At 58.8% G+C, this 41,891-nt stretch carries 37 protein-coding genes and 2 tRNA genes (1 of these 39 only partly in view); 2 read left to right on the top strand and 37 right to left on the bottom strand.

Features of this window, described 5'->3' with window-relative positions:
• Nucleotides 1-206 precede the first annotated feature (206 nt).
• The 4 genes from RBR25_RS02740 to RBR25_RS02725 all read right to left on the bottom strand — a co-directional run bounded on the left by RBR25_RS02740 (nt 207) and on the right by RBR25_RS02725 (nt 5,982).
• A complete protein-coding gene (locus RBR25_RS02740; protein WP_432817990.1) occupies nt 207-1,094 on the bottom strand; it encodes a PEP-CTERM sorting domain-containing protein in 888 nt (295 codons plus the stop codon).
• A gap of 257 nt (nt 1,095-1,351) precedes the next feature.
• Nucleotides 1,352-3,649 carry an efflux RND transporter permease subunit gene (locus RBR25_RS02735; RefSeq protein ID WP_432817989.1) on the bottom strand — a complete coding sequence of 766 codons (2,298 nt, stop codon included), beginning with the start codon at nt 3,647-3,649 and terminating at the stop codon, nt 1,352-1,354.
• Between the two features lie 17 nt (nt 3,650-3,666).
• Complete coding sequence (locus tag RBR25_RS02730; protein ID WP_432817988.1) at nt 3,667-5,178, bottom strand: DUF1302 family protein; 1,512 nt, start codon at nt 5,176-5,178, stop codon at nt 3,667-3,669.
• A gap of 6 nt (nt 5,179-5,184) precedes the next feature.
• Nucleotides 5,185-5,982: an outer membrane lipoprotein-sorting protein gene (locus tag RBR25_RS02725; protein ID WP_432817987.1), complete on the bottom strand. Its 798-nt coding sequence runs from the start codon at nt 5,980-5,982 to the stop codon at nt 5,185-5,187.
• A 174-nt stretch (nt 5,983-6,156) separates the two neighbouring features.
• Here RBR25_RS02725 and RBR25_RS02720 point away from each other — a divergent pair, with 174 nt between their 5' ends.
• A complete protein-coding gene (locus tag RBR25_RS02720) occupies nt 6,157-7,020 on the top strand; it encodes a ThiF family adenylyltransferase (protein WP_432817986.1) in 864 nt (287 codons plus the stop codon).
• Between the two features lie 4 nt (nt 7,021-7,024).
• Here the strand turns inward: RBR25_RS02720 and RBR25_RS02715 are convergent, their stop codons facing one another.
• Nucleotides 7,025-7,663: a PEP-CTERM/exosortase system-associated acyltransferase gene (locus RBR25_RS02715; protein WP_432817985.1), complete on the bottom strand. Its 639-nt coding sequence runs from the start codon at nt 7,661-7,663 to the stop codon at nt 7,025-7,027.
• A 277-nt stretch (nt 7,664-7,940) separates the two neighbouring features.
• Nucleotides 7,941-10,184: a GAF domain-containing protein gene (locus tag RBR25_RS02710; protein WP_432817984.1), complete on the bottom strand. Its 2,244-nt coding sequence runs from the start codon at nt 10,182-10,184 to the stop codon at nt 7,941-7,943.
• Nucleotides 10,185-10,457: 273 nt separating this feature from the next.
• Between RBR25_RS02710 and RBR25_RS02705 the strand changes: the two genes are divergently transcribed.
• Nucleotides 10,458-11,144, top strand: a complete 687-nt coding sequence (locus RBR25_RS02705) for a CAAX prenyl protease-related protein (RefSeq protein ID WP_432817983.1) — start codon at nt 10,458-10,460, stop codon at nt 11,142-11,144.
• A gap of 80 nt (nt 11,145-11,224) precedes the next feature.
• Here RBR25_RS02705 and RBR25_RS02700 read toward each other — a convergent pair whose 3' ends face one another.
• From RBR25_RS02700 to RBR25_RS02550, 31 genes are all read right to left on the bottom strand, one after another.
• Entirely contained in the window at nt 11,225-13,648 is a 2,424-nt protein-coding gene (locus RBR25_RS02700; RefSeq protein ID WP_432817982.1) for a Lon protease family protein, read from the bottom strand.
• 19 nt (nt 13,649-13,667) lie between these two features.
• A complete protein-coding gene (locus RBR25_RS02695) occupies nt 13,668-14,612 on the bottom strand; it encodes a dihydrolipoamide acetyltransferase family protein (protein ID WP_432817981.1) in 945 nt (314 codons plus the stop codon).
• Between the two features lie 216 nt (nt 14,613-14,828).
• On the bottom strand, nt 14,829-14,984 hold the full coding sequence (locus RBR25_RS02690; protein ID WP_432817980.1) for a hypothetical protein: 156 nt from the start codon (nt 14,982-14,984) through the stop codon (nt 14,829-14,831).
• 146 nt (nt 14,985-15,130) lie between these two features.
• Nucleotides 15,131-15,685: a ComEA family DNA-binding protein gene (locus RBR25_RS02685; RefSeq protein WP_432817979.1), complete on the bottom strand. Its 555-nt coding sequence runs from the start codon at nt 15,683-15,685 to the stop codon at nt 15,131-15,133.
• Nucleotides 15,686-15,687: 2 nt separating this feature from the next.
• Complete coding sequence (gene cimA, locus RBR25_RS02680) at nt 15,688-17,259, bottom strand: citramalate synthase (protein ID WP_432817978.1); 1,572 nt, start codon at nt 17,257-17,259, stop codon at nt 15,688-15,690.
• Between the two features lie 95 nt (nt 17,260-17,354).
• A complete protein-coding gene (locus RBR25_RS02675; protein ID WP_432817977.1) occupies nt 17,355-18,587 on the bottom strand; it encodes an aspartate kinase in 1,233 nt (410 codons plus the stop codon).
• Nucleotides 18,588-18,635: 48 nt separating this feature from the next.
• On the bottom strand, nt 18,636-20,051 hold the full coding sequence (gene lpdA, locus RBR25_RS02670; protein WP_432817976.1) for a dihydrolipoyl dehydrogenase: 1,416 nt from the start codon (nt 20,049-20,051) through the stop codon (nt 18,636-18,638).
• Nucleotides 20,048-20,539, bottom strand: a complete 492-nt coding sequence (tsaE, locus tag RBR25_RS02665; RefSeq protein ID WP_432817975.1) for a tRNA (adenosine(37)-N6)-threonylcarbamoyltransferase complex ATPase subunit type 1 TsaE — start codon at nt 20,537-20,539, stop codon at nt 20,048-20,050. Before tsaE ends, lpdA begins: the two co-directional genes overlap by 4 nt.
• 3 nt (nt 20,540-20,542) lie before the next feature.
• Nucleotides 20,543-20,992 (bottom strand): CBS domain-containing protein, encoded by a 450-nt coding sequence (locus tag RBR25_RS02660; protein WP_432817974.1) that lies wholly within the window; start codon nt 20,990-20,992, stop codon nt 20,543-20,545.
• On the bottom strand, nt 20,986-22,596 hold the full coding sequence (locus tag RBR25_RS02655; RefSeq protein WP_432817973.1) for an NAD(P)H-hydrate dehydratase: 1,611 nt from the start codon (nt 22,594-22,596) through the stop codon (nt 20,986-20,988). The genes RBR25_RS02660 and RBR25_RS02655 overlap by 7 nt, the downstream gene beginning before the upstream one ends.
• Nucleotides 22,593-22,979, bottom strand: a complete 387-nt coding sequence (gene acpS / locus RBR25_RS02650) for a holo-ACP synthase (protein WP_432817972.1) — start codon at nt 22,977-22,979, stop codon at nt 22,593-22,595. Before acpS ends, RBR25_RS02655 begins: the two co-directional genes overlap by 4 nt.
• 2 nt (nt 22,980-22,981) lie before the next feature.
• Entirely contained in the window at nt 22,982-23,704 is a 723-nt protein-coding gene (locus RBR25_RS02645) for a pyridoxine 5'-phosphate synthase (RefSeq protein WP_432817971.1), read from the bottom strand.
• A 14-nt stretch (nt 23,705-23,718) separates the two neighbouring features.
• Nucleotides 23,719-25,059 carry an RNA-guided endonuclease InsQ/TnpB family protein gene (locus RBR25_RS02640; RefSeq protein WP_432817970.1) on the bottom strand — a complete coding sequence of 447 codons (1,341 nt, stop codon included), beginning with the start codon at nt 25,057-25,059 and terminating at the stop codon, nt 23,719-23,721.
• A 14-nt stretch (nt 25,060-25,073) separates the two neighbouring features.
• Nucleotides 25,074-25,712 (bottom strand): IS607 family transposase, encoded by a 639-nt coding sequence (locus tag RBR25_RS02635; protein WP_432817969.1) that lies wholly within the window; start codon nt 25,710-25,712, stop codon nt 25,074-25,076.
• 9 nt (nt 25,713-25,721) lie between these two features.
• Complete coding sequence (glmM, locus tag RBR25_RS02630; protein WP_432817968.1) at nt 25,722-27,125, bottom strand: phosphoglucosamine mutase; 1,404 nt, start codon at nt 27,123-27,125, stop codon at nt 25,722-25,724.
• A complete protein-coding gene (locus RBR25_RS02625; protein WP_432817967.1) occupies nt 27,122-27,829 on the bottom strand; it encodes a CdaR family protein in 708 nt (235 codons plus the stop codon). The genes glmM and RBR25_RS02625 overlap by 4 nt, the downstream gene beginning before the upstream one ends.
• Nucleotides 27,830-27,832: 3 nt before the next feature.
• Nucleotides 27,833-28,639, bottom strand: a complete 807-nt coding sequence (gene cdaA / locus RBR25_RS02620; RefSeq protein WP_432817966.1) for a diadenylate cyclase CdaA — start codon at nt 28,637-28,639, stop codon at nt 27,833-27,835.
• Entirely contained in the window at nt 28,639-29,862 is a 1,224-nt protein-coding gene (folP, locus tag RBR25_RS02615; protein WP_432817965.1) for a dihydropteroate synthase, read from the bottom strand. The genes cdaA and folP overlap by 1 nt, the downstream gene beginning before the upstream one ends.
• On the bottom strand, nt 29,862-31,682 hold the full coding sequence (gene ftsH, locus RBR25_RS02610; protein WP_432817964.1) for an ATP-dependent zinc metalloprotease FtsH: 1,821 nt from the start codon (nt 31,680-31,682) through the stop codon (nt 29,862-29,864). Before ftsH ends, folP begins: the two co-directional genes overlap by 1 nt.
• Before the next feature lie 104 nt (nt 31,683-31,786).
• Nucleotides 31,787-33,163 (bottom strand): tRNA lysidine(34) synthetase TilS, encoded by a 1,377-nt coding sequence (gene tilS, locus RBR25_RS02605; RefSeq protein ID WP_432817963.1) that lies wholly within the window; start codon nt 33,161-33,163, stop codon nt 31,787-31,789.
• 63 nt (nt 33,164-33,226) lie between these two features.
• Nucleotides 33,227-33,303: transfer RNA gene (locus RBR25_RS02600), tRNA-Met, on the bottom strand.
• A 42-nt stretch (nt 33,304-33,345) separates the two neighbouring features.
• A tRNA-Met gene (locus RBR25_RS02595) sits at nt 33,346-33,422 on the bottom strand.
• A gap of 98 nt (nt 33,423-33,520) precedes the next feature.
• Nucleotides 33,521-34,270: an SPOR domain-containing protein gene (locus RBR25_RS02590; protein WP_432817962.1), complete on the bottom strand. Its 750-nt coding sequence runs from the start codon at nt 34,268-34,270 to the stop codon at nt 33,521-33,523.
• A 94-nt stretch (nt 34,271-34,364) separates the two neighbouring features.
• Entirely contained in the window at nt 34,365-34,541 is a 177-nt protein-coding gene (locus tag RBR25_RS02585) for a hypothetical protein (protein WP_432817961.1), read from the bottom strand.
• A 134-nt stretch (nt 34,542-34,675) separates the two neighbouring features.
• Nucleotides 34,676-35,032, bottom strand: coding sequence for an FtsB family cell division protein (locus tag RBR25_RS02580; RefSeq protein ID WP_432817960.1), 357 nt, complete (start codon nt 35,030-35,032; stop codon nt 34,676-34,678).
• A gap of 87 nt (nt 35,033-35,119) precedes the next feature.
• On the bottom strand, nt 35,120-35,413 hold the full coding sequence (locus tag RBR25_RS02575) for a ComEA family DNA-binding protein (RefSeq protein WP_432817959.1): 294 nt from the start codon (nt 35,411-35,413) through the stop codon (nt 35,120-35,122).
• Between the two features lie 216 nt (nt 35,414-35,629).
• Nucleotides 35,630-38,476, bottom strand: coding sequence for an LPS assembly protein LptD (gene lptD, locus RBR25_RS02570; RefSeq protein ID WP_432817996.1), 2,847 nt, complete (start codon nt 38,474-38,476; stop codon nt 35,630-35,632).
• Between the two features lie 52 nt (nt 38,477-38,528).
• A complete protein-coding gene (locus RBR25_RS02565; protein WP_432817958.1) occupies nt 38,529-39,812 on the bottom strand; it encodes a bifunctional folylpolyglutamate synthase/dihydrofolate synthase in 1,284 nt (427 codons plus the stop codon).
• A gap of 3 nt (nt 39,813-39,815) precedes the next feature.
• A complete protein-coding gene (accD, locus tag RBR25_RS02560; protein WP_432817957.1) occupies nt 39,816-40,661 on the bottom strand; it encodes an acetyl-CoA carboxylase, carboxyltransferase subunit beta in 846 nt (281 codons plus the stop codon).
• Between the two features lie 159 nt (nt 40,662-40,820).
• The gene (locus RBR25_RS02555; RefSeq protein WP_432817956.1) at nt 40,821-41,501 is read right to left on the bottom strand and encodes a uracil-DNA glycosylase; all 681 of its coding nucleotides are present in this window, start codon (nt 41,499-41,501) and stop codon (nt 40,821-40,823) included.
• A gap of 16 nt (nt 41,502-41,517) precedes the next feature.
• Nucleotides 41,518-41,891: the end of a DEAD/DEAH box helicase gene (locus RBR25_RS02550; RefSeq protein WP_432817955.1), read on the bottom strand. Its footprint extends 901 nt past the window's final position; the window shows 374 of its 1,275 coding nt (coding positions 902-1,275); its start codon lies beyond the right edge, outside the window; it ends in the stop codon at nt 41,518-41,520.

The following is a 41,891-nucleotide window of genomic DNA, read 5'->3' as shown; positions in this document are numbered from 1 at the left end:
GTTCAGCTAACGGTTCCCGTCATCAGGGTCCGTAGAGGACTTTCACCTCCAAGTCAACGATTGACCACCACGATCAATCATCTGGTGCTTACGCACCACGCGCCATGCCTGGCGCACCAAACAAAAAGGGAGAACCAGATATTCTGGTTCTCCCTTTTTGTTGAGTTTGCTGTAACGACCACTTTTAAATATGGCCGTTTTGCGTCTTATTCCTTGCGGGATCTTTTCCGCCCGACAAAAGCCAGCCCGAGCAAGCCGCCACCCAAAAGAAGAAGAGTGGAAGGCTCAGGAACAACCGTCATCTCGCCCGAACCGTTCTGATTCGAATACGCGATATAAAGAGCATTATCATAAGGCACATTCGTTGGGGTGTCGATATTCATGTCGGTAGTCATAAAATACCAGTCGACCGGGGCAATATCCAGCAAGTCGACACCGAGAGCGTTCAGCCAGAAATCGTCCAGCAAGTAGGAAAACTGCAACGAAAGCTCCACCGATCCCTGGTTGGCCAGATCGCTGCCGGTAAAATCGAGGAAGGTATGCCCCAAACCCTGGAGCACGGACAGGGTAGCGATCAAGGTGCCGTTAGCAAAACCGGTGCCCCCAGCCCCGGCGGGAGGGGCGGAGCCGGCCGGATTGGCAAATTCCGAGTCCAAAGCCGCATCGAGGTAAAAATTAATCGTGCCGCCGTCGTAAATAAGATCGAGCCTTGTATTGGTGGGATCGGCATTATCGAGCCCCGCGACATACCCAGTCAGATCGGACCATTGGGCCGTCACCTCATAGCCATCGAGTTGATTCAGACCTTCTTTGTCGATGATCCCAGAGGCAAGTAAATCGTTTACGCGCAAATCGCCGGCATCGCCAAACCGGTCACCGACATTCAGAATCCCGTTACCATTGGTGTCATACTGAATGGTGCTGGTCTGCGAAGCAAAGGCGATCTGGTCAAAAACACCGGTCAGAGTATCCGCGTCCCCGTAAGCCGGAGCACTGGCAGCACCTACATCCCAAATCAGAGGCATCGCGTACCCAGTCCCGGCCGTAATGGCCACCAAACCCAACCCAACAACCAAACCTAGAATTTTTTTCATTTTGTTCCTCCCTTTTTCATGTTTACGTCTTTGAATCTCCAGATTCCGGAACAAACTCCAAGCTTCCGGCCCCAATAATCTCTTGTTGCGAACCCGAGAATCTTTCCTTTAGCAAGAGATTTTGCAAGGCATATGCCAATAGATAACATACTGTTTCTATGTAGGTTCGATGCGAATTGACATTTTTCACCCAGAGAAATCTGTAAAAAAATCCGACAGGCCTTCCATGGTTTCTTACACTCTCGCCCAGAGACGAGCTAAGAAACACCCGCCGGCTTCCGTGCCAGCATCAACATGGCCGGCAGGACCAAAAGATCGCTCAACAGCGCGGTCAGCATGATCATCGCACACAAGAAACCGAACTGAATAGTCGGCACGAAGCTCGACAGCACCAGCACTCCGAACCCGATGACCAGGATGAGCGAGGTGGAGACCATGGCGCCGCCCTTCTTTTCCAAGGCGACCAACGCCGCCGCAGATCGCTCCATCCCGCCGCGCCGCTCTTCCTGATACTGGTGAACGTAATGAATGGTGTCATCCACGGCGATGCCGATAGCGATGGCGGAAATGATCGCAGTCGCGGTATTGAGGGGGATGCCCAGCCAGCCCATGAGTCCCAGATTGAAAATGATCGGCAAAACGTTGGGGATCACCGCCAGCACCCCCAAGGCGGTCGAGCGGAAAACGACAAAGAGAATGGCGAAGATGAGCCCGCAGGCCAGGGCCAGACTCTGAACCTGACTGTCGACGATGTTCCCCACCAGTTTGTTCACCAGCGACGTTTTCCCGGTGACGACGATCTCCATCCCCGAGTCGGCAAAGCGCTCCCGTAAAAAGGCTTGCAAATCCTCGATCCGCTCCTTCAACACACTGGAACGGTGTTCGCTGATCTGGGCGGACAGGCGCGCCCAGCGGTAGTCGGTATCAATAAAGTTGGCCAACTCGTCGCCGTCGTACAAAAGCAGGTACTGCGCGGCCATTTCCCGGGATTCTGGAAGGACATAGGCCTCCTTCCGATCCCCATGAAAGGCCTGATTCATCTGTTTCAAAAAGTCGGCGACGGTGGTCGTGCGACTGATATCGGGCTGCGTTTCCAGATAGGCGGCGACTTCTTCAAGCATTTGCAGGTTGGCCGGGTCCTTGAACGCTTCCGCCTCGGATGCGAAAAAGGAAATTTCCAGGGTATTCACTCCGCCCAGATACGTATCGACAAAATGCGTATCCCGATAAACCTCGCTGCTTTTTTTGAAATACTCGATGAGGTTGGTTTCAACCTGAAGACGCGTGATACCGATCACGGAAAGAATGACCAGGGCCACCGTTCCCAACAAAACCGCCAGCGTATGACGTGTAACCATGCGGTTGAGAAGGGCTCCTCCGAAAAATCCCCCTTTGCGCGCGGGAGGGCCCTTTTCCCGCAGCCCGGGCCGACGCCGGAAAAGCCAGACCCCCAGGGGCAAAACCGTTACCGACAGGCCATATTCGGCGACCATGCCGCCGGCGGCGGCCAATCCGAAATGGCGGATCGGCGGGATGTCGCTGACGACCAGGGAGGCAAAACCGATGGCCGTAGTGAGGCTGGTCAGGAAGCAAGGCACCGCCTGTCGCTCCATGGTCCGCCCCATCACCGTCACGACATCCTCTGCGGTTCGATCCTGTTTCAGAAAGTCCAAAAAGATATGTACGCAGTCCGATAACGCCAAGGCCATCATCAGGGGGGAAAGGATCGAGGTCATGGGACTCATGGCCCCGCCGACCAGATAGAGCAAAGCCAGAGTCCAGACCAGGCAGGTCGTAATGACGATGACGGAAATGAAAACCGCGTAGCCGTTGCGCAAAAAGAACCAGAGCAGCACAATCAGCAACAGATAGGTGAGCGGCATGAATACCGCCATATCGTGGTTCATGTAGCCGGCCATGTTCACATCTGTGACCAGCCATCCGGCCAAGTGCCACTCCAGGCCCGGGGGCGCGCCGGGATCTTGCGCGAAGTGGGTTTGCACCTGCTTGATCAAACGGGCATCGTAGGTTTCGTCCCCCGGGTGGGGGACGGTACGGATCAGATAGAGCGCGGCTTGGCCGTCATTGGCAACCAGCCCTCCCCGGATAAGAGGATTGTCGAGGGCCCGCTGGCGAATCCGCGTGAAGCCCTCGGCCGAAGTCGGCATTTCTTCCACCAAGGGGCGGATGATAAAATCGTAATCACTGCCGACAATGTCTTCGACATTGGTCAGGCTGACCACCTCGCGGACCTCGGGGATGCCTTCGAGGACTTCGGTCCGGTCGCTTATCCACTGCAACGTTTCGGCGGAAAAGATTTCCGGTCCGGAAAAAGCCACCACAAGGAACTCATCCTCGCCGAACTGGTCTTTAAATTTTTCATAAAAAAGCAGATCAGGATCGTTCTCGATAATGAGCGACTCGACCGAGGTTTCAATCGGCAAACGCGAGTATCCGATGCCGCCCAGAACCGTTATCAGCCCAATAACACTTAAAAAAACTTTGGGATAACCGACCAGAAGCCGATACGCCCGCCGGATCAATGTTGTAACCATCGTCGCCCCCTAAACAATCAAAGAAAATATTTGACCCGAAAAAACACCTGATCATTGTGATCATAGAGGCCAAAAAGGGAGCGATCGCCCCCCTCAAAAAAGCTCGCACCTAATGTCAATTCGGTATTCTTTAAGGATTTCAGTTCGATTTCCGGCTGTAGATAAAGACTGCCGTTGCCGACATTGTAGTTTGCTTTGACACCCGCTTTGAACCGACCCCGCCAAAAGGTGCGGCTGAGTTCGGCCAGAACGGCCATATCGTGCTGATCGAAATAGAGAATATCGGCATCCGACCCCACGATCAGCTGATGCGACCATTGCAGGTTGGCATACCAGTCGGACGGACTCGAATAATCCCCCCCCAGCACATAATGAAAAACCGGCCGCCGTATCGAGGTCAGATCGGTGGCCAAAAAGGAAACCCGGTCGAAATAAGCGGCCTCGCCCCGCAATCCAAACAGCCCGGCCGTGGTTTCAAATTCGGCGCCGATAACGCGCTGACGGCGGTGTTCCGCACGGATCGGCTCATCGGCCAAAACCGCCTCGGAAAGTGCATTGAGCAGGTTTTCACTGGAATAGCCGCCGTCGAGGGAAAAGTTTTTGATGGGAAAGCTGCGGAAATACGGAGCATCTTCCCACCCATAGAAATAACTCACCCCGACATCAATGCCGGAGAGGGTCGCGGTCACCCGACCGCCGAATTCCGAATTGCGTAAAGTCTTGGTCGGCTCGCGGGTTTCAACGTGGCGAGCGAGCAGATATTCCCGCAGCGCCGGCGGCAGCGGCCCTTCCCTGACGTCTTCGCGCACCTGGCGATAGACCGCCCAGTCGGATTCGAAATAATCGAAGAGGGCCGGCTCAAACCAAGGCAGGTAAACCCCCTCGAAGGTCAGGTTGTCGGAAAAGACGCGTCCCCTGGCCATCCAACTGGGCAGCTTGCGGTCCTCCAGCTCATACAGGATAAACTGCCTGCCGTCTTGAGGGTTCAGGTTGTCGACGGGACTCACCTGATCGGTCTTCCCCCAGCGGACAATCTGCTTCCCGAGCTTTATTTCGTAGCGTTTGGAGGCCCACAGGTAGGAGGTTTCGTGAAAGTCTATGCGTACATCGTCGTTCACATGCTCCGGTCCCATCCACAAATAATCGCCCTGAAGAGAGACCAGCGCCTGCCAACGAGCGTCCGAGGCGGTGACCGTGGACGACGAACCATGACGGACGGAATCGAGTACCGCCTGGAGCCGTATCGTATTTCTAAAATCGTAGGGATGTTCGTTGGGCTCGTCGTCTTTAAGGTCGGCCCCGGCAGTCATATCCAAAAGACCGCGCCAAGACAAGCGATCAAGCAGCCCTTTTTCCTGAACGACTGCCGGGGACGGGGAAAGCGCTCCTCCATCATCGAAGGAAAATGAATAAGCCCCCCCGTGCTCCGCAAACCCGACCGTTTCGGGAGTATCCAGCGCCAAAGCAAGACTTCCGAAGACGCCCCCCACTGCCAAGCCGCCACAGAGTGCAATAATCCACCTGAACATAGGCCCCTACCATCTTTCCAAGCTGCGTTCGGTAAACAAGTCATCATTCAGGCCTGAGTTGTAAGCAACGTCCCCATTACTCATCAGGGTACGATGCCCGCTGAGCAAATCGGCCATGCTGACTTGCATTTCGGTCCAAACTCCTTGAATATTCTTCAGGTTCGTCACTCGATACTCCTTGAACAAACGCTTCTTTTTATCGTAATAGTCCACCTTTATCGGAACATTGATATCTTTTATGACCCAAGATTTTATCAAGGAATATTCCGTATTGGTCTTTTCTTTGGGAACACTTTCAAGAACAAAGCATTCGGCCTGGCCGATTTTCTCAACGGCAAGGATCTTGTGTTCCCAAAGATCGACATCGCGACGTTCCATATCTTCATAAGTAAAATCCGTATTCACAAAACTGGTCGCTTTTTGCGATGAAACAATGCGACGGGTTCGTTTTAGTGAGGGAAGGAACAGCAATTGTTCTGTTTCCTTTGTATTCAGTTCCGTAGACAAAAAAGCGGTTCCAGCGATGTCGGCAGGCGATAAAAAACGTAAAACCTGCTTGGACAGGTCGCCCTGATCTTTTCGATAGAGAACAAAAGTACGTTCACGCCGATTACTGTTTTTATCGATCAGCTCCATCGTTCCCTGAGCCGTAAAGTCATCTCCATTCTCACGGTCACGAACCTTTAACGCCAACTCACGGCCATCGATGCCGAAATCGTTGGATCCCATTGCGGAGGCGATGAGCATCAAGAAGAAAAAAACAGTCGACAAAATCACCAAAAAATACTTCAATCGTGTCTTCATGTACAAAATCCAATCCTTTCCGGCTTGCTAAGCCCTGTCAGTGGCAACCGCTTCAACAGGGAAAACTATAGCATTTTTGCTGCTCGCCAATCAAAATTACACCTGGCAAAAGCAGCTTTTGTTGGTAAGGTCTTTTTATTGAGGAAGAAGACAACCCTACAGACGGGGCAAAACATGAAAAATCTGATCGATAACGAATTTTCCCGCAACATCGGTCTGCTGACCGAAGAGGAACAGGCCCGCCTGCTTAATGCGAAGGTCGCGGTGGCCGGAGCCGGCGGGGTCGGCGGCGTTCACCTGCTGACCCTCGCCCGTCTCGGTGTCGGGAAATTTAACATTGCCGATCTCGACGTTTTCGAGCCGGTCAACATCAGTCGCCAGTTCGGCGCTTTTCACAGCACCTTCGGTCGCCACAAGGCCGAAGTGCTTGCCGAGATGATCCGCGACATCAACCCCCAGGTAGAGGTCACCCTCTTCCCCCAAGGGGTCTCGGCCGACAACGTCGACGCCTTTCTGGAGGGGGTCGAGGTCTTTATCGACGGCATCGAATTTTTTGAAATCGACATCCGCCGCCTGGTTTTCCACCAGGCTCGCAGCAAGAACATCTATGCCCTGACCGCCGCCCCTTTGGGATTCGGCGCGACCTTGCAGGTCTTCGCGCCGCAGGGAATGAGTTTCGACGACTACTTCGGCATCAACGATCAAATGGATGAACTGGAAAAGCTGGCGGCTTTTGCCGCGGGGCTGGCCCCCCGCCCCTATCATCTGCGTTATCTGGACAGGCGGAAGGTGAATGTGAAGGAGCGCAAGGGACCGGCGGTGGCGCCGGCCTGCACTCTGGCCGCGTCGCTGGTGGCGACGGAGGTGGTGAAAATCCTGACCGGAAAGGGGACCAGCAAACCGGTTCCCCATTATCTTCAGATCGATATGCTGCGGGGAAAGATGCACCAAGGGTACGTCTGGGGGGGCGGTAAAAATCCGCTGCAGCGCCTTGTTCGGCACTTCGTCCTCAAGGCCATGCGCCAGACCTCGTCATGAGTCGTCAGGCCACGGCCTCCAGCGGCGTTTCAGGCCGGCAGGTATAGAAGATCACCGGATTGCGGTTGACGATATCCCGCACCGCGCCCAAGTAGGGAGCGCGCAGGCCGTGATACTCCCGCTCCGGACCGATCTGGGAAAAAAGCACCTTGCGCCGGGCCAGCAGAATCGGCAACCCCCGCGCCATAACCGCGTAGAGATGGGAAATCCCCCGCTCCAGGCTTTCCTCGGCCAGACAGCGCAAGAGTCCGTTGACCACCTCGCCCGCCTCCGAGTCGGAGCGCAGGCGCGCCTGCTGCAATTCACGGCAATAGCATTTGGAAAGTGCCAAGCGGGAAACCTCACCCAACTGGCACGGCTGCAGGTGGGAAAGATCCTTTTCGAAAGAAAAGGCCCTTTCGATTGGAAAGCTGCGTTCAGAATGGAGAATGAGCCGGACCGTTCCCACCACCTTGCAGGTGTTTTTCAACAAGGCGGCGAAATGGACGGCAGAGTCGTCGTATTCGTCCCGCTCCAGTCCGTCGGGGTGGTCCTCGGGGTTTTCAAATCCGCGCTCTTCGCAATAAACCTTGTAGCGCAGGGCAAGTACATCGTGAAACAACGGGTCGTCTTGTTCAATTTTTTGGAAATCAAAGAGGCTCAAAGGCTTTCCTTCGGTCGCGGTTGAGTGTCAAGAGCACCCCCTCCCGTTGGCGGTTCATAACAGCGAAAAACCGGTGATGGCTGAATCTTACACACCTGCAAATCCCGCTCCAACTAAATAAATCGAACCATTACAACAAATTGTAAAAAACTTCGCGCCGCTGTGCATCAGAAGCCGGGAAAACCGTCGGCCATAACCGACAAAAGTCCCGACAAAACCCATGATTTTACGTAAAGTCAACAACTTAGCTTGTCGCCAAAAAGCAACGACAGGGTGGTTAATCCACCAGAGCCGCCTCTAGAGCTTCCACCACCCGGGGATCGTACAGGGAACCCGCTCCCGCCTCCAGCTCGCGTAGCGCCTCTACCGAACCGAGCGCGGCGCGATAAGGCCGGTCCTCGGTCATGGCGCAGTAGGCGTCGACCACCGCCAAGGCGCGCGCCATGAGCGGGATTTCGTCTCCGGCGAGTCCGTCGGGGTAACCCCGACCGTCGTAGCGCTCATGGTGATGGAGGACCGCCTTGGCAACCACCTGGGAAAATTCGATGGATTCAAGGATATCCAGCGTGGCTTGGGGATGATTGCGCACCACCAAAGCTTCGACCGGAGTCAGGGGACGCTTGCGCGTTACTAGGCGTTCGTCCTGGCTGATCAGCCCGAGATCGTAAACCAGGGCGACATACGGAGCCAAAGTCTTCTCCCGAGGGGAGGCCCCGATTTGTTCCAGAACCCTGACCAGCAAATCCGCGTAACGGGAATTTTTTTTTCGATAACGCTGTTCGGCAGTGAGCAGGGCATCAAGACCGGCGACCAGATCCCGCAGCTGCCCCTCATGATCGCAACTGTAGGCGGTTTTTTCAAGCAGTTGTGTAAGCCGCTCGCAGATCGGCGCGGCCAGAGCGAGATCCTGCTCGGAAAAGGGTTCACCGTTCTTCTTGTTGTTCAGGTTGAGCACGCCGACCGCTTGCCCTTGATGAAGCAGGGGGAGGGAAAGCAGGGAATGGGAGCGGTATTGCCCTTGCAGGTTCTTGCGGGCGAAACGGGAATCGGTCTCGATGTCCTTGACCAGCACCGGACGCCCCTCCTGCGCCACCCAGCCAGCGATGCGATCACCTGGGCGGATGCGGGTTTGCCGCACGATCCAGTCGTCAAGACCGAGGGCGCTGCGAATGGTCAGCTCGCCGGTCAGCTCATCACTGAGCATGAGCGAGCAGGTATCGACGCCAAGGACTTCCGCGACGAAACCGAGGGCCCGGTCCATGACCATAGCCAAGGCCGTATCGCGCCGTATGGCCTGGGCGCGGGGGATATGCAGGCTGATCCGGAAACCCTCCTCGCTGTTGCCGATACCGAGACGCCAGCCGTGGTTCTCGGCCACCTTCATGGCCAAGTAAAACTTGACCGATTCCTCGGGACGATCGGAGCGGTAGATGTTCTTCACGGCCAGCAAGCCGTCCTGAACCGATTCGGGAACCTCCTCTGAAGCCTGCAACAGAACGGCGACCGCCTCCTGTTCGCGAACGGAAATGCGCAGCCGCGCGGACGGGGAGAGGTAAGCGGACAGGCCGTCGAGCAGATGCACAAACATCTGGCCCACGAGAATCTTGTCGCCCACGACCTCTTCGAGATTGCGCGGGATATCGAGTTCGACCGCCAACTGCCGGTAGCGGGCGGCCTTCTGCTCGGGAGTCACCCGCAGCGCTTCGCGCAGAATGCCGTCGAGAGACAGAAAGGTCTTGCGCAGCATGCGGCTCTCATCTTCAATCCGCAAAAAGTCAAGCTGCCGGTTGACCATGCCGAGCAACCGCTCCGTCTCCGTAGCGACAATATCGAGAAACTCTTCGCGACGGGCCACATCATCGACACGCTCGTCACGGAGCAGATGAAGGCTCCCTTGGATCGCGTTCAAGGGCGTACGCAATTCATGGGAAAGACGGGTGAGAAACTCGGTCTTGGCCAGATCCTGGGCGCTCAGGCGACGGTTCGCCTCTTCGATATCGGCGGCGCGCTCCTGAAAGTTCCGCGCCAAGATCAGCTTTTCCATAGCCAGCGCAGCCAGAGAGGCAATGGCTCCCACCAGGTCGAGATCGTCGGAATCGAAGGGGGGCGTCAACCGATCATAAAAGTTCAGCACCCCCAGAACGCGGTTTTTGCCGATGATCGGCGCAGAAATGAAGGAACGAACGGAAAGCGGCTCGCGGCACCCTTCGGAAAAACGCTTGTCGGCAAGAACATCGGCACAGAGCAAAGACGTACTCTGCGCGGCGACCCTTCCCGCCACCCCTTGGGCGATACGCCCACGCCAGGCGCGGGCGCTTTCCCGGTCGAGCCCCACCGAAGCGACGATGAAAAGCTCCTGGTGGTCGTCCAGAAGCATCAGGGATCCCCGTGGCGCTTCCAGAAAATCCGCGGTCAGCTCGACAAGCAGGCGCGTTACCGTCGCCGATTCGTCGCCGGCTCCGACGGCTTCGGCCACACGCCCAACAAGAGCCAGTTTTTCACGGCACTTCCGTTCGCCCATGGAAAACCTCAAACCCCTCCCAAGATGGCAACGCGACGTCGAACCCCTGAAATATTAACGATTTTCAATTCCCGTGCCATATAAAATTCATATATATTACAGCCACTTGGATTCTGAGCAAAATCCAGTGGCAGCACTAGCTGTAAAGAATTCCGACACACCTGTCGAAATGCGTCACAACCCCAAGGAAAACCTTGGACGTTTTCGACAAATCCATCCTGTTGACGTATAAAGAACGTATGATGACAACCGGGTGAAAAAGGAGATAGAGACATGCGTTCGGAAGGTTGGATTCGGATTCTGCCGTTCGCCCTGTTCATGGGCTTCATCGGCGTGGAGGAGGGCCTGCGTTTTCTGGCGCAGCGTGAAATGCTGCCCGGGAATGAAGGGGAATGGCTCTATCTTTATCCCGCCAAAGCCGCCCTGGTGGGACTCTGCTTGGTCCTATTGTGCCGCCGCTATAAGGAAATCCGTGCGGCGGATCTGGCAGACTGGCGTCATACGACCCTGAGCTTGCTCGCGGGGATGTTGATCTTTATCCTCTGGATCCACATGGACTGGGGCTTTGCTACCCTTGGCGAGCCCCAGGGTTTCGATCCCGGACGGATTCCCGAAGGCACGGCCCGCTCAACGATGATCGCCGCCCGCCTGGCGGGGGCAGTGCTGGTCGTGCCGGTGATGGAAGAGCTTTTCTGGCGCTCCTTCCTCTTGCGCTACCTCATCGAACCGGACTTCATCAAGGTCGCGATTGGTCGTTTCACCTGGTTTTCCTTCCTGGCGACGACTGTCCTCTTCGGCTTGGAGCATAACCACTATCTGGCCGGGATGATGGCCGGCGCCTTTTTCAATCTTCTTTTATACCGCACGGGCAGCATCGCCCAGTGCATCCTCGCCCACGCCGTGGCCAACCTCGCTCTGGGGATCTATGTTCTGCAGACCGGGAACTGGCGGTTCTGGTAATGCAGAAGTGCTGAGTAAAGGCTGCCCGGCGGGTGGTTCTTTCTCCCTGTTTCTGCCCGATTTTTATGAAGCCGGGCGATTTACGAATCGCCCGGCTTCTCTTCATTTTTGCCCGCTCCGAATTTGCGCAGGGCTTCGGCCATTTGCCGCAGGCGCTGATCGACCCGGGCATTCACCGAACCTTCCGGCCAGGTCCCATCCGCCTGGCGCTCGCCGGCAGGCACCCCAGTGAGGATCTCGATCCCCTCGTCAATGGTGGTTACCGCCCAGATGTGAAAACGTCCCGCGCGCACGGCCTCAACCACCTCGGGCTTGAGCATGAGGTTTTTCACGTTCTGCACGGGAATCATCACCCCCTGTTCGCCATTGAGGCCGAAAGCCTTGCACACCGCATAGAAACCCTCAATCTTCTCGTTGACCCCGCCGATGGGTTGAATCTGGCCGCGTTGGTTGACGGAACCGGTCACGGCGACCCCCTGACGGATCGGCAGTCCGGAGAGCGAGGAGAGCAATCCGTAGAGTTCGGTGGAGGAAGCGCTGTCGCCGTCCACCCCACTGTAGGACTGCTCGAAGCAGATGGAGGCGGCCACTGCCAGGGGTTTGTCTTGAGCAAAGCGTTCGCCGAAGAAACCGCTGAGGATCAGTACCCCCTTGTCATGGCTCGGCCCGGAAAGTTTCACCTCCCGCTCGATGTTGATCATCCCCCCCTTGCCCAGAAAGGTGCGTACCGTTACCCTTGAGGGTTTGCCGAACGCATAATCCCCAAGCATGTAGACGGAGAGGCCGTTTACCTGACCGACCACCGCGCCTTGGGTATCGACCAGCAGAGTGCCGTCCTCAATAAACTCCTGAATCCGCTCCTCGACCTTGTTGGAACGATAGATGCGCGCCTCGATGGCGAGATTCACCTGTTCGGCACCGACCCGTTCGCGCCCGTGACGTTCGGCATAATGAGACGCCTCGCGGATCAGATCGGCAATGTCGAGAAAACGGGAAGAAAGCCGCCCCTGATCCTCGATCAGACGCGCCGAATATTCCACCAGCCGGGCGACGCCGTCGGGCTCGAAGTGACGCAGATTCTCCTCCCGGCACTTGGAGCCGACAAAGAGAGCGTACTGCTGAACGTTCTCCCAGGTATTCTTCATCATCCGGTCAAAATCAGCCTTGACCTTAAAATACTTACGGAAATCCTGGTCGTAGTGATAGAGAAGATAATAGAGTTGAGGAACGCCGATGAGGATGATCTTGCAGTCGAGGGGGACCGGTTTCGGCTTAAGGGAAACGGTGGCGATGAGCCGGAACTGCTCGGCCATGTCCTCGATGCGAATCTCCCGCTTGCGGATGCTGCGCTTCAAGGCCTCGTAGGTGAAGAGGTTGATCAGCACCTCGCGGCAGTCAAGAATCAGATAGCCGCCGTTGGCCCGATGCAGCGCCCCGGGCTTGATCATCGTAAAGTTGGTGATGGCGTTTCCCATCTGGATGACGTGTTCGATGCGGCCGAAGACGTTGAAGTAGGTGGGATTGGCCTCGTAGATGACCGGCGCCCCAGTCAGTTCGCTGTTGTCGATAAAGAGATTGACCCGGTAGCGGTCAAAAGACGGCTCCTGGCTGAGTTGCTTGAGGCCGGGGATGGCCAGGGTCGGCCCTTCCGATGGACGGAACTCGTCGATCCGGTCGAGCAGGTCTTTCTTGCAGTCGGCGAAATGCTCCAGCACCTGGGTATGCTCGCCGTAGCGCGCCTCCAGATCCTCGAAGAGATGGCCGATCGCGTAGAGCAGCAACTCCTTCTCCATCTTGGTCGTCTCCGCACGCATCTCCTTTTCTTGGTCGCGCACCTGGCGCATGACTTCCGTCAGACGTTCCTGCAGTTCACTGCCGTTGCGGTCGAGCATCTCCCGTTCTTCGTCGGAAAGTTCCTCGAATTCCTGCTGCGACAGGGGCTGCCCCCCCTTGGTCGGCACCAGCACCAGGCCGCTGACTGAACGCTGCAGAACGAAGCGATTGCGGTTGGCCTCGGCCTCCAGACGCTCAAAAAGCTGCCGATTTTTTTCCTGATAGGCGGCGGCGATCTGCCCCTTCTGTTGCTCGTACTCCTTGCTTTCGAAGACCTTGGGGATCTCCTCGGCCAGGCGGATGACCAACGCCTCCATCTCCTTCTGCAACTCCTTGCCCTTGCCGGGAGGCAAGCGCAGACAGACGGCGCGGCCGGTCTCCTTGAAATCGTTGAGATAGCACCAGTCGTCCGGGACATTCTCGCCGGCGGCGCGACGATTGAGAAGTTTGCGGATGGTGGAAGAGCGGCCGGAACCCGGCTCGCCGAGTACAAAGAGGTTGAACCCGCCGTCGCGAATCCCCAGACCGAACTCGATGGCGGTTACCGCCCGATCCTGGCCGATGGTCCCTTCGAGGGGGGAGAGATCGGCGGTCGAGGCGAATTCGAACTGGGCCGGATCGCATTGCCAGGACAGGGCTTCGGGTGCTAATGTTTTCTGGATCATCATCATCCCCTCTGCAAGAAATTACTCAACAGGATTCACGGTCGCCACTTGTTTCCAAGGTAATGGGCGCTTCCAGGTAGATCTTCAGGGTACCGAGAAACTCGGCGGCATCTGCGCCGTCGAGAATGCGGTGATCAGCGGAAAGGGTCAGGCGCAGCATCGGGGCGATACCCGGTTCGCCGTCGTCATCCACCACCACTTCGCCGCGGATTGTCCCCACCGCCAGCACCGCCGCCTGGGGCGGGGTAATGATCGCGCTGAAGGACTCGACCCCGAGCATCCCCATATTCGAGACGGTAAAGGTACCACCGGCCGTTTCCTTGCGCTCCAGCCGACCTTCGTGGGCCTTGGCAGCCAGCTCCGCGGCCCGACGGCTGAGTTCTCGCAGGCCGAGCCCGCCGCAGTCGGCGAGCACTGGATAGTAGAGCCCGCATTCGGTGGCCACCGCCATCGCCAGATTGATGGCCGACTGCTCCACGGCCTCGCCGTCGAGCCAGAGGCTATTGACCCAGGGATGCTCACGCAGAGAACGAACCACGGCAGCAAGAATGAAATCGTTGATGGTGACGCCAAGGCTTTTGCGCAGGCCGATGACGTCGGTCATGTCCACCGCCACGGTCACGAAAAAATGCGGGACACTGCGCCAACTCTCCTGCATCTTACGGGCGATAAGACGCCGCACCTTGAGCGATTTACCCGGAGCGGGCGGGGGTGGCCCCGCATGCGTCGCCGGGGCACGATCCAGCACCGCCAGCAGAGTACCGACCGGAACCATCTGCCCCTCGGCGATGCGTAATACCACCACCTCACCGGGCTCGGGCGCGGACAACGTCAGATTTCTCCCAGCGGCGGAGAAATCGGCCAGGGGCGTGCCCTGCTCCACCCGGCTTCCCTCCCGGACATGCCAGCGCACCAAGGTGGCTTCCTGCATCGCTTCAACAAGAGGGGTGAGCATGATCGGAGAAAGCATGAAACTCTCATGTCGGCAGAAGGGACGAAACAGGTGGTCAAACCGGTTTCCGGGAGCGGGAAAGCGAATCTTTCCGCCCTCGGGAATGCAGCTGAACTCTAGCAATTCCCGAATGGAATAGCAAGGCACGGGACACTGACGGCGCAGATATGAAAAAGCGCCGGAAACCCTGTTGGCTTCCGGCGCTGGAAGAGGCGCGGCTGGTCAGTGATTCAATCAGCCAAGAAAATGCTGGTTGTTCCGGGCACGGTTGGCGACGATGGTGGGATCGAGCAACTCTCCGCAGGAGCAGCATTTCCAGGCGTCGAAGGAACGAACGAAATCATAATATTTCTCGGCGTACATTCTGGCTCGGCACTTAGGACATTTCATGGCTCTCTCCTTGGATGGAATTCAACCGGAGGAAGTCCCCCGGTATCACTCATAAGCATTTACACAAGGCATGCCAGAATTTCCAAAAGCGCCCGAACGGTTTTTCCATCTCAAGATTTTTCTATTATTTATTAGATGTTTATCTTTCATTCAAAATATTTATGCCAGCGTTCCAGCGACTTTGGACCGATCCCAGGAACCCGATCCAGAGCCGTGAAATCGGAAAAGTCGCCATTTTTTTGACGGTCCATTTCGATGCGCTCCGCTAGCCGCGGGCCAATCCCGGGCAACGCCTGCCAGTCTTCTCCGCTCATCCGCTTCGGGTGCAGCGGGATGCCGAGAACCATGCGCTGCTCAGCGGGCATCCAGCGCCTCAGCAGAACCGGCTTTCCCGCTTCGCTGCGGCCCAGAGAAAGACATTCCCCAGAGCGCGGCGGATGGCGACTAAGCTCCAGTTTCAGCCATTCCGGCACCCCTGAACCATCCGTCAATGCAATGACGCCCGTCCAAGCAGAAGCGTCAGATAATTGATGGAGACCCGGTCGCGCAAAACCCTGGCCGAGCCAAACCGACAGAACCGCAGGGTTTGAACGCACAACGGCCGGCGGTTCTTCGTCGATGAAGAGCCGCCGGCCGCCGAAAAAACCGAGACATAGAACGAGAATCCCCACCAGCAGGGAGGTTCCCCGGGGCGGGTACACCCTCAGTTATCCTGATCCTTGAGCAGTTTATACTGAAGGGCATCCACCAGTGCGTGATAGGAGGCATCGATGATGTTGTCGCTGACGCCCACCGTCCCCCAGCGGTTATCCTTGTCCCCCGATTCGATGAGAACCCGGGTGAAGGAGGCCGTTCCCTTCCCCGCCGGCAGAACCCGCACCTTGTAGTCGTAGAGACGAATCTCCTTAAGGCGCGGGTAGAAATTCTCCAGAGCCTTGCGCAGGGCGTTGTCCAGGGCGTTGACGGGACCATTCCCCTCGGCGGCGGTATGCTCGATGCGCCCGCCGACCTTGACCTGCACGGTCGCTTCGGACACGGGCTTCTCATCCTCATGGCGCTTGGTATCGATCACCCGGAAGCCGATGACCGAGAAGTAATTACGCAACGTCCCCAAGGCCCGACGCATAAGCAACTCGAAGGAGGCCTCGGCCCCTTCGAACTGGAAGCCCTTATTCTCAAGATCCTTGATATTTTCCAGGATCTCCAGGGTCACAGGATCCTTGCTGTCGAGGTTGATGTTGAACTCCTCGGCCTTGGCCAAAATGTTGGAGCGGCCGGAGAGGTCGGAAACCAGCACCCGGGTGCAGTTGCCGACCAGTTCGGGACGGATGTGCTCGTAGGTCTCGGGATGGCGCTGGATAGCAGAGACATGCACCCCGCCTTTGTGGGCGAAGGCCGAGTTGCCGACGTAGGCCTGGTGCTTGTTCGGCACCATGTTGGCCAGTTCGTAAATGGTACGGGAGAGCTGGCGCAGGGATTTGAGCTGACTTTCATCAACACAGTTTTTGCCCATTTTGAGTTGCAGGGCGGGGATGATGGAGCAGAGGTTGGCATTGCCGCAACGCTCGCCAAAACCGTTGATGGTCCCCTGCACATGGACGATGCCATGGGCCACAGCGATGAGGGAGTTGGCCACCGCGCACTCGCCGTCGTTATGGGTATGGATTCCCAGAGGCGTGGAGACCCTCTCTTTGACCTGCTCGATGATCGCCGGAAGTTCATGGGGCAAGGTGCCGCCGTTGGTATCGCACAACACGATGCAGTCGGCACCGGCCTGCTGGGCGGCCTGCAGGGTCTTCAGGGCATATTCGGGGTTGGCCTTGTAGCCGTCGAAAAAGTGTTCGGCATCGTAGACAACCTCGCCGACATGCTCTTTGAGATAGGCCAGAGAATCGTAGATCAGTTCCAGATTTTCTTCGAGGCTGATGCGCAAGGCCTCGTGGACATGAAAATCCCAAGTTTTGCCGAAAATGGTCACAGTATCCGGCTCGGCCTGGATCAGGGTACGGATGTTATTATCCTTGTCCGGGGTAGTATTGGCCCGACGCGTCGACCCGAAAGCGGCAATCTTCGCCTGGTTCAGACTGACCTTCTTGATGTCCTTGAAGAAGGCGATGTCCTTGGGATTGGAGCCGGGCCAGCCCCCCTCGATATAATGGATCCCTAGATCGTCCAGAAGCTGGGCAATGCGGATCTTGTCCGCCACCAGAAAGGACACTTCCTCGGCCTGCGTGCCGTCCCGCAGAGTCGTATCGTAGAGCTTGATCTGATTCATGCTTCTATCCCCGCTTTCCGCAACCTGACAATGCAGGTAGGGGCGACGCATGCGTCGCCCCTACGACTGAACCCGGTTGACGTGAGAAACTATCTTTACTCTGCCTTGATGTCTTTTTTGGCCAGATCAAAGGCTTCGTGCAGCACCCGCACCGCCAGTTCAGTGTACTTGGAATCAATGACGCAGGAAACCTTGATCTCGCTGGTGGAAATCATCTGGATATTGATCCCCTCCTGGGAGAGGATCTGGAACATCTTGCTGGCTACGCCCGAGTGGGAACGCATACCGACGCCAACGATGGAAACCTTGGCGATGGTTTCGTCGCTGGTGACGGAAGCGGCACCCGTCTCCTTGGCGGTCTCCTCGACGATCTTCAAAGCCTTCTTGAAATCGGTTTTGGGCACGGTGAAGGTCAGGTCGGTATACCCTTCATGGGAGAGGTTCTGGATGATCATGTCCACGGTGATATTGGCGTGGGACAGGGGAGAGAAGATCTTCGCGGCAATCCCCGGCTTGTCGGGAACCCGCAGCACGGAAATCTTGGCTTCATCCTTGTTGTAGGTAATTCCCGAAACCAGAACGGCTTCCATATCAGCATCCTCCTTCGTGACCAGAGTCCCTGGATTATCGTTAAAACTCGAACGGACGTGGACCACCACGCCGTATTTCTTGGCGAATTCGACGCTGCGGATCTGCAGCACCTTGGAGCCGAGAGAGGCCATCTCCAGCATTTCGTCGTAGGAAACCTTCTCCATTTTGGAAGCTTCCGGAACGATGCGCGGATCGGTCGTATAAACGCCGTCAACGTCGGTGAAGATCTCGCAGACATCGGCCTTGACCGCCGCCGCCACCGCCACCGCCGAGGTATCGGAGCCACCGCGCCCGAGGGTCGTGATGTTGCCGTCCTTGTCGACCCCCTGGAAGCCGGCGACGATGATGATGGTGCCACTCTTGAGATCCTCGCGGATCTTCTTGTCGTCGATCTTTTCGATGCGCGCCTTGGAGAAGACGCTGTCGGTGACGATGGGGATCTGAAAGCCGCAGTAGCTCTTGGCCTTGTAGCCCATCGACTGCAGGCACATGGAAAGGAGCGACATACTCACCTGCTCACCGGTGGCGACGAGCACGTCGTATTCACGCTCGCTGGGGAACTCACACATCTCGTTGGCGAGCGCCACGAGCTTGTTGGTTTCGCCGGCCATGGCCGAAACGATAACCACCACATCGTTGCCTTCGTCATAGGTTTTGGCCACACGACGAGCGACGTTGCGGATCCTGTCGATGGTACCTACGGAAGTCCCGCCGTACTTCTGCACAACCAGGGCCATAATTCCCTCTTCCTCCTTTTGGAAAAACGACTTTAGGGGTCGTATAGGTTAAACGTCGGATGATTTGCGCCGGGCAGCCGCACGCCCCAGCCGATGAACCGCCAGCCCGCAGAGATCCTCGGCGGCCTCCTTGATCATCTCCGGCAGACTGGGATGGGCGCGAATGCCTGCGGCCAGTTCCCGCGCCGACAGCTTGCGGCTCATGGCCAAAGAGGCCTCGGCAATGAGCGTCGAGGCGTCCGCGCCGACGACGGTCACACCGAGAATCCGGCCGCCGTCCTTTTCCGCCAGAATCTTCACCGTGCCTCGGGGCTCTCCCATGCACAAGGCCATGCCCGAGGCGAGATAAACGAAGCGACCGACCTGGAAATCAAGTCCCGCCTCCCGGCACTGCTCCTCGGTGAGACCAACCTGAGCGATCTCCGGATCGGTGAAAACGATGTCCGGCACCACTCGGTAATCGGCCCGAACCTGTCCGCCCAGAGCATTTTCCACGGCGATCTCGGCCTGATAGGAGGCGACATGGGCCAGCTGCCGACCACCGGTCAGATCGCCGATGGCATAGATACCGTCGACGTTCGTGCACATCCCTTCATCGACCACGACGGCGCCGCGATCCAGGCGCACCCCGAGTTCTTCAATCCCGAGTCCTTCGCTGTTGGGACAACGCCCGACGGAAAGAAGGATTTTTTCGACTTGGAGAGTTTCACCGTTGGCAAGACGGACATGGACCCCATCGGAGCGGGATTCAACACCTGAAACGACGGTGTTGAGATGAAGCCTGACCCCGGCCGCCATGAAGAACTTTTCCACTTCGCGCACCGCCTGCCGGTCGCTGCGCGCAAGCAATACGGGAAGCTGTTCTACAAGGCTGACAGAAACACCAAAGGTCGAAAAAATCCCAGCGAATTCGCAACCTATGTAGCCGCCACCGACGATCAGCAGACTCTTGGGAAGATCCTTAATAGCAAGAAATTCAGCGCTGGTCAAAACATTTTTCCCGTCCGGCACGAAGCCTTCGGGGACCAGTGGACGGCCGCCGGTGGCAAGAATGACGGCCCTGGCTCGCAGGTGACCGACCGCGCCCTGACCATGGATTCCAAGTCGGCCCGGGCCTTCGAGAAAACCCCGGCCGGAGTAAAGATCGACACCGTGACCCTTGAGCAGTTGCGCAACACCGCCGACCAACTGAGAAACCACCTGATCCTTGCGCCGCACGGCCGTGGCGAAATCGAAACCGGGTTCAGCAATGCGGATGCCGTGATTTCCGGCCTCGCGCAGGGTGCGCAGGATCCGGGCGGTCGCGTAAAGCGCCTTGGTCGGAATACAGCCCCGGTTGAGGCAGGTTCCCCCCAGCGCCTCGGCCTCCACCAAGCAGACCCGGGCGCCGCGCTGGGCGCCGCGAATGGCGGCGACATAGCCCCCCGGCCCACCGCCGATTACCGCCAGATCGTATTCCTTCATTCTTTCCCCTTCACGGACGACCAGCCTCCGCGCAGCGTCTCCAGCAACCGGCCGTAGGGGTCACGGCCGGCTTCAAGGGTAATCCGGCGGGAATCATCGGAGCCATGCTCCAGATGTACCCGCAGTCCTTCAAGCACCAGTTCCGGAAAGCGGTCCGCCCATTCCACAACCGTCACTCCCGAGCCGTGCAGGTAATCCTCGAAGCCGAGATCGACCAGATCCTCCACCGAAGCCAAACGGTAGAGATCGAAATGATAGAGGGGCAGGCGCCCCGCATAGGGATTCATCAGGGTGTAGGAAGGGCTGGTCACCGGCTCATCCTCCGACACCTCCAGTCCGCGGGCCAGGCCTTGGGTGAAACAGGTCTTGCCGGCCCCCAGTTCGCCATGGAGCAGCACCACCATGGCGGGCTCGAGCAAACGGCCCAGAGCCGCCCCCAATTCCCGGGTTTGCTCCGGCGAGGTCGTGTCCAGGGTCCAGGAAAGCACGGCTCAGGAACGCATGGAACGGATGATATCGAAGCGTGCCACCACCCCGACCAGCCTCTCGCCCTCGACCACAGGAACCAGATGCACCGAACGGTCGACCATCAGCCCGGCGATGTCGGCGACCGGGGTGTCGGGGGCGCAAGTGGTCACCTCGCGGGAACAGATCTCGCCGACCTTGCGGGCGGTGATCTTCTTGACTTCATCCTGAAAGGTCTTTTCGCTTTCCAGATAGAAGACCCAATCGAAAATGGAAACAACCGTGGGGATATGCAGGGGCTTGTCCTGCTCGACCAGATCCGTCTCCGTCACCACCCCTTCCAGATGACCTTCGCTGTCCACCACCGGCAGGGCGTTGACGTTGTGGCGGGCGAACAGGCGGGCCAGTTCATCCACCTCGGTCTCGGCGGTCACGGTATGGACGTCGGTGGTCATGATATCTTTCGCAGTCAGCATGAAATCTCCTCGTTGATGGAATAAAAACCTCGCGAAAACCCGTCCTCGACTTCCCCGGCGGCCAAGGCGGCGCGGGCGGCGGGGATTTCCCGCAGCAGGTCAGAGGCGAAGAGCCCGGAGTTTCCCTGACAGGCGGCGAGACGGTCCCCGGCCAGAGCATGCAGGTAAACCCCGAGGATGGCGGCGGTCTCCGTCGTCAGACCTTGCGCCAAGAGTCCGCCGATGATCCCGGTCAAGGCATCGCCCATGCCGCCGCTGGCCATGCCTGGATTGCCGCCGGCATTGATCCGCACCCGGCCGTCGGGCAAGGCGACAACGGTGCGCGCCCCCTTGAGCACCAGGGTCACCCGGTAATCCAGGGCGAAACGACGGGCTGCGCCGACCCGGTCGGCCTCGATGTCGGCCACGGACGTCCCGGTCAGGCGGGACATCTCGCCGGGATGGGGCGTCAGAACCGCCTGCAGATCGGGGAGTTCCCGAAAGAAGCTGGGATGCGGCCCAAGGGCGTTGAGACCGTCGGCATCGATGACCATGGGCAGGGGGCATTCGCGCACCAGCTGCCGCACCAGTTCTGCCGTTTCCGGGAGTTGGCCGAGACCCGGGCCAAGCGCGAGGGCCTCCTTATCCTGCCACAGTTCGCGAAGTTCGTCCCAGGACGCCAGGGCCAAGGCACCCTCGGTCTCGGCCTGAGGCGCGGTCATCACCTCGGTGAGCTTGATCGCCATCGCCGTTTGAACCGATAGCGGACAGCCCAAAGTCACCAGACCGGCGCCCATGCGCAGGCCCGCCTCGGCGGTCAGCGCCGCCGCGCCGGTCTTGCCCCGGGAACCGGCCACCACCAGCAGATGGCCAAAGGTTCCCTTGTGTCCGGTCACCGGACGTGCGGGGAGCAAAGGCGCAGCTTCGACAGCGGTGACGAGACGGAAGTCATCCTCGCAAGCCGCCAGCAGGGGTGCGGGAATGCCGATATCGAGAACCTCCAGGGTTCCAACCCGGGCTCGACCGGGATAGAGGGCCTGCCCCAACTTCGCCGCGGCGAAGGTCAGGGTCAGGTCGGCACGTACCGCCTTGCCAAGCAGGGCTCCCTGGGTAGCCTCAATGCCGGAAGGCATATCGACGGCCACCACCGGCCGCCCGGACTCGTTGATCCAGTCGATAGCCCGCCCGTAGTGGCCACGCACCGGGGCACCAAGGCCCGTGCCGAAAATGGCGTCGACCACCAAGCGAACCGGCCCGAGCTCGCCCAGAATCGTGAGCAGACGATGCTCGTCCGGGACGAATGTCACTTCGCCGCCCATGCGCATCAGGACATCGAGATTGACCGAGGCATCACCGGTGATCGTCTCCGCTTCGGCGAGAACCAGGGTCCGCACCTGCCATCCCCGATTGAGCAAATGCCGGGCGATGACGTACCCGTCGCCGCCGTTGTTCCCCTTCCCCGCAAGGATCAGCACCGGCCCGGGAAAGGTCTCGCCATAATGTCGACAGAGCCGCTCGGCGGCTCCTCGCCCGGCATTTTCCATGAGAACCACGCCGGGGATTCCGATATCTTCGATGGCCTGACGGTCGAGTTCGCGCATTCGCGCGGCGGTCAACAACTTCATAGTGTTTCCTCCAGAATCACTGTGGCGTTGGCGTAATCCCCCTCATGACTGTAGGAAAGATGAATCGCATGGATTCCCCGCTCGGCGAGTATTTCCGCGGCCCGCCCGCTGACAGCCAAGGAGGGTTTGCCCAGATCGTCGCGGACCACCTCCATGTCCTGCCAGCGGATTCCCTCCCGCAGCCCGAGGCCGAGAGCCTTGAGAAAGGCCTCCTTGACCGCGAAACGGGCGGCCAGATGCGGTGCGGGATCGGGCTTCGGCAGGCAGTAGGCCTGTTCGCCCGGGGTGAAAATCCGCTGAATGAGGGCCTGATTGCCCTTTTCGAGAAAGCGGCGAAAACGGGACGCACGGCTCAGGTCGGTGCCGATCCCGGCGATCGCCACGACTACTCTCCCGACCGAATCAGGGCGGCCATCTCGCGCACCGCCCGCTCCAGACCGACCAGAACCGCCCGGGAAATGATACTGTGGCCGATATTGAATTCGTCGATGCCACCGAGCGCCACCACATCCTGCACATTCTGGTAGTTGAGACCATGGCCGGCATTGACCCCCAAGTCAAGCTTGCCGCCGGCACGAACCGCCTCCTGAATCTTGATCAGCTCGGCATAGCGCTGATCGTAGTGGCGGGTTTCGCAATAGGCGCCGGTGTGGATCTCAACGGCATCGCTGCCCAGTCGGTGGGCTTCCTTGATCTGCTCCAGATCCGGATCGACAAAGAGGCTGACAACGATCCCTTCCTGACGCAGCGTTTCGATCGGTTTCTTCAGGAGCCGGCGATGGCGCAGGACATCCAGCCCCCCTTCGGTAGTCAGTTCCTCGCGCTTCTCCGGCACCAGGGTAACGGAATCGGGACGGACCTTGAGGGCGATGTCGACCATCTCCTCGGTCGCCGCCATTTCCAGATTGAGACGGGTCTTGATCGTTTGCCGCAAAAGCAAGAGGTCGCGATCCTGAATATGCCGCCTGTCCTCGCGCAGATGAACGGTGATGCTGTCGGCGCCGGCGAGCTCGGCCAGGGCCGCCGCCGTTACCGGATCGGGTTCACTGGTCCCCCGCGCTTGGCGGACGGTGGCGACATGATCGACATTGACTCCCAGTCGCGCCATGGTTATTTCTGCTTTCAAAAAAGTGCGCAATCGTGCGCACGGTTCTTTTCCTGCCCCGACGTGTCTTGCTGACCACCTTCGTATCTGACAGGCGTTACTTTCCCGACTACGGCAGAGACGGTCTCTGCCGTAGTGCCGCCATTGCTGGACGGACTCGCCACGGGTAGGGCAGTTGCGGGTGCCAGCCGTTTTAGATTGAGCGCCGCGTTGTGGTCACGGTCATGGCAGGTGCCGCATTGTGGGCATGTCCATTGCCGATCCTTGAGCGTCAGCGCATCGTTCTTCCAGTCGCAGATGGAGCACAGGCGGCTGCTCGGATACCAGCGACCAGCAATCACCAATCGGGTGCCGTAGCGCTGGGCCTTGTATTCCATCTGCGAGCGGAACATGCCAAAGCCCACGTCGCTGATGGCGCGGGCGAGTTTGTCGTTCGCCAACATGCCTTTGACGTGCAAATCCTCAATCACCACCGCTTGGTTTTCGCGGCAAAGTCGGGTCGTGAGCTTGAGGGTGAAATCCGCTCGGATATTGGCAATGCGGGCGTGCAGCCTTGCCAAGGTCGCGGCGGACTTTCTGTGGTTATTGGATATGGGTAGTCTCGTGCCTTTGGGCAAACGGGCGTTGGGTGAAAAGCCTGCGGTTATTTTGGCCGCCTCGATCTTTCGGCTCATGCTTCGGCTACGGATTTTCAGCCTGCGTAACGCCGCTTTGAGCGGCTTGGGCGCTTCGATGGCTTCGCCATTGGAGAGCGTGGCGGCCGCCTTGATGCCAAGATCGACGCCGGTCACGCCATTCGCTGCCCTTGTCCGGTAAAACTGCGCATCGGGAACTTCAACCTGAATCGCTACAAACCAGCGCTGCGCGCGGCGGGAAACCGTCGCGCCGATGACCTTCCCATCGAAACGCAACGCCTCGGTCATGGCGACTTCGCCAATTTTTGGCAGGCGAATCCGCATACCGTCCATGCTGAATTTGTCGTTTGCCACATAGAAACTGTCGCGGCAGCACCCCTTTTTCTTGAATTGAGGGTCGTGCGCCGGCTTCCCAGCCTTGATCTCAGCGAAGAATCGGCTCCAGGCTTTTGCCAGATGGGCGAAGGGTTGAGCGTGGGCATCACGATGAATCGTCTTGAGCCACGGCTGCCCGTTCTCGTCGAGCCATTGCGGATCGCTGTCCTTGATCACGTTGAACTGTTTTTTCAGCGCCATCGCGTTAGGCTTTTGTCCCGCCGCGTACTGCCGGTTCCACTCAGCAAGCGCCCAATTCCAGACGCGGCGTACCGTGCCACAGGCACGATTGAAGTAGTCGGCCTGTTCCGGGGTCGGGAAAAGCGCGATTTTGTGGGACAGTTGCATCGTTTCAATCCCCTTCAGCCGGGTACATCAAGCCCCGCATCCTTCTTCAGTGCCTCGTCCAGTTTTTTTCGGTAATTTCGCAACCCGTACAGCCGTGACGAAAAGTAATGTACAATGGTCATCAGGTCTTGCACCATTTCCTGCACCGGCGACAGACGCTCCTGATTGAGCACCAGCAGTTCACAGCCATTGACCTTGGCAAAATGCTCGAACCACTCAAAGCCGAACCGCGTAAGCCGGTCACGATGGGCGAGTATCAGCATCTTGACTTCCCTTCGCCCGATTTCGTCCATCAGCATCAGAAACCGCTTGCGCTTGAAATTCAGGCCGCTGCCGACTTCTTCGATAAATTCGACGTTCGCCAGCCCTTTTGCCACAACGAACTCTTCCAGAACCTTGCGCTGATTGGCGAGATCGGGTTTCTGGGCAGCGCTGGACACGCGGCAGTAGGCAACCAGCCGCGTTGGCTCAGATACCGCATTGCGCAAGCCAATGAACTCGCGGATTTGTGCTTCGGTATACAAGCGCCGGTTGCTGTCCGTTCGCGCCACCGGTATCAACCGTCCCTCACGCTCCCAGCGTTGCAGCGTCTTGACCGATACGCCCAGCAGCTTCGCTGCCTTGCCTGTGCTTATAGTGTTTTCCATAGACATAATTATACACTAAGGCGCACTATTGGCAAGACTAGAGTATAGCTCCTCCCTGTTGCCGCCCAGGTGGCACTCGATGGCAGCGCCGATCTCTTGGGCCATTTCGGTGATCTGATACTTGTCCTGCCCTTCGAGCATGATCCGCAACAGCGGCTCAGTTCCGGAATAGCGGATCAATACCCGCCCCTTGCCCGCCAATTTTTCCTCGACGGCATCAATGACTCTTTGCACCTCGGGAATCTGGCTGATGTCCCGCCGTTCCTTGACCCGAACATTGAGCAGCACCTGGGGCAGGGAGATCATCACCCCAGCCAGTTCCGAGAGACGCTTGCCGCTGCGCTGCATGATCGCCAGCACCTGCAGTGCGGAAAGCATGCCGTCGCCGGTGGTGTTGTGATCGAGAAAGATCATGTGCCCCGATTGCTCGCCGCCAAGGTTATAGCCGTGTCGCACCATCTCCTCCACCACGTAGCGATCACCGACGGCGGTCTTCACCACCTGGCCGCCGGCCTTTTTCAGGGCGATATCGAGCCCCATGTTGCTCATCACCGTCGCCACCAGGGTCTTCTTCGCCAACTGCCCCTTGGCCAGCATATCCGTGGCGCAGATCGCCATGATGTGGTCGCCGTCGACCTCGTTGCCGAATTCGTCGACGAAAATGACCCGGTCGGCATCGCCATCGAGCGCCATGCCGAGATGGGCGCGATTTTCCACCACCGCGTCGGCGATGACCTGGGGATGCAGGGAACCGCAGCCGTCGTTGATGTTGGTGCCGTTGGGGGAGATCCCCAGGGGGATGACTTCGGCGCCGAGTTCCTCGAGAACCGCCGGCGCCACCTTGTAGGCCGCACCATTGGCGCAGTCGAGAACGATGCGCAGGCCCTTGAGATCGAGATCCTTGGGAAAAGACGCCTTGAGAAAGACGACGTAACGCCCCTTGGCGTCGTCCATGCGGAAAGCCTTGCCAACCTCCGAGGCGACTGGCCGCAGGGAGTCGATCTTCTTCGAATAGATCAGATCCTCGATCTTCAGTTCAGTCTCGTCGGGCAGCTTGAAACCGGTGTGGTCGAAAAACTTGATGCCGTTGTCCTGATAGGGGTTGTGGGAGGCGGAGATCACCACCCCGGCATCGGCGCGCATGGACGAGGTGATGAAGGCGATCCCCGGGGTCGGCAACGGCCCCACCAGGAGCACATCCACCCCCATGGAGCAGATCCCCGCCACTAGGGCGTTCTCGATCATGTAACCAGACAGTCGGGTATCCTTGCCGATGACGATGCGATGCCTGCGGTCGGCGGTCTTATCCTTGAAGATATAGGCGGCAGCGCGGCCCAGCTGCATGACGATCTCAGTAGTCATGGGATGAATGTTGGCGACCCCGCGCACGCCGTCCGTGCCGAATAGTTTCTTGGTCATTCCTTCGCTTCTCCTCTCGGTTCACCCTCATCCATATCAGGTTCGGGGGGAGCCGGTTCCGGCAATTTAACAATGGTCACAAGCACTTCGACGGTGCGATCTTCCTTGAGATAGGTGTAGCGACCGCGATAGTCGATGGGGACAATCAGACTAAAGCTGTCTTGCAGCCCTTCGATCTCCACCGGATCGGTCTCCACTTGGGCGACATTCTTGAGTTCCCCTTCCGCCCCCTCCACCAGCACCTCGGCCGGAGTCAGCCGAATCTCGCTCAGTTCGTATCCGGGGGTGGGGGTGCCGCTGACGACGATCTTGACCGGAACCTTTTTGCTCTTGATCCGTTCCAGCTTGACATCAACAAAGGAGGGGGACAGACGGGTGATTTTCAGGGCACCGGGAAGATTGAAGAGTTCCTCTAGGCGTTTAAAGGAGGTCAATCCCGGCTGCAGTCCCTTCAGGTCGACGGCAATCCCCAGATCCTTGGGATCGATGTTCACCAAAAGCGTCCGCGGACCGCTGATGCGGACATCGACCTGGCTGGGAATTTCGTTGGCCACCATCAGATCGGCCGGAAGGTTCTTGATGGCCAGTGGGATCGCATAGGAAAGCTCCTGCTTCTGCTCGCCCATGACAAAAAACCACAGGATCAAGGCAAAGGCCAGAGACAGCAGTTTAAGAAAGAGATTTTCGGTCAGTCTCCTGAACATGGTCTACCGCTTTTTCTTGGGCTTGCCGTCGCGAGGTTCGAAAAGCCTGGTGAGAACTCGCTTCAGGGAGGTGGAATCGAGATCGCGGGTGATCCGTCCGCCGACCACGACGGAAATTTTGCCCGTCTCCTCCGAAACGACAATGGCCACGGCATCGACCAGTTCGGTCAGGCCGATGGCGGCACGATGGCGGGTACCCAGGGTCTTACTGATGTCGGGGTTCTGGGAGATGGGCAAGAAACAGCCCGCGCGCTTGATGCGCCCCTGTTGGAAAACCAGGGCACCGTCATGAATGGGGGAGTAGGGAAGAAAGATCGAGGTGATGAGATCGCTGGAAACCTTGGCATCGATCTCGATGCCGACTTCGAGGAAATCTTTGAGACCCGTTTCCCGCTCGATGACGATCAGCGCGCCGATACGCTTGCTGGCCATATTGACGCAAGCCTTGACCAACTCATCCATGACCTCAGTCTCTTCCTTGTAGGAGAGATCGGCGAAAAAGGGGTTGCGGCCGACGTGAATCAACGCCCGGCGGATGTCGTTCTGAAAGAGGACGACGATGACCAGAATGATTGAGGAGAGGAAGTTGTCGAGAATCCAGTGCAGAGTGTAGAGGCCGCTGACTTGAGAGGAGACATAGACCCCGAGAATGACGGCCAAGCCGAGAAGCATCTGCACGGCGCGGGTGCCCTTGATGAGCAGCATGATCCGGTAGATGACAAACGCGACCAAGCCGATATCGAGCACGTCGAGCAGCCACCGGAAATTTTTCAGCCCATCGAACAACACCGCCATGTGCACCAATCCCATCAAAGGGTTTCCGTCGCGACCCCTCCGCCGTGTACCGCCCAGGCCATCAGGGCCGCCTCCCGCGCCGGGGCGACCTCATGCACCCGATGAATCATCGCCCCTTCCCGAACCCCAAGGACCACGGTCGCCAAAGTTCCGTAGAGCCGCCGGGCAGGCTCGGGCTGATCGAGAATCTTGCCGATAAAACTTTTGCGGGAGGTGCCCAGCAGGATCGGCCGCCCCAGCGCCCGGAATTCCCCGAGACGGCGCAGTATTTCGAGATTGCCGGAGGCGTTCTTGCCGAAGCCGATCCCCGGGTCGACCGCCAGACGGTCCAAGGGAATCCCCGCCGCCTCCGCCCGCGTTATCCCCACCTGCAGGTATTCGAGGATCTCGCCGGTCAGATCGCGATATGCGGTATCGGCCTGCATGGTCGCGGCGGCACCGCGGGTATGCATGAGGAACAGCCCGGCACCAGCCTGCGCAACGGCTTCGGCCAATGGCGGATCGAAATGAAGCCCGCTGACGTCGTTAATGAAATGGGCACCGGCGGCTAGGGCGGCACGGGCCACGGCGCTTTTGCTGGTATCGACCGAAATCGGGCAGGAAATTTCCCGGCCCAAGGCTTCGACTACCGGCACGACCCGATCAATCTCCTCCTGCGAAGAAACAACCGGAGCGCCGGGTCGGGTGCTCTCCCCCCCGACATCGATCAGATCGACCCCGTCCCGCTCCATCTCCCGTGCCCGCTCCAAGGCGGCGGGCAACGACCGGTAGCGGCCACCATCGGAAAAGGAGTCGGGAGTGACGTTGAGAATTCCCATGATCCGCGGCCGATCCAGTTCCAGCCGCAAACCCCGACCGCACAAAAAGGTCGGCGGATGTTCCAGGCGCTGCAGCAGAACGCCGATCCGGTCCGCTTGCTCGCGCAGGCCAAAAGGCTGCCGGCCGAGACGTTCGACCAGCAGCCTGAGCTGCTTAAGCGACCCGATCAACAAGACATCGGTCGTGGGAAGCGAACAGGCGACACTCCCCCGGGCCACGGCGGCATCGCCGCCCAGAGAAAGCATTTCCTGCTTGAGGATATTCGCGGCGGGACAGGACACATCAACCAACTTGACCAGTCGCCCCACCATCTTGTCCGCCATCCGCGCAACCCCCGCCGGATCGACGCCGATCCGAAGCAGTTCGCGGCGGGCTCCGGCCTCATCCGTCACCTGCAGGAGGCGCGGCAAAGCGGCCATCAGGCTACCGTTTCGGGAACGACTCTCTCCCCCGATGTCCCGAAGACCAGGGCACGGATCTCCGCACCATCGAGGTTTTCCTTCTCCAGAAGCGCCTCGGCCACGGCAATCAGAGAGGTCTTCTGTTCCTCCAGGATCCGGTGGGTCCGTTCGTAATTTTCCTTGACGATCCGCTTGATCTCCTCGTCGATCTCAATGGCGGTGGCCTCACTGTAGTTCTTCACATGGCCCATGTCGCGACCGAGGAAGACCTCCCCCTCCTTCTCGCCGAACGCCAGGGGTCCGAGCTTCTCGCTCATCCCCCACTCACAGACCATCTTGCGGGCGATGGCGGTGGCCCGCTCGATGTCGTTGCTGGCGCCGCTGGTGATGCTTGAAAAGATGATCTCCTCGGCAACGCGACCACCGAGCAAGGTGCAGATGCGGGTATGCAAGCCGTCCCGGGTTTCGTTGTATTTTTCCTCTGCGGGCAAATACATGGTGACGCCCATGGCGCGGCCCCGGGGAATGATCGAAACCTTATGCACCGGATCGGCACCGGGAATGAAGAGGGCAACCAGGGCATGTCCGGCTTCGTGGTAGGCGGTGACCTTTTTCTCCTCCTCGGTAATGACCATGGAGCGCCGTTCGGCCCCCATCATCACCTTGTCCTTGGCCGCCTCCAGATCTTCCATATTGACTTGGTTCTTGTTGGCACGGGCGGCCAGAAGGGCCGCTTCGTTGATCAGGTTGGCGAGATCGGCGCCGGAAAAGCCGGGTGTGCCTTTGGCCACCACTTCCATATCGACGTCGGCATCCAGGGGAATCTTGCGGGCATGGACGTTGAGAATCTTCAAGCGCCCCTTAACGTCGGGGCGGGGGACCACCACCTGCCGGTCAAAACGACCGGGGCGCAGAAGCGCCGGATCAAGGACATCGGGCCGGTTGGTGGCGGCAATCAGGATGACCCCCTCGTTCGACTCGAAGCCGTCCATCTCTACCAACAACTGGTTGAGAGTCTGTTCCCGCTCGTCATGACCGCCACCGAGGCCGGCGCCACGGTGACGACCGACGGCATCGATCTCGTCGATGAAGATGATGCAAGGGGCATTTTTTTTCCCCTGCACGAAGAGGTCGCGAACACGGCTGGCGCCGACCCCGACAAACATCTCGACGAAATCCGAACCGGAGATGGAGAAAAAGGGGACACCCGCCTCACCGGCGATGGCACGGGCAAGCAAAGTCTTGCCGGTACCGGGAGCGCCGCAGAGCAGTACCCCCTTGGGGATGCGTCCACCCAAGCGGGAGAACTTCTTCGGCTCCTTCAGAAAGGAGACGATCTCCTCCAGTTCGTCCTTGGCCTCGTCAATCCCCGCCACGTCCTTAAAAGTCACCTGGGCCTGGTTTTCGGTGAGCAGTTTGGCCTTGCTCTTGCCGAAACTCATGGCCTTGCCGCCGCCGGACTGCATCTGCCGCATAAAGAAGACCCAGACCGCGATCAGCAGCAGAATCGGCCCCCAGGAAACCATCAACGTAAACCAGAAGCTGCGGTCCTCGGCGGGGCGAGCCTGAATCTCCACCCCCTTTTCCCGCAACTGGGCAATCAGCGCGGGGTCATCCGGGACGAAGGTCTTGAACAGGGTATCGTCCTGATACTTGCCTTCAACATTGGAACCCTGCACCGTGACTTCCCGTACCCGCCCCTCCTCCACGGCCGCGAGAAACGCCGTGTAGGTAATCGGTTTCTGCTCCTGCCCCTTCTGGGTCATCATGTTGAAGAGCAGGATCATAACCAGGGAAATGACCAGCCAGAGTGCAAGATTTTTATAGAATTGATTCACAGTACCCCCTAAGCACCTTGATTTATCGTCAACGAACCCGCGCCAAGCCCTCACAAGCTGAAAATCGCGCGGGTTCTCGAAAACTTATCATACGGTCGGCGTTTTCACAACCCGTTTTCGTCCGCCCTTCCGGGCCGATAAACAAAGCGCAGAACCCGTCCGCATGCCGCTTCGGGGCGGTAGTCTTGACACCGCCGAAACCCTGCGACCCAGAGGATTTCATCCTTCGCCAGCAGCCAGAGGCGCCGCCGGGTTTCCTTTTCGACCTTATGGTCGATGAAGAAGGATTTGAGTTTCTTCCCGCCGGGGGCCCCCGCGGGCCGAAAACGGTCACCCGGTTGAAAGGTCCGCCACCACAACGGGAAATCGATGCGGGTACCGTCAAATTCCGCGGTCCACACGTTCTCCTCCCCGGGACGGTCCGCCACCGACACCCGCAATTCGCCGCCGTCGGCGAAAAAATAACTGCCGGGGGCTGTTATTTCAACAGGTTCGACAACGACGGTCGGCGGCCGTTGCCGGCGCATCCACAATCGATCGTAACGTCGGCCGATCCAGGCTCCGGGGAGATCAAGCTCGCCTTGGGGAGATTCGGCCTCAATCAACCGTTGCAGATCGTGCAGATGGCGTGCGCTTATGCCGCGCAGATCACCACGCAGCAAGGCCAGGGCGCGCCGCAAGACCCGCGGCGACAGGGCCGGATGAAGGGCCAGCAGGACGCCGCGCGACAAATGCAACCCGTCCTTCTGTTCGAGAAAAGCCCGTGCCAAGGCTTCGTCCTCGCGCTCACGCCAGAAGTCCTCTTCCGTGGAAAATCGTGCCGCCAGGCGAAAAAGATGCTCTTCGATCCGGGGATTGAAGTTTTCAAGGAGGGGCAGGAGCTGATGGCGAATGCGATTGCGGGTAAAGCGAAGATCGTGGTTGCTGGCATCCTCGACAAAGGACCAACCGAGGTCCGCCAGAAAAGCCCGAAGTTGGGCACGGGTAAAAGGAAGCAAAGGCCGGATGAAAGGCAGGGAAAAGGCCTGCATGGCACCCAGACCGGAACTTCCGGAACCGCGCAGCAACCGATGCAGCAGGGTTTCCGCCTGATCACCGCGATGATGCCCGAGGGCCACTTTCGCGCAGCCCTGCGCCATCGCCGTCTCCAGAAGGAATTCCCGCCGGGCCCGGCGGGCGGCGGCCTCCAACCCGTCCCCCCAGTACCGGGCAAGCTCGGGAACCGGTCGCGCCCCGAGATACAGCGGGACTTCCAGGGAAGCGCAAAGACGGCGCACAAACTCAGCGTCCACGCCACTTTCCGGGCGGATACAATGATCCAGATGAGCCGCCGCGACATCGATCCCGAGAATTCGGGCATTGCGCTGCAACAGCGCGAGCAGCGCCAGCGAATCGGCCCCGCCGGAGACCGCCGCCAGCACTCGCTCCCCCGGAGCCAGCAAGCAATACCTTTGGATGTTTTCGAGAAAAAGCTTATCCATCGGGAGATCTCGCAAGCCAAATAGACAAGCCCCCCACCAGAATCTCTGGAGGGGGGCTTGAAATGGTGGCGGTGCAGAGATTCGAACTCCGGACACTGCGGATATGAGCCGCATGCTCTAACCAACTGAGCTACACCGCCGCTGAACTTCTTATGCTCAACCCTTTATGAGGTTTGATTTTTTGGTTGCGGGGGAAGGATTTGAACCTTCGACCTTCGGGTTATGAGCCCGACGAGCTACCAGACTGCTCCACCCCGCGTCACAGAAACGGGAATTTACCCGCAACATCGAAACAAGTCAAGCAAAAAAATTCGCCGCCAAGGACCTGCCGAGAGGGGCCGGTCACTCACATTCGACTTACTGTTTTTTGATCATTCCGGAAAGACGTTCTTCGTTTTTCAACCGCTCCACGACTTGGGTAACCGCCTCGTTTCCGGCATACGGCCCGACCATCACCCGTTGCCAGACCCCCTTGTCGCCGAGGTTCGCCTCTTGGACATAGGCCCCATATCCCTTTTTGCCAAGGCGGTCCCGCAGGGCGTTGGCGTCGCCCAGACTCTTGAAGGAGGCAACCTGCACGACAAAAGTACCTTGGACCACCGGCTTGGGCAAGGGAGTTGGGGGCGCCTCGGCTTTCACAGTCGGTGCCGGAGTCGCGACGTCGACCTTTTCCGCCTCCGGTGCCGCGAGGACGGGCGGAAGCGGGCGGTGGGGTTCCGCTTTTGCTGTCGGAGCGTCAGTCTTTACGGTTTTTCCCGGCGGAGGCAGGTTGATGCCGCTACCTAAGGGAGGCGATTCCCCCTTGGGCAGCGCTTCGTAAAAGGTCAAAGTCGGCTTTTCCGGTTCCTCCTCAACAGCAGGCACCACGGTGGGTGCCGCAGGCACTCCGGTCTCGGGGGCCGGTGGGGATTCGGCCAGGGGAGGAGGAACGGGTAAAGGAGGGGTTGCGGACTCAACGGACACCGAAGGCGCTCCGGAAGAACTTCGTCCTACCATGATCCCCAGAAAAAAACTGATCAGGGAAATAACCAATAGCAAGACGACCAGCATAATCGCATGTTTCTTTTCCATGCGCCGCTGACTGCGCGACTGCACCTGCATGACCATTTCCCACCTCCAAAGCCGGGATCTCCGGCAAAACCCTGGCCCACCGCGAAACCGGCCGGTCTAGAAGAAAAATTCCCTACCCTCTGCGCCAAACTTACTTCTGACGCCCCTCCTCCTCTGCCGCCCGGGCTTTTTCCCGCTCTTTACGCAGGAGAATATCCTCGCTGAAATCGGGGCAGTGCAGGGAAGAATCATCGCCGCGAGAAAAGCGCTTGGCGCAATGAGCCCGCCAGGCGCAGAGCGGGCAGAGAGTTCGAACATCCTGGGTCATGGCTGAAAATCTCCCATCTCATAATTTCCGGAACAGACATTCATCCTAGCCTCGGAAATGGGCGACTGTCAAGAAAGGGTCCAGGGAAAACGGGCGGGGAAAATCGGAACGGAAAAAGTCTGCCGGGAAAAGCCTCAATGGCGTGAGGCTTTTCCCCCTTTCGCGGTGGGAGTATCGGCGGGAGGCGTCCTTCCATGGGCACGGAATTGATAGACAAGTTCGTCTTCCTTGACCATGCCTAGATCCTTGCGGGCAATACCTTCCAGGTAGCGAGGATTGGACTTGAGGTTTTCAATCTCCTTGCGCAACGCCTGATTAACCGCTTCAAGCTCCTGGACCTGGCGCAACAGATCTTCTTTCTGCTGTTTGGCGCGCAGAGCGCACAAAATCCCTTTATCGCCCCAGACCGCCACCCCCAAAATCACCAGGACGAGCAAGACGGGCCAGAGGGAAAACCAGTTTTTGCGGGTCATCGAGTCCTTTTCCGACATGGACGCATCCTAAAAACCGGGCCGGCCCCGAAGGGCACGGCCCGAAAAAACATGCCAATGATTTAGATCAGCCCAAAGCCGTCGCAACTACTTTACGGCAACCTGCCCACGAAACTTGGCCAGTGACTTCTCGCCGATCCCCTTGACGTCAACCAGTTGCTCCACCGACTTGAAGGGTCCATTCTTTTCCCGGTAGTCGATGATCCGCTGAGCCGAAACCGGGCCAACCCCCGGGAGAGCTTCCAACTGCTCCAATGTGGCGCTGTTGATGTTGACGGCCTTTTGCGCCGTCGCAGCCTGCGGGACCGCGAAGACCTCTGTCCCAGACAGCGTAAAAGTCAACAACATCCCGATAATAACCAGTCTCCAAAAATTTTTCATCAATTTTTCCCTCGTGCTCGATCAGTTTACGAATTCACGGCAATCCAATAATAACCCCACCCTCCTTTCTCCAAAAAAACACGCGGCCCGGCCGCCGCCAGCGGGACCGCCAAAACCACATAGAAATTAACAAAGAACAATATTTGCGGTCAATAATTAAGTTCTTGGCTATCAAAAAAACCGGCACTCGCCGTTTTTTTTGATTGGAGAAAAGTTCTATTCTTCGCTTGCCTGAGTACTCCCCAAATTACCCCCCATGCGCAGCACATTGCCAAGTCCGCTCAAAGCAAAGACCAGGACATATTCCTGCTCGTCAAGACGATCCCGCAAGGTCAGAAACAGACTCCAGCATTGAGAGCGATACTCCAGATCAAAAACCTTTTCCAGAGTAACCCGATCATGAATATCGTAGCGGTGCTGATAGCCAAAATAAAATGGCGCAAGCAACGCCAGGGAGGCCGTACCCGCGACATACTCCGTTCCCTCAGTAGCATACTCGGTTTCATCACGGGTGTAGCGGTAGTCAACGGAAAGACTGTTTCCCCCCTGATCGCGCAAACCGGACCGCGCATTGAACGCCTCCAAACTGCGACTATGGAAATCATAGCGGCCATCCAGATCGAAAAAGGTATTACGGGTGGGTGACCAGAGCAGTTCAGCGCGCACGTCCGACAGGGGATCAACCTCATTGAGATCCTCTCGATCATGCCGGAACTGCCGGATATCGTACGTTTGCGACAGGCGGAAGTTGAGAAATTCCAGATACTCTACCACCCCGGGCTGGGGTTCGAGGCGAGCGGTGAACCGGTTGGTCAAGGCGTAGGTGACGCGATTGGCGACACCGATCCGGTCCAGCGAGTCAAAATAAGGCAGATGATCCTGAGACTCATTGGGGACATACGAATAGACCACTTCCGGGTCAATACTGTGACGGATTTTCCGGTAGCTGCCCACCCCTCCATGGAAAACACGGGAAAAACTGGTTCCCATCCGCAGCGAAAAGTCATAGACACCCGCATCCTCCGAACCGGGTCCGGAAGCCGATGTTTCGTAGAGACGTTCGCGGTAGCCCAGTTCCGGAACGACTTCAAGCCAGGGAACCGGGGCGAAAAACGCCGAAAGATAGGGACGGACATTCAGACGCTGGCCTTTGATCCTGCTCGTCTCCCAGTCGCCGGTAACGACTTCTTCTTCCCGCCAGAAGTAAGTATAGGTTGAACCGACCCCAAAGAAGAAGGGGCTTTCGCCAAGGCGCCGGCGCAGAACGTCGAAACGGAGTTCCGGCAGGCGTTGCAAGGTCGTATCGTCATCAAATTCCAGATCCTGGGTATAGTCGAGTTCGGCGGCAAAAATATTATTCTCCCAGGCGTGACTCAAATAGACTACTGACTCGGATTGGTCCTTGGTATATTCCTCCGCAATCGTACCGAATTCGTCGAAATAATCGCGATTACTGACATATTCCACATCAGCACTCAACGTCCAGGCGCCGGGGAGAGTACCGTGATGATTCCACTCCAAGGCGTAACGGTCGTCCTCATCAAGGGTGTCGGCCAGATCCGGTTCATCCTTGAGTTTGTCGCGCAGGTATTCGTTACGGATGTTGTTGACGTAATAACCGCGCAGGGTTCCTTCGTTGTCGGCACCGAAGATGTAACGATATTCCAGGCCCTGACCGATACCGAAGTCGGAGAGGTAATCGACGTAGATGGTCGCATCCTGATTGCGGGCGATCACGTGATAATAGGCAAGGGACAATTCGGCGCCGCGCTTGTCCGAGTAGCCGAAGCGAGGCATGAGCATTCCCGACTCCCGCTCGGTCTTGGCGGGGAAGACAATGTAGGGGAGGTAGAAGACCGGCCAGTCGTGCAGATAGAAAAGAACGTTGCTGGCCCGGGCATATTTGCCCAGGGTCACATCGATATGCCGGGCGCCGAATTTCCAGGATGGGACTTCGCCGTCACAGGTCGTAAAGAAGCCTCTTTCCAACTGGTAATCCTGCTCGCCGATCCGCTTCAGTTCGTCGCCGGCCAGGTGGAAGTTATGTTCCTTGATAAAGACCTTGCCACTGCGGATCCGGCCCACTCCCGTCTGCATGTTGTAATCGGCCTGTTCCGCCCACAAAGTTCCCAAAGGATCGGTTAGATAGACATTTCCAGTCGCGTTGGCATCCCCGGTCAGGTCGTTAAAGAGCATCTGATCCGCGTCGAGGGTTACCCCCCCCTTGGTCAGACGCACACTACCACGCGCCGTATACAGGGAAGCTTCCCGATCATAGCTCAACTCATCGGCTTCAAGATTGACCGGGGCGGGGCCACTCAGATCCTGAAGACCCGGTCCCGTTGGGGAGGGAACGACCGGCGACGCGACCTCCACCACGGGAGGAACCGGCGGCGCAACAACCGCGGGGAAAGTTTCGGACGTCAAGGGAGCTTCCGCCGGGGTTGGGGCGGAAGGCCGTGGAGCATCTCCGGATAGTTCCGGCGAAGCTGAGGTACGGGACACCTCCGTTGACTCCGCCGGCGTAGCGGCAAGGGCTGGGACTTCCTCCCGCACGGACTCGGCAACAAATACAGCAGGGGAAGAAACCTTCGCGCCAACCAAGTGGGAGACTCCCGAAGCGGCGAGCAGTTGCCGCCCTTCCGGATCGCCGCCCATGGCCGTCAAGGTCACTTCCAGGCGATTGCGCAATCCGCGTCGCACCCCCTGGCGGGCGACCACGAAATCGCTGGCTTCTCCGGAAGCGGAGGAGAGAGGGACAACCGTGGCCAAAATCTCGAACTCACCGGCGAGTTGGCGGCGTACGTAATCGACGGTAAAGGCCGCCATGTCGACGCTCCGGTAACGGTTCAGCGATTCGTGGAGGTCGGCGACCTGCTGGAATTCCTGCACCACCACCTCTTCACCAAGGCGCCGGGCCAGGTAATCGGCCAAAGCCTGGGCCCGTTCCACAGAAGGAAAAAAACGGGTGGACTGGGGAACGATACCGAAAGTCAGGCGCGCCTGCACCGGAGCCGCCCAGCAAAAGATCATCAAAAGGAAAAAAAGCAGCCCAACTCGCATCACAGCAAAGGATCCTTTACCGAGGAAAACCCACAGGTGGGTCCAGACACCATCATAACAGGGGATCCGCGATCGGCTCGCCTCCGGCCAGATATTCCCGGGCCGCCGCCACCAGAAAGAGGGAGCCGGCCACCAAAATGACTTCACCCGGCCGCCGCTCTGAAAGGGCGGCCTCCAGAGCCGCACCGCAACCGGCAAAGACCCGGGCCGGGCGCCCGGCGTCCCGCCCCAGGCAGGCCAAGGTCTCCGGTGGAACCGCCTCTTCCACCGGCGGCACCGTGCAATAGAGTTCCGCAACAAAGGGCAGCAGCGGAGCAAGGATCGCGGCAGCCTCCTTATCCCCTTTCAACCCGACAACCCAGCGCACCACGCGGGGCATGAGATAACGCAGATAATCGGCGAGGACCGCCGCCCCCCCCTCATTATGGGCGCCATCGAGAAGGATATCGCGCTCCTCGTCCCACCACTCCAGGCGGCCGGGCCAACGCGTCTTGGCTATTCCCGCGCGGACGGTCGCCGGGATCAGGGGAGCACCCTGCTCGGCGAGAAGCTCTGCCGCCGCCAAGGCCAGGGCGAGATTCTCCCGCTGATGGGCGCCAAGGAGACCGGGACGAAGCCCTTCCACCTCCCAACGATGACCGTGCCACGACAAAGGGGCGTCATCCCCCTTGGGGCCGAGGACGCTGCCGACATCGCGAACCGGAGCCTGCTTCTCCCGGGCCAGAGCATGAAGCACCCGATCGACCTGGGGATCCTGACGTCCCAGCACCAGGGGGACGCCAGGTTTGATGATTCCACCCTTTTCGCCGGCGATGGTCGTCAGATCGCCGCCGAGATGGCTGGCGTGATCGCGACAGATCGAAGTGATGACGGTCACTTGGGGAGATTCTACGGCGTTGGTGGCGTCGAGCCGCCCACCCATACCTGTCTCCAGAACCGCGAAATCGACCCCTTCCCGCTGGAAGTGGAGCAGGGCCATGGCGGTGGTGAACTCAAAAAAGGTACTCGGAATATCCCCCGCGACCTTACGCAACTCCGCAGTGTAGGCCGCCACTTGCCCTTCGGTGATGGGCGTACCGTTCACCCGGATGCGTTCGGTGAAGGAATGGAGATGGGGAGAAGTATAAAGCCCGACCCGCAACCCCGTTTCGCGCAGCATGCGGTCGAGAAAGGCACAAACCGAACCCTTGCCGTTGCTGCCGGCGACGTGGATGACACCGTAGGTGCGCTCCGGGTGCCCGAGGCGATCGAGCAGAGCGCGGATGTTGTCCAGCCCCAGCTTGATCCCGAATTTCTGCAGCCCATAGAGGTAGTCGAGGCTCTCCCGATAGGCCACGGATCAACTCTTGGTGAAGATCCGCAGAATCTGGGAGAGCCGCTGCTTCATTTCCTGGCGCCGGACGATCATATCGACCATGCCGTGTTCCAGCAGATATTCGGAGCGCTGGAACCCCTCGGGCAAGGTCTGGCGGATGGTCTGTTCGATAACCCGGGGCCCGGCAAAACCAATGAGTGCCTTGGGCTCAGCCATGTTGATGTCGCCAAGCATGGCGAAACTGGCGGTCACGCCACCGGTGGTCGGATCGGTCAGTACCGAGATAAAGGGAATGCCGGCCTTTTTCAGCTTGGCCAAAGCCGCGCTGGTCTTGGCCATCTGCATGAGCGAGAGGATGCTCTCCTGCATGCGCGCCCCCCCGGAAGAGGAGAAGACGAGGACCGGACAACGTTTTTCCAGCCCCAGCTCAATGACCCGGGTGATCTTCTCCCCGACCACCGACCCCATGCTCCCGCCCATGAAGCCGAAGTCAAAGACAGCAACAGCCACCGGCAAACCTTCGATCGTTCCCTTGCCGCAGATCACCGCATCGCCGCTGCTCTTCTTGACGGCGGCGCGAATGCGGTCCTTGTAGCGCTTGGAATCCTTGAAATCGAGGAAGTCCACCGACTCCATGGCAGCGTCCATCTCGGCAAAGGATCCCTGGTCGATAATCAGACTGATCCGTTCCCGGGCGGAAATGCGGAAGTGGTAGTCGCATTTGGGACAGACGTTGAGGTTGCGCTCGACTTCCTTGGTGTAGATGATCTCGTTGCAGTTCTTGCATTTGATCCAGACCCCTTCGGGCATCTGGACATGTTTCGATTCCACTTCGGCGATGGGCGCCTTGGAGCGCTTGAACCAGGACATATGTCTACCTCTTGATTATTGAGTTTCGGCGTGAACTCGGCGGTCGGTCCGGGAGCGGAGTAAAATACCGTTTCCGCGCGTTCGCCCACGGCGAGGCAGGCGTCGGCCGCACCTTATGCCAGAACGAATTTTCTACATTAATCGAAGCCTTGCTCCATTTCAACCGTTTTCTCGGGCGGCAATTTCCCGAACCCGAGTCAGCAGATCGAGAAACATGGCGGCATTGATCCGCCCGGTCTGCACATTGTAGCGGCTGCTATGGTAACTGGCGACCAGGGTCAGGCCATTGGTCAGGGGATAGGCCGCGCCGTGGCCAAAGGGGTAATCAGCGAGCCGGGCCACCAGCCCCTCTTCCTTGAAAAGACGCAGGCAACTGGTGAAGGCGCCCTGGCCGAGGGCCAGCACCACCTTGAGCCGGGGCAAAGCGCCTAGTTCCGCCGCCAGAAAGGGGCGACACTGGGCAAATTCAGCAGGCAGGGGCTTGTTTTCCGGCGGCGCGCATTTGACTGCGTTACTGATGTAGAGATCGGTCAGGTACAGACCGTCGCCGGCATGGGAAACCTCCGGGCAACTGGCGAAACCGGCCCGGTACAGCAGAGGATACATGAAATCTCCGGCACCGTCGCCGGTGAAGGGTCGGCCGGTGCGGTTGGCACCGTGGGCGCCGGGGGCGAGGCCAACCAGAAACACCCGCGCCTGGGGATCGCCGAAGCCGGGTACCGGACGGTTCCAGTAGTCCTGCCGGGTGCGACCGCCTTTCGCCGGCAGCGTCCGCAGATAGTCAACCAGGCGCGGACAGCGGCGACAATTTGCTACCCGTTCGACAAACGCCTCGTCCATCCTCCCCTCGTCCGGTTCAGGCCGACGGCTGGCCATCGGCCCTGGGCTTACCCCGCCGACGCCGGGGCTTCTTCGCCCTTGCGGCGGCGGGCACCGGCTTGGCGTGGGCCGGAGGGGATTTCTTGCGCGGAGCGGAGCGCTTGTAATCCCAGAAGAAATCATCCTCCTCGGGAAACCGGCTGGGAATTTTGCGCCCGATATATTCCTCGATGTCGGGCAGATGGAAGACCAGATCCTCGTCGGCGAAGCTGATCGCCTTGCCGATCGCCCCGGCCCGAGCGGTACGGCCGATGCGATGGACGTAGTCCTCGGCATCCTGGGGCAGGTCGTAGTTGATGACGTGGCTCACGGCATCGATATGAATCCCCCGGGAGGCGACGTCGGTGGCAA

The sequence above is a fragment of the Trichloromonas sp. genome (assembly GCF_034006665.1).
In the GTDB taxonomy this organism is placed as follows: Bacteria; Desulfobacterota; Desulfuromonadia; order Desulfuromonadales; family Trichloromonadaceae; genus Trichloromonas.
Note: the sequence above shows the minus strand (reverse complement) of the source record. Positions and strands in the feature narration are given on the sequence as shown.

Coding starts and splice junctions, on each gene's coding strand:
- RBR25_RS02740 (WP_432817990.1), bottom strand. CDS start 1,094: ATGAAAAAAATTCTAGGTTTGGTTGTTGGGTTGGGTTTGGTGGCCATT.
- RBR25_RS02735 (WP_432817989.1), bottom strand. CDS start 3,649: ATGGTTACAACATTGATCCGGCGGGCGTATCGGCTTCTGGTCGGTTAT.
- RBR25_RS02730 (WP_432817988.1), bottom strand. CDS start 5,178: ATGTTCAGGTGGATTATTGCACTCTGTGGCGGCTTGGCAGTGGGGGGC.
- RBR25_RS02725 (WP_432817987.1), bottom strand. CDS start 5,982: ATGAAGACACGATTGAAGTATTTTTTGGTGATTTTGTCGACTGTTTTT.
- RBR25_RS02720 (WP_432817986.1), top strand. CDS start 6,157: ATGAAAAATCTGATCGATAACGAATTTTCCCGCAACATCGGTCTGCTG.
- RBR25_RS02710 (WP_432817984.1), bottom strand. CDS start 10,184: ATGGGCGAACGGAAGTGCCGTGAAAAACTGGCTCTTGTTGGGCGTGTG.
- RBR25_RS02705 (WP_432817983.1), top strand. CDS start 10,458: ATGCGTTCGGAAGGTTGGATTCGGATTCTGCCGTTCGCCCTGTTCATG.
- RBR25_RS02700 (WP_432817982.1), bottom strand. CDS start 13,648: ATGATGATGATCCAGAAAACATTAGCACCCGAAGCCCTGTCCTGGCAA.
- RBR25_RS02695 (WP_432817981.1), bottom strand. CDS start 14,612: ATGCTTTCTCCGATCATGCTCACCCCTCTTGTTGAAGCGATGCAGGAA.
- RBR25_RS02690 (WP_432817980.1), bottom strand. CDS start 14,984: ATGAAATGTCCTAAGTGCCGAGCCAGAATGTACGCCGAGAAATATTAT.
- cimA (WP_432817978.1), bottom strand. CDS start 17,259: ATGAATCAGATCAAGCTCTACGATACGACTCTGCGGGACGGCACGCAG.
- RBR25_RS02675 (WP_432817977.1), bottom strand. CDS start 18,587: ATGGCCCTGGTTGTGCAGAAGTACGGCGGGACTTCCGTAGGTACCATC.
- lpdA (WP_432817976.1), bottom strand. CDS start 20,051: ATGAAGGAATACGATCTGGCGGTAATCGGCGGTGGGCCGGGGGGCTAT.
- RBR25_RS02660 (WP_432817974.1), bottom strand. CDS start 20,992: ATGCTGACTGCGAAAGATATCATGACCACCGACGTCCATACCGTGACC.
- RBR25_RS02655 (WP_432817973.1), bottom strand. CDS start 22,596: ATGAAGTTGTTGACCGCCGCGCGAATGCGCGAACTCGACCGTCAGGCC.
- RBR25_RS02645 (WP_432817971.1), bottom strand. CDS start 23,704: ATGGCGCGACTGGGAGTCAATGTCGATCATGTCGCCACCGTCCGCCAA.
- RBR25_RS02640 (WP_432817970.1), bottom strand. CDS start 25,059: ATGCAACTGTCCCACAAAATCGCGCTTTTCCCGACCCCGGAACAGGCC.
- RBR25_RS02635 (WP_432817969.1), bottom strand. CDS start 25,712: ATGTCTATGGAAAACACTATAAGCACAGGCAAGGCAGCGAAGCTGCTG.
- glmM (WP_432817968.1), bottom strand. CDS start 27,125: ATGACCAAGAAACTATTCGGCACGGACGGCGTGCGCGGGGTCGCCAAC.
- RBR25_RS02625 (WP_432817967.1), bottom strand. CDS start 27,829: ATGTTCAGGAGACTGACCGAAAATCTCTTTCTTAAACTGCTGTCTCTG.
- cdaA (WP_432817966.1), bottom strand. CDS start 28,639: ATGGGATTGGTGCACATGGCGGTGTTGTTCGATGGGCTGAAAAATTTC.
- folP (WP_432817965.1), bottom strand. CDS start 29,862: ATGGCCGCTTTGCCGCGCCTCCTGCAGGTGACGGATGAGGCCGGAGCC.
- tilS (WP_432817963.1), bottom strand. CDS start 33,163: ATGGATAAGCTTTTTCTCGAAAACATCCAAAGGTATTGCTTGCTGGCT.
- RBR25_RS02590 (WP_432817962.1), bottom strand. CDS start 34,270: ATGGTCATGCAGGTGCAGTCGCGCAGTCAGCGGCGCATGGAAAAGAAA.
- RBR25_RS02585 (WP_432817961.1), bottom strand. CDS start 34,541: ATGACCCAGGATGTTCGAACTCTCTGCCCGCTCTGCGCCTGGCGGGCT.
- RBR25_RS02580 (WP_432817960.1), bottom strand. CDS start 35,032: ATGTCGGAAAAGGACTCGATGACCCGCAAAAACTGGTTTTCCCTCTGG.
- RBR25_RS02575 (WP_432817959.1), bottom strand. CDS start 35,413: ATGAAAAATTTTTGGAGACTGGTTATTATCGGGATGTTGTTGACTTTT.
- lptD (WP_432817996.1), bottom strand. CDS start 38,476: ATGCGAGTTGGGCTGCTTTTTTTCCTTTTGATGATCTTTTGCTGGGCG.
- accD (WP_432817957.1), bottom strand. CDS start 40,661: ATGTCCTGGTTCAAGCGCTCCAAGGCGCCCATCGCCGAAGTGGAATCG.
- RBR25_RS02555 (WP_432817956.1), bottom strand. CDS start 41,501: ATGGACGAGGCGTTTGTCGAACGGGTAGCAAATTGTCGCCGCTGTCCG.